Genomic DNA, 55,224 nt, shown 5'->3' on the forward strand with positions numbered 1-55,224 from the left:
GAACCCGCCATGGTCGGCGACCCGGCCTACGACCTCGTCGCCGTCGGCCTGTTCACCACCCGCGCCGACCGCCGTCTGCTCGGCCGCCTCCTCGCGGGGTACGGGCGCGGCTTCGAGCCGCGCCTGCTGATGGCGTACACGCTGCTCCACGTTTACAGCCATCTGCCGTGGTACCTGGAGGAGTTGAAGCCCTCCGCGCGGACGCTGGACGCCCTCGCGGAGGAGTGGTTCGGGGTCGCCTAGCTACGCCTCAGGAAGCGGTCCAGGGCCGGGGGTCGGTGCGCAGCAGGCTGTAGCGGACACCGTCGCGCCATTCGCCGTCCCGGAAGGTGGCACTGCGCCGCACGCCCTCGCGGACGAAGCCGCACTTCTCCAGCGCGCGCTGCTCGGCGTAGTTGGTCGTCTCCGTGTCGGCCTCCAGCCTCATCACCGGCGAGTGCGCGAACAGGTAGTCCGCCAGGAGGCGTTGGGCCTCGGTGCCGATGCCGCGGCCGCGCCACTCCGGGCGGAGCAGGATGCCGAGGTTCCAGTAGTGGCAGTCGCTCATGGATTCCACCCGCCGCCAGCCGACGAAGCCCGCGAAGTCGTCCCCGCAGCGGATGGCCAGCACCGACTGCTCGGGCGCCAGCAGGCCGTTCTCCGCCCATTGGCGCCGGTGCCGCCCGGGGTCGCGCCACCCGAACCACTGGAACGGGCCCACCGCCTCGGGGTCGAGGAGCAGCGCTTCGAAGTGGCCGAGGTCGGCTTCGCCGATCGGTCTGAGGGACACCGGTGCATCGTTCATGCAGGGCCCAACGGTCCGTGACCTGGCCAGGGTTCCCCGGGGGCGCGCCTTCAGCCGGTGATCGTCCGGGCGAGCCGGAAGCCGACGTCGTCGATCCGCAGGGTGGGGTGGCTGCGGCGGCGGACGGAGGCGCGGCAGCTCCAGTGCTCGTCGAACCAGCCGCCGCCGCGCAGCACGCGGTAGCCGCCGTACACCTCGGCGTCGTACACGTCCCAGCACCACTCCCACACGTTGCCGAGCAGGTCGTACAGGCCGAAGCCGTTGGGGCGCAGGCCGCCCACCGGGTGCGGGCGCTCGTCCGAGTTGCCGCGGTGCCACGCGATCTCGTCGAGCGGCCCGTAGCGGGGGCCGTCCGTCCCGGCGCGGCAGGCGTGCTCCCACTCGGCCTCGGTGGGCAGCCGGTAGCCGTCGGCGGCGCGGTCCCAGGTGGCGGACTCTCCGTCGAGCCGGTAGGCCAGCGCGAGTCCGTCCCGCCGGGACAGGTCGTTGCAGTAGCGGACGGCGTCGTACCAGGAGACGCTGTCGGCGGGGAGCCGGTCGCCGGCCCCGGCGCCGTACTGCTCGCGGGTGACCGGACAGGGCGCCAGCTCGTAGGGGGCGAGCTCGACGGTCCAGCTCCGCTGCGTACGGCGGTCCGACAGCGTGACGCGGCCGGGCGGGACGGCGATCAGGTCGGTTCGGGTGCTCGCATCCATGGGCCGCGATCCTAGCCCGTGGGATGATCAATGTCCTTTCCGTTCTTCACACCTGACGATCCGAAGCGGCACCGACACGGGATCCGTCCCGCCAGGTGCTCTGGCGTCCTCCGCGCGCCGGCCCGAGGATGGTGCCCGTCCGTACGAAGGTTGGCGAAAGGCGACGACGATGGCGGGTATCAAGGTCAGCACGGTCGTGGAGGCTCCGGCCGAGCGGGTGTGGGAGCTTCTGGGGGACTTCCACGACCTCGGCGGCTGGCACCCGGGGCTGCCGGCCAGCAGCCTCGGCAACGAGCTGACGGGCAACGCGATCGGGTCGGTCCGGGTGTTCGAGATCGACGGCGCGGCGCTGTACGAGACGCTGCTCGCCTACGACGAGGAGGCCCGCAGCTACACCTACAGCTTCCCCGAGGGGACGTTCGAGCTGTACGGCTACCGGGCGACGCTGCGGGTCACCCCGGTCACCGCGCTCGACGCCAGCTTCGTGGAGTGGAGCGCCACGTACGACGTAGAGTCCGAGCACCGCAAGGCCACCGCCGACCGCCTCCACGGGGTGTTCACGGCCGGCCTGGCGGCGCTTCGCGAGCGGTTCGCCGGCTGACGGCGGCGGGCCGTCCGGGAGTTCAGCGCCCCATCACCGCGGAGAGCGCGACCAGCGACCAGCGACCAGCGACCAGCCGAGCAGCGACAGCACCCCCACGGCCCACCCGAGGACGGCCGCCGTCTGGCCGTACTCGGGGCCGCGGGCGCGCTGGAACGCCGCCACCAGAGCGGGGATCGCGGCGACCGGCAGGAACAGGAAGGCCGCCAGCATGAGCCACGCGCCGAACCCGATCACGAACCAGATGCCCACGAACAGCAGCGGCACCGAGGCAACCGCCACCACCGCGCCCGCCGCCGCACAGGCGGTCCGGAACGGGTCGCGCTCCCGGTAGCACACCGGCACGACGGCGGCCACGGCGCTGACCAGCGCGATCACGTGCAGGAACGAGAACGAGCCGCCCAGGCCGAACGCCACCACCGCGAGCACCAGCGGGAGCAGACACACCGCGGCCGCCAGCCCCGCCAGCACCCTCGCACTCCTCGGCACCGCGGCCACGGCTCCCCCTTGCGGCCATCTATTTGAACACGTTCAAACTAGCACGCGCCATGCCGGGAGAAGCGGCAGGGCCGGCCCGTCGCGCGACGGCTCACCATTCGCCTCCGGGGGCGTCCAGCCGAGACGCAGGCGGTGGAGGAAATCGGGGAGAACGACAGGGAGGTCGAGCGGGCCCGCACTGGTGAGGTAGCCGGCGACGAAGCGGTCGACGGACGGGCCGGTGAGGTAGCGCTCGAACCAGAGCCACTGGGGACGGCTCACGGGCTGGAACTGGAGGGAACGCCAGAGGGCGTCGAGGGCCTTGGGGGGGAGGACGTAGATCGTCGGCGGCATCAGACCGCCGGCGATCTCGGCGGCGACCAGGCGGTCCTCGTTCACGCCACACGCTCCACGGGGGCGGAGGAGGCCGCAGCGGAACCGATCTCCGACCACACGATCTTGCCGATGGGCACGCGCGGGCAGCAACCCCAACGCTCGGACAGGAGCTTGACGAGGAGGAGGCCCCGCCCGGACTCGTCTTCGGCGGACGCAGGGCGAAGGAGCGGCGCGCGGTCACTGGCGCGCGTCGCGCAAAGCACGATGCACGCCACATAAGAAGCGCAAGGCAAGTCGAGCAAATATGAAAACTTTCACTTCGAGTGGCAAGGTGGCGCCCTTAGACTCCCCACGGATGGTGGCGAAGCATCACATACGCCATGCACACTGGCTCTTGGAAGCTTTGAAGGGGTCGCATAGATGGCGGTCGCAGTACCAGCCGTGCGATACCGGCGCATCGCAGCCGAGCTCAGGCGACTTCGCGAGCTCAAGAACCTGTCGGCCGAAGAGGTGGCGGCTCAGGTCGACGGCGTCAACCTGGTGAAGCTCAGCAGATACGAGAACGCCCGCGTCCAGCTCAAGCCGGACGTCGTCCGCGCGCTGCTCGACTTCTACGAGTGCGACGAGGAGCTCAAAGAGGTCCTCGTCGAGATCCTTCGAGACAAGCGGCGTCCCGGCTGGATCGCGGGCTACGAGCAGTTGAACCCGCTCTACACCGATCTGATCCGCCTCGAAGAGACTGCCGTGGGCAACAAGTCGTACGAGTCTGCCTACATCCCTGGCCTGCTCCAGACGCGTCAGTACGCTCACGCCATCATCTCCAGCGGCGTCATGGAGAAGCCCAGCGTCGAAGAGCGAGTCGAAGTCCGGATCAACAGGCAGTCCGTCCTGACTCGATCCGAGAACCCGCTGAAGCTATGGGCCGTGATCCACGAGTCGGCCCTGACCATGAGTGCCGCCCCAGGCGTGATGGCTGACCAACTGGACAAGCTGCTGCAGTTCAGCCGGCTCCCCAACATCAGGATTCAGGTCATGCCGGCCACGGCTCCGCCACATCCCGGCATGACCGGGCCGTTCGCACTCCTGGAGTTTCGGCAACGCGATCTCGACCTGGTTCTGCTCAGCGGAATGCTCAGCAGCGACTGGGTTGAGGACCCGGACCAAGTCGATGTCTATCGAGCGGCGTTCGACGAAATCATGGCAGCCGCCTTGTCTCTGGACCAATCGCTCAACCTCATCACACAGAAGAGAGACACGCTCAAGTGACCCACTTCCCTGTCGCCTCCGCACTCCCTGTGCAGTGGAAGAAGGCAAGCGCCAGCAACCCGAACGACAACTGCGTCGAAGTAGCAGCCAGCATCACCGGCATCGTCCCGGTCCGCGACAGCAAGGACCCGCACGGCCCGGCCCTCGGCTTCAGTCCCGAGGCCTGGCAGGCCTTCATCGCCGCCGTCCAAACCGACGACTTCCCCGACCGCTCCCTGAAACACCTACAGGCGGGCGGCCCCGCCGAGCCACGCGGGGCCGCCCGCATGGCCCGATGTGCGCCGCCTCCTGTGCGACCTCGCGCCCCTTGACGCACCTCTGTTCCGGCGCCACGGTGTGAACCGCAACTACCCACAGCGGGCTGGACGCAGGAGATGCACGATGGCGCTGGATTTCGCTGGGATCGACCCTGACACCAAGTCGGGGGGGCTCGCCGACCGTGTGGATCGAGGACGAGGCGCACGAGATCGTCATCCAGGGATGGAAGGCGAGCGCGGTGCTCGAAGCCCGGATCTGCGGGACCGAGTGGGTCCCCGGCCACGAGCGGGGCATCCCTGACCATGAAGCCGTCATCCGCATCCCCATGCGGATGATCCCCATCCTGCGAAAGGCATGCGATGACGCAGAACGTGCCGGACTTTTCCTCCCTCTTGAAGGGAGCGCAGCAGACGGCCGTCCATCTGGAGATGCGTGACGTCTACGGCGTCTCCGACGAGGCCGAGGAGTTCGCGGAGTTCAAGCGCTCCGGCGGCGCCGATCTGGATCCGGATTCCGAAGGCTGGGCCGGCTGGGTACCGCTCGTACGGGAGACCGTCGGCCGTGGCGTGGTGATGCGCCGGGCGAGGATCGTCTCCGAGCCGGTGACCGACTACATCCGGTGGGAGCACGCGCTGACCCCAGTGAACATCGCGGCCGGCGAGCAGGTGCGGTGGCTGCCCCGGCGACTCGCTTCCGACATCCCGCTGCCGGGAAACGACCTTTGGCTGATCGATGACCACCTGGTGCTGTTCCACTGGTTCACCGGTGACGGTGACTGGGCCGGCCACGAGTACACCGAGGACCCGGCCGTGGTGAAGTTGGTGTCCAACGCGTTCGAGGCGGTGTGGGAACGCGCCCTGCCCCACGACCAGTACACCGTCTGACCCCTCAGGATCATCCGGCAGGCAGCTCATGGCCACGTCGCCGCTCTCCGCCGCGCAAGCAGCCCGACAGGCGCTCGCTGATCGACTCCTGCACCTGCGCAAGGACGCGGGACTCACCGGGCGTGAGCTGTCTGCCCGGTGCGGCTGGCACCCGGCGAAGACCACCCGGATTCAGAAGGCCGAATCCACCCCGTCCGACAGCGACATCCTGGCCTGGTGCACCGCCTGTGGGTCGGAGAACCTGATTCCCGAATTGATCGCCGCCTCCCGGTCGGTCGCGTCGATGTACATGGAGTGGAAGCGTCTCCGGCATGCCGGGCTCCGGCAGCTCCAAGAGAGCTATACCCGGTCCTACTCGGAATCGCGTCTCCTGCGTTTCTACTCCTCCGATGTCGTCCCCGGCATGCTCCAGACCCCCGGCTACGCCGCCGTGATCCTCTCCCGCTTTGCGAGCGAGGCAAGTTCGCCGGACGACCTCGAACAGGCCGTCGCCCAGCGAATGCGGAGCACCCGGCCGATGTACGAAGGCAACCACCGCATCGTGTGCCTGGTCGAGGAATCCGTTCTGCGTTACCGCATCTCCGAACCGTCCGTGATGGCGAGCCAGCTCGCCCATCTGCTCTCGGTCATGTCGCTGCCACGCGTCAGTCTGGGCATCATCCCGTTCACCGCACAGCGCACCCTGTGGCCGGTGGAGACATTCCATGTCCTCGATGACGTCCAGGTCGAGGTCGAGCTGGTCAGCGCCCGCGTCCGGATCACCAGTCCTCCTGAAGTCCGCGAGTACGTCCGGACGTTCGCCGAGCTGCAAGGCTTCGCCGTCTACGGCCGAGAGGCGCGCGCCGCCATTGAGGCAACGATTGACGCCTTGGAGTGAATCTCCGCAATTTTCCGCAACTGCCTTTGGGCAAGCAGTTGTTGCTCCGTAGCGTCGTTGATGCCACCCGGCGCGGGCAGCGCCGTCGAAATCGAGCACGAGAGGAGAACACCGTGACCACCACCTCCGCGGAACGGCAGCCGTTCGCCATGCGCTACGCCGCGCGTCAGACCAGCGATCCGGCCGATGCCACCGGCGTCACGTACGACCAGGAGTTGCAGATCGCCGTCACCTCCGACGGCAACCCCTGGGCGCACACCGCCCGCGGCGAGACCAGCAGCAACACCAACTCCGACAGCAAGAACGACGAAGGCACCGACTTCTACTAGGAGAGCCAAGGTGACCGAACCCGACGGCGAGGCGGTGCTGGTTCTCACGAGCCGGCTCGACTCGACTGCGGATCTGGTGGTCGAGCACCTGAACGGCCGGGGCATCCCGGTGTTCCGATGCGACACCGCCGAGTTCCCCACCGAACTCACCCTGACCGCGACGCTGGAGGACAGGTGGGCCGGCGTGCTCGACAACGGGCACCGCACGCTCGACCTGTCCCGTGTCCGGTCGGTGTACTTCCGCAGACCCGAGGAGTTCCGACTGCCTGGCGGCATGTCCGAGGCTGGGCGGCGGTTTGCCGCCGCCCAGTCCCGGGCCGGCTTCGTCGGCGTCGCCGTTTCCCTTCCCTGCCTGTGGATCAACCACCCCGCGCGGGACTTGGACGCCAACCACAAGCCGTGGCAACTCGCCGTCGCCCGGCGCCTGGGACTGAAGCCCCCGCGCAGCATCATCACCAACGACCCCGAGGCCGGCCGGAAGTTCGCCGCCGGCCTCGGCACCCCGATCATCACCAAGAGCCTCGGTGCGCCCGTGGACACGGTCATCGTCGACCCCACGGATCTGGACGACTCGGTGCGCCTGTGCGCCCACCTCTTCCAGGAGTGGATCGACAAGGCCCACGAAGTCCGGCTGACCGTGGTCGGCAACCGCTTCTTTCCCGTGGAGATCCACGCCGGGTCGGAGGCCGCCCGGATCGACTGGCGCACCGACTACAAGAGCCTCACGTACAAGCCGACGACCATCCCCGCCCCGGTGCGCGAGCGCGTGTCCGCGTTCATGCGCGAATTCGGACTCGTCTTCGGGGCCTTCGACTTCATCGTGACGCCGGCCGGGGACTGGCGTTTCCTCGAAGTGAACCCCAACGGCCAGTGGTCGTGGATCGAGCACAGGACCGGCGTGCCCGTCTCGCGCGCCATCGCGGATCTTCTGGAGAAGGGCACCACAGGTGAGTGACACCCTGGACGGGGTCGAGGAAAGGGCACACGGGCTGTGTGTCGCCCTGGTGGAGGAACTGGAGCGCAACGGCTCACTGCGCACCCCGCAGTGGCGGGACGCGGTGTTGGCGGTGCCCCGCCACGTCTTCCTGCCGACGTTCTACACCACCATGGACGGCCCGGACGGCATCACGCGGTACACCGCCGTCGACCGGGACTCCGACACGCAGAAGTGGCTGCGGCTGGCCTACGAGAACACGACGTGGGTCACCCAGCTCGACCACGGCACCACCCGGCCGAACGGCGAACCCGTCGCCGGGACGCCCACCAGCTCCTCGACGCTGCCCGGCGTCGTGGTGCGGATGCTCGAAGACCTCGACGTCCCGGACGGCGTGAACGTGCTCGAAGTCGGAACCGGCACCGGGTACTCCACCGCGCTGCTGTGCGCCAGGCTCGGCGACCGGTACGTGACCAGCGTGGAGCACGACGCCAGGCTGTCCGCCGTCGACGGCGAACGGCTCGCCGCCATCGGCTACCACCCCCACCTGGTCGTCGGCGACGGCGCCAAGGGCAGCCCGGGCAGCGGACCGTACGAGCGGATCATCGCCACATACTCGCCCAACCGAGTCCCGTCCGAGTGGCTGGCCCAGGCGCTCCCCGACGCGGTCATCGTGGTGTCTCTGGTCGGCAGCCTCGACGCCTACGGCTACGTGAAGCTGCACGTCGGCGACGGTGCAGCAGAGGGCCGGTTCATCAACTCCGACGTCTCGTTCATGCTCTCTCGCGAGACCCGGCGGCCCGTGATCGGCCCCCTCATGCGCGCCGCCCTCCGATCCCGCGCCAACGCCGCCGGCCTCGACACGGCCATCCGCCCCGGCACCCTGGACGACCCGGCGTTCCTTTGGAGCGCCCAACTCGCCATGCCCGGCACGACCCGGCTGCGCCTGGCGGCCGACGGTGTCGCAGGCCGGTGGTTCCTCCACCCCGACGGTTCATGGGCGGTGCTGGAGAGTCGGAGCGACGGCACCGCGCTTGCTTTCCAGGGCGGGCCTCGGGCCCTCTGGTCCGAGGTCGAGGCCGCCGCCTCGACGTGGCTGTCCAACGGGCGCCCCGGGCTGGACCGTTACGGGCTCACGGTGACCCCGGAGACGAACACGGTGTGGCTGGACGGCCCCGGCAACACGGTCGGTGCTCTCGGGGAGTGATCACCGCAGCGCCCGTCAGACCCCTGTTCGTGGCCCCTGTCCGCCTCCCAGCCTTCTTCCAGCGACCTGCCGGCCTCTCATCGACTTCTCATCCGGCACCCCTAGCCTCCGCCAGATGAACGTCTCCCTGCTCGGCGGCTGGTTCCCCTGGGCCGTCCAGGCCGTGGCCCTCGCCCTGTTCCTGGCCGCCCTCGGCTGGCGGGACCGGGCCTGGCGGCTGAAGTGGGGCCCGATCGCCCTCGGGACGGCGCTGCTGCTCACCGCCCTCGCCGCCGTCGGGGTGCTCACCCTCGCCGGGATCACCGATCCGATCCCGTTCGGGGTGTGGCTGTGGGGCGGGGTCGCGGTCGCGGCGGTCAGCGCGCTCGGGTTCGGCTGGCGCGGCGCCCGCTGGTGGCGCCGGGCGCTCGCGCCGCCGGCCGCGCTGCTCGCCCTGTTCTGCGCCGCCAACAGCGTGAACATCGCCACCGGCTACTACCCGACCCTCGACGACGCGATCGGCGAACTGGGCGGGCAGCCGCTGCCGGAGCAGATCACGCTCGCCGAACTCGGCTCCCTGCACGGGAAGACGAAGACCGGCCGCATCGTCCAGGTGGACATCCCGAGCACGGCCAGCGGCTTCACCCACCGCCAGGAGCTCGTCTACCTGCCGCCCGCGTGGTTCCGCAGCCAGAACCGGCCGAAGCTGCCGGCGCTGGAGCTGATCGGCGGCGAGTTCGCCGCGCCCGACAACTGGATCCGCTCCGGCAACGCCGTGAAGACCGCGGACGACTTCGCCGCCAGGCACAACGGCTTCGCGCCGATCCTCGTCTTCGTCGACGCGACCGGCGGCTTCCGGATCGACACCGAGTGCGTCGACGGCCCGCACGGCAACTCGGAGAGCCATCTGCTCAAGGACGTCCCGCCGTTCGTCCAGAAGACCTTCAACGCCGCCACCGACCCGCACCGGTGGGGCGTGGCCGGCTGGTCCATGGGCGGCACCTGCGCCGTCGACCTCACCGTCGAACACCCCGAGGTCTTCACCCACTTCGGTGACTTCTCCGGCGACAAGGGCCCCTCCACCGGCGACAAGGACCACACCGTCCAGGAGCTGTACGGCGGCGACGCGGCCGCCTGGGCCGCCCACGACCCGCTGACCGTCCTCGCCCACCACCCCAAGTACCAGGGCGTCTCCGGCTACTTCGGGCAGGGCGACGAGGAGCACGGCCAGATCGAGTCTGCCAGGGCCCTCAACGACGCCGCCCGGAAGGACGGCATCCGCACCACCACCGCCGTCGGCTCCGGCAAGCACACCTGGCAGACCGGCGCCGCCAGCTTCGCCCAGGCCCTCCCCTGGCTCGCCCAGCAGCTCGGCGTCCCCGGCACCCACGCCTGATCCGCCACCGGGCCGGGGCCGGGAGCATGCCGGGCCGGGGCCGGACACCCGGGCGGAGGGCGGCGGATCCGGTCGGGGGAAATCCTTGGCATCAGCCGTCCGCCGCGGCCGGCCGCGGGCCCGCACGGGCGGGCGGGCCGGGGCTTCGGCCGACCGGCGGACCCCCGCCCGACAGGGGGAATCCGCGACCGCGCGCCGTCCCGCCGGCCGGTCGGCCGCCGAAGGCCCGCCATACCTTCCGACACGCCCGCACACACCTTCACCACCAACGCCCCCGCAGCGGCCGGGGAGAGCCGCCTACCCGCCGGTATCCCGCTTTGCTCCCGGCGGCCCGGTGGCATAAGTTTCGACCGCCGTCGACGCAGTCGACCCCGACCGCCCCTCGGATCAGAGGGGCGCAGCGGGCCGGCGGCCGGGCGGCAGGACGTACGGGGGAAGGGAACAGCCATGCCGAGTGCCCGCATCCGCGAGGCGACCGGGCAGCGGGAACGGGAACGGGAACGGGCGGACGGCTCCGCGCACACACGGCCCGAAACCACCGCGGGCCCGGCCTGCCCGGCCTACTAGGCCCACTCGGGCCGCTGACCGGGCGCCACGCCGCGACCATCCCCACAGAACCACCACAGACGGCCCCGCGCACCGCCGAAGCGGTGCCCGGGGCGGACGGCAGGTCGGCCCGTCCGGCACAGGGGACCGGACGGACCGACCGCCGCACCAGCACGGGAGCAGAGCGTCAGAGGCCGAGGCTGCTGAGCGCGGTGGTCCAGTCGGTCACGATGGCGCTGCGGGCGTCGTCGAGGCCGACCTTGCCCTTGCAGACCGCGTTCTTCAGCTTGGTCTCGACGCCGTCCTTGCCGGTCGCGGTCTGGCTGCCGTAGCGGGGCTCGGGCCAGAGGTTGCGCGGGTCGCGCGGGGCGCCGCCGAGCTCCAGCGGGACGAAGTGGTCCTCCTCGTAGTCGGACAGGTTGGTGTCCGCGTAGCCGTACTGCGCGATCTGCTGCGCCTTCAGCGCGTTGGTGTAGCTGGTCGGCGGGCGGACGGTGGCGGTCCAGCCGGAGACGCAGATGGTCTGGCCGATGGTGGCCTGGGTGACGTCCGGGTTGTAGGCGCCCGGCGTGCAGGACGGGTCGGGCAGCGGCAGGTAGGCCTGCGAACAACTCGCCGCGAGCGGGCGGATCTTGACGGGCGAGCCCTTGGCCGGGGCGGCCTGCGCGGTGCCGGCCGCGAGCCCGGCGGCGGCGAGGGCGGCCGCCGCGGCGACGACGGTGAGACGCTGACGGAGCATCATGTGGGGGATCTCCCGGGTCCTGCCCGGCCTCGCGCCGGGCGACTGTGCTCATGACAGCACCACCGGAGCGACCACCGTCAGCCCCAGGACGTGAACGCCTGGTGATCGCTCCTCCACAACACCGCGGCCGCCCGGCGCGGTCCGGGGAGCGGGCTCAGGGCGTGCCCGACAGCAGCCGCGCCAGCAGCGCGGCCGGCCCCTCCGGCAGGCTGCCGTGCACCAGTTCGGTGCGGTGCACCAGCCGCGGGGCGGCGATCGGCGCGGACGCGACGCCGGGCGCGTCGGCGAGGACGGACGCCGGGAGCAGGCTGAGCCCGTGCCCGGTGGCGACCAGGGCGAGCAGCCCGTGCACGTCGGTGCCCCGGTAGCGGGTGGCGGGGCGGAAGCCGTCGACGCCGGCGGCGGCGCGCAGCCGGGCGGCGGTCGGGGTGAGGTCGGGGGCGTCGAGCCAGCGGGCGGCGGAGAGGTCGGCGAGCGCGACGCCGGTGCGGCCCGCGAGGGGGTGGCCGACCGGGAGGGCGACGGCGACGGGCTGCTCGTCGACGGCGACGGTGCCGAGCGGGCCGACGTCGGGCAGCGGCAGCGGGTCGCTGGGGGCGGCGAGGCCGTCGATCAGGGCGAGGTCGACCTCACCGGTGGCGACCTGGGCGGGCAGCGCGTCCTGGGCGAGGACCCGGACGACGAGGTCGGCCGCCGGGTGGGCCCGGCGCACCTCGCCGAGTGCGCGCCCCAGGGCCACTCCGACCGCCAGCGGGGTGGCGCCGAGCACCAGCCGGGCACTCGGGGCACCGGCCAGGCGTGCGACGTCGGCGCGCGCCGCCTCCAGCCGGACCAGCAGGGGCGCCGCGTGCTCCAGCAGCCGCAGGCCGGCCTCGGTCGGGCCGACCGGGCGGCGGCTGAGCAGGCCGGTCCCGAGGTCGGCCTCCAGGGCGGCGATCTGCTGGGAGACCGCGGACTGGGTGTAGCCGAGTTCCCGCGCGGCCTCGGAGAAGGAGCCGAGGCGGGTGACGGTGACGAAGGTGCGCAGCTGCTGCGGATCCACGGCAGTCATCAACTCTTCTGATCGAGGGGTAAGAAATCATCGTTGGCGCTGATCTCGGGTGCGGGGTCAGGATAGTCCCATGACCTACCTCACCCCGCGGGTCGCCCTGGTCGGCGACCGCTCCCCCGCCGTCCGCTCGCACGCCCGCATCCCCGGGCTGCTCGACGTCCTCGCCGAGCGCGAGCAGCTCGTCCTGGACGCCTACTGGATCCCCACCGAGGACGCCGGGGCGCCCGGCGCCCTGGACGGCTTCGACGCGATCTGGCTGCTCCCCGGCAGCCCCTACCGCAGCGAGGCGGGCGCGCTGGCCGCCGTCCGGACGGCCCGCGAGCGCGGCATCCCCTTCCTCGGCACCTGCGCCGGGTTCCAGCACGCGGTGCTGGAGTACGCCCGCAACGTCTGCGGCCTCGGCGGGGCCGTCCACGGCGAGGAGCACCCGGAGCGGGACGAGCAGGTGATCGTGCCGCTGGCCTGTTCCCTGGTCGGCCACGAGGGGTCGGTCGCGATCACCCCCGGCACGCTCGCCGAGCGCGTCCTCGGCACCACCCGCACCCTGGAGCGCTACCACTGCGCGTACGGCCTCAACGCCGCCTACCTGGACCGACTGCGCGCGCACGGGCTGCGGTTCAGCGGCGCGGACGGCGCGGGCGAGGTGCGCGTCCTGGAACTGCCGGACCACCCGTTCTTCCTCGCCTCGCTGTTCCAGCCGGAGCTGTCCGGCGACGGCACCCGGGCGCACGCCATGATCCGCGCGCTGGCCGGCGCCGCCGTCGCCCACGCGGCGGGCTCGCCGACCCCTGCCGGCCGAACCGCCGCCGTACCGCCCGCCACCGCACCGGGCACTGACCCGGGCACCGACCCGAGCACCACCACCCTGGAGGCCACCGCATGAACGCCACCGAGATCGCCGGAGTCCGGATCCCCGACAGCCGGCTCGCCACCGAGGCCACCGAGCTGGTCCGGGACGCCACCACCGAGCTGCTGTACCACCACTCCCGCCGGGTCTACCTGTTCGGCGCCCTCCAGGGCCGCCGCCGGGGGCTCGACTTCGATCCCGAACTCCTCTACCTGGCCGCGATGTTCCACGATCTCGGCCTGGGCCCCGAGCACCACGCCTCCGGTCGGCGCTTCGAGGTGGACGGCGCCGAGGCCGCCGCCGCGTTCCTGCGCGGGCACGGGGTGGACGAGCGGCGGGTGCGCCTGGTGTGGGAGGCGATCGCCCTGCACACCACGCCCGGCATCCCGGAGTTCCTGGAGCCGGAGATCGCGCTGACCACCGCCGGGGTGGAGCTGGACGTGCTCGGCATCGGGTACGCGGACCTCGCCGCCGCCGACCGGGACGCGGTGGTCGCGGCCCATCCGCGCCCGGACTTCAAGCGCGGCATCCTGCGCGCCTTCCACGACGGCGTCGCGCCCAAGCCGGAGACCGCCTTCGGCAACGTCAAGGCGGACGTCCTCGCCCACTTCGACCCGGACTTCGAGCGGACCGACTTCGTCGCCGTGATCGAGAACTCCGCCTGGCCGGAGTGACCCCGCCCGGCCCCCCTCCCCCCTCCCCGTCCCCACAGGGCACGTCACATCGGCAGCGAGCGCAACCGCACCGGCCCCTCCGGCCACCCGGCGCCCTCCGCCAGCGACGCCCACATGGTGCGCAGCGGCATCACCGCGAGCCGCCCCTCGGGCTGCTCCACCGTCACCTCCTCCGCGACCTCGCGGAATCCGAGCCGCCGGTAGAGCACGGCCAGCGGCGGGTGGCAGAACAGCAGCGCGCGGCGGTGGCCGAGGGTGCGGGCGTGGCCGAGAGCGGCCCGGACCACGGCCTGCGCGAGGCCGGCGCCGCGCCGGTCGGGGGCGACGGCGACGCCGCCGACGCCGATCGCCTCCAGGTCGGTGCCGCCGACGGTGAGCGGGATCGGCACCAGGCCGGCGTGCGCGACGAGCCGGCCGTCGGCGGCCCGGATGCCGAAGTGGATGTCCTTGGTCAGCCAGCTCAGTTCGATGTGGGCGACGCCGTACGGGTCGTCGGCGGGGCCGAGGATCTCCTCGTGGTCGGCGCGGGTGTACTGGGGCAGCCGGACGACGGCCGGCGGCTCGGGAGAGAAACGATCATCCATCCGACCATGATCCCTTCCCGGGAAGGCGAATTCCAGGCTGTTCCCGGCCACTGCGGCCCGCTCGCCACCCCGGGCCGGACGGGGTGTGCGAGCATGCCCCCATGCGCCAGCCCACCCAGCAGCGGCCCCGACTCCGGCGCCCCACCGGCCGGTTGGACCCCACCCGTCACCAGCACCACCCGTCCACCGACCAACCCGACGCCGACCACCGAGCCGACGCCGACCACCACCCCCACGCCGCCCACCAGACCCACCCAGCCGACCAGTTGGACTCCGCCCTCGCCGCGGTACCGCTGCCGGGCCCGCCGCTGCGCCTGCCCGGCCCGGTCGTCGCGCTCGGGCCGACCGTCCTGGTGCTGCTGGTGCTCGTCCCGCTCGCCGCGGGCGACCCCGACATCGGGCCGACCACCTCGGCCCCGGTCAACGCGGGCCTGGTGGCGGCCGGCGCGCTCGCCCTCGCCGTCCGCCTGCGCTACCCGGCGGCCGTCGCCGCCGTCACCCTGCTGGGCGGCCAACTCCCGGTCGCCGTCGCCCTCTACGGGCTGGCCACCCGGCGCGGCGCCACCCGGGTGCTGGCCGTCCTGGCCGCACTGGCCGGGGTGCGGCTGCTCGTCCCCATGGACCTGGGGGACGTCAGCAGCCTCTCCGCCCTCGCCAATCTGGCCGAGGACCCACTGGTCTTCTGCGTCGTCCCGCTCGCACTCGGCCTCACCGCCCACCAGCGCGCCCGCGCCGTCGCCGCGCTCGCCGAACGCAACCGGCTGCTGGAGGCGGCCCGCCGGTACGCCGAGGAGCGCGCCGCCGCCGCCGAACGCGCCCGGCTCGCCCGGGAGATGCACGACGTGGTCTCCAACCGCGTCTCCCTCATCACGCTGCACGCCGGCGCCTGCCAGGTCGCGGCCGCCGGCGACCCGGCCGCCGTCCGGGAGACCCTCGGCCTGATCCGCGCCCTCGGCCTCCAGGCCCTCACCGAGCTGCGCGGCCTGCTCGGCGTCCTCACCCCGGCCTCCGACCAGGGCCCCTCACTGCACGGACTGCCCGCCCTGGTCGAGGAGTCCCGCCAGGCCGGACTCGCCGTCGACCTCACCCTCACGGGCCCCGCCGAAGGGCTGCCCGCCCCCGGACCGGCCGTGCAGTACGCCACCTACCGGATCGTCCAGGAGGCCCTGACCAACGCCCACAAGCACGCCCCGGCCGCCGAGGTCGCCGTCACCGTCGAGGTCCACCCGGACGGGCTGCGCCTGGACATCGTCAACTCCCCCGCCGCGGCGGGAGATCCGGACGGGCCCCGGCTGCCCTCCGGCGGCCACGGCCTGGACGGCATGCGCACCCGCGCCGACGACCTCGGCGGCACCCTGCACGCCGGCCCCACCACCGAGGGCGGCTTCGCCGTCCGGGCCCGTCTGCCGCTGACCGCCGCCTGAGCCTCAGGCAGCGGCGGCGCGCTTCACCAGCTCCGCCCACACCTCGTCGACCCGCGCCGCGAGCGCCTCCAGCGGCCCGCCGTTGTCGATCACCACGTCGGCGATCGCCAGCCGGTCCGCCCGCGAGGCCTGCGCGGCCATCCGGGCCCGGGCCTCGTCCTCGGCCATCCCGCGCAGCCGCACCAGCCGCTCGACCCGCACGTCGTCGGCCGCGTCGACCACCACGACCTGGTCGTACAGGGGGGCGAGGCCGTTCTCCGCGAGCAGCGGCACGTCGTGCACCACCACCGCGTCCGGCGCGGCCGCGGCCTCCAGTTCGGCGGACCGGGCGCGCACCAGCGGGTGGACGATCGCGTTCAGCGCCCGGAGCCGCGCCGGGTCGGCGAACACGATCGCGCCGAGGGCCGGGCGGTCGAGCGCGCCGTCCGCGCGCAGCACCTGCGGCCCGAACTCGGCGGCCACGGCCGCCAGACCGTCCGTCCCGGGCGCGACCACCTCGCGGGCGATCACGTCGGAGTCCACGATCACCGCGCCGTGGGCGGCGAAGAGCCGGGACACCTCGCTCTTGCCGGCGCCGATGCCACCCGTCAGTCCGATCTTCAGCATGGCGTCAGGCTACCGGCGCCCGGACCGCCGGGACCAGCGGCCGACCATCGCGCGACCGACCCCGGCCCCGGCCCCTGTACCGTCAGCCCAGCTCCAGGCTCTCGCCCTCCCCGAGCACGGTCAGCTCCGCGCCGGTGCCCGGCCCGTCCGGCCCGAGCAGCCGGGTGGCGATCATCTGCCCGATCGGGCTGAGCGTCGCCTCGTGCACCGGCACCGCCACCCGCGGGGCCGCCTCCCGGACGTAGTCGACGACCTCGCCGGCCTTGCTCCACGGCGCCGCGAGCGGCAGCAGCAGGGTGTCCACCGGGTGCGGCGGCACGGTGAACGCGTCGCCGGGGTGGAACAGCCGGCCGTCGAAGAGGAAGCCGATGTTCTTCACCTGCGGGATGTCCCGGTGGATGACCGCGTGCCACTCGCCGTGCACGCTCACCCCGACCCCGCCGACCTCGAAGGCGTCGCCCTCGCCGACCACGGCGACGCGCTGCGCCACGCCGTCCAGTTGGGCGGCCACCTCGCTGTTGGTCCACACCCGAAGGGCCGGGTCGGCCTCCAGGGCGGCGCGCAGCCGGGCCTCCTCGAAGTGGTCCATGTGCTCGTGGGTGATCAGGACGGCGTCGGCCCCGGTCAGCGCGGCGGGGTCGGTGAACGCCCCGGGGTCGACGACGACGGTCGTCCCGTCGTGCTCCAGGCGTACGCAGGCGTGTCCGAACTTGGTGATCCTCATGCGACCGACCATACAGCAGGACTGTACAGTTTTGCTGTGGAGGTTCCCGGTACTCTTCTCCCATGAACAGTCCGGCTCCCGAAACCCTCGAACTCGCCGCCGAGCTGCGCGCCGCCATCGGCGACCTGGTCCGCGCCCTGCGCCCGGACGACGAGCTGCCGCAGAACCAGGCCGGCGTCCTCGGCCTCCTCGTCCGCGACGAACGCGCCTGCACCGTCGCCGAACTCGCCGAGCACCAGCGCGTGCGCCACCAGTCGATGGCCCGCACCGTCGCCCTGCTGACCGAGGCCGGGCTCGTCACCCAGCAGCCCCACCCGACCGACGGCCGGAAACTGCTCGTCACCGCGACCGGAGCGGGCCGCGCCGCCCTGCTGGAGCAGCGCGCCCGCCGGGAGCAGCGGATCGCCACCGCCATCGAGGCCCGCCTCACCCCCGAGGAGCGGCTGACCCTGAGGGCGGGCGTCGACCTACTGCGGCGACTGCGCTGACCCCACCAGGTCCCGGGCCTCCGGCCGCGGGGCCGGAACGGCCGCCTCGCCGACGGCGGCCGTCGCGCCGACGGTCGCCTCGCCGACGGTCGGCAGTTCGACGTGCTCGCTCAGCCCGAAACGCCGGTGCAGGCGCCGCAGCGGGGCGGGCGCCCACCAGTTGAACTCGCCGAACAGGCTCATCGCGGCGGGCACCAGCAGGCAGCGCACCAGGGTGGCGTCCACCGCGACGGCGACGGCCAGCGCGATGCCCATCTGCTTGACCATGAGCATGTCCCCGAGGGCGAACCCGGCGAACACGATCACCATCAGCAGCGCCGCCGAGGTGATGATCCGGCCGCTGCGCTGGACCCCGAGCTCCACCGCCCGGGTGCAGCTGTGCCCCTTGTCCCGCAGTTCCTTGATCCGGGCGAGCAGGAACACCTCGTAGTCCATGGACAGCCCGAAGGCGAAGGCGAAGACCAGCACCGGGATGAAGGTCTCCAGCCCGCCGGTGGGGCTGAAGCCGAGCAGCCCGCTGAAGTAGCCGTCCTGGAACACCAGGGTGAGCGCGCCGAGCGAGGCGCCCAGCGACAGCAGGTTCATCAGCAGCGCCTTGACCGGCATCACCACCGAGCCGGTCATCAGGAAGAGCAGCACCAGCGTGCCGACCGCGACCAGCCCGAGCGCCCAGGGGCCCCGCGACATCAGCTCGTCCTTGAAGTCGACGACCGAGGCCGCGCCGCCGGTGACGTAGGTCTTCAGCCCGCCGCGGTCGTCCCGCAGTTCCTGGACGACCTGCTTGGCCTGGTGGCCCTGCGGGTCGCCGTGGACGAGCACGTCGACGGTGGACACCGAGTCGCTCACCGGGCTCACCGCCCGCACCCCGGCGACCCCGGGCAGCTTGGCGACGACGTCGTCCGCGTACGCCTGGGCGACGGGCGCGCCGCCCTCGACGACGACGGTGATCGGCGCGGCCGCGGCCTGCGGGAAGCGCTGGTCGACGGCGTCGGCGACCTGCCGCCCGGCCGAGGAGGCGGGCAGCACGGCGGCGCCGGAGTTGCGCATGTCGGCGTGCAGGAAGGGCGCGCCGGCGGCCATCAGCAGGGCGACGCAGGCGAGCGCGACCGGCACCGCCCGCTTGCCGACCCGGCGGACGGTCCGGCTGAAGAAGCCCTCGTCGGGGACGGGCGCGGCGGGCGCCTTGATCCGGGAGCCGGCGAAGCCGAGCAGCGCGGGGATCAGGGTCAGCGCGGCGGCGACCGCGATCACCACCACGCTCACCCCGGCGGCGGCGACCGCGCCGAGCACCGGGCTGGTGAAGACGAACAGGCCGGAGAGCGCGACGGCGACGGTGAGGCCGGAGAAGGCGACGGTGCGCCCGGCGGTCGCGGCGGTGCGTTCGACGGCGGCGGCGATGCCCGCGCCGTGCCCGCGTTCCTCCCGGAAGCGGTTCACCATGAGCAGCGCGTAGTCGATCGAGAGTCCGAGCCCGAGCACGGTGGCGATCGGCAGCACGCTGGTGTCGATGTCCATGATCCGGCTGAAACCGAACATGGCCAGCAGTGCGCCGCCCACCGAGGCGACCGCGCCGATCACCGGCAGGCTGGCCGCGGCGAGGCCGCCGAAGACCAGCACCATGACGACCAGGGTGAGCGGCAGGGTCACCATCTCGCCGAAGCGGGTGTCCTGCTCGGTCTGCTTCTTGACCTCGTCCTGGAGCACCAGGTCCCCGCCGACGGTGACGTGGGTGCCGGCCTCGCCGTTCAGGGCGGCGAGGCGATGGGTGACGGCGTCGGCCTGGGCGGAGGTGCTGGTGTCGGCCATCCGTACGGTGACCAGGCTCGCGGTGCCGTCGGCGGAGCGCAGTGCGGCGGGCGCCGGGCCGGTGCCGTAGGCGTCGAGCGCGGAGGAGACGCCGGGGAGGGCGGCGAGGTCGGCGGTGGCCTTGGTGACGGCGGCCCGTACGGCCGGGTCGTCGACCGGCTTCCCGTCCACGACGGCGGTGACGGTGCCGCGGGCCGGGTCGGTCGCGGCGACCACCGCGTTGCCCCGGTCGGCTTCGGCGGTGGCGGAGGAGGCGCCGGCCACCGTTCCTTCGAAGACCCGGCCGCCGATCAGCACGCCCACGACCAGGACGACGGCCCAGAGGCCGAGCACCCAGCGGCGGTGGCGGAAGCAGAACCGGCCGAGGGCGGCGAGCCGCCCGGGGACCGCGAGGTCGCCGGCAGCGGTGGGAGCGTTGCGCATGAAGGAGGCCTTTCGGGCAGCTCCCCTCAATGTAGGTGCAACCCGGTGTTCGACCTATAGACGGACAATGAGCCACATCTCACAAAATTCCTTCACATAAACCACAAATAAGTGAAGGCGAAATACGAAAGAACGTGAAGTAAAAAAACCCCGGCCAAAGGCGGAAAACGAAATGGGCCCCACCCGGATTTCTCCGGGTGGGGCCCACCGTTCAGCTATGCGCCAGGTACTGGCAGCGGGTCAGAGCTTCAGCTCTGGCCGCCCGCCAGCTTCTCGCGCAGGGCCGCCAGGGCCTCGTCCGAGGCGAGAGCGCCGGAGCCCTCGTCGCTGCTGGACGAGTAGGAGCCACCGGCAGCGGCGGCGACGGCGTCGCCACCCTCGGCAGCGGCCTCGGCGTCGGCCTCACGGCTCTTGATGACCTGGGCCTGGTGCTGCTCGAAGCGGGACTGCGCCTCGGCGTACTGGCGCTCCCACTCCTCACGCTGCTTCTCGAAGCCGGCCAGCCAGTCGTTCGCCTCGGGGTCGAAGCCCTCCGGGTAGATGTAGTTGCCCTGGTCGTCGTACGAGGCAGCCATGCCGTACAGGGTCGGGTCGAACTCGACCTCGGCCGGGTTGGCACCCAGCGCCTCGTTGGCCTGCTTGAGCGACAGGCTGATGCGACGACGCTCGAGGTCGATGTCGATGACCTTGACGAAGATCTCGTCGCCGACCTGGACGACCTGCTCCGGGATCTCCACGTGGCGCTCGGCCAGCTCGGAGATGTGGACCAGACCCTCGATGCCCTCGTCCACGCGGACGAACGCACCGAACGGAACCAGCTTGGTGACCTTACCCGGAACGACCTGGCCGATCTGGTGGGTACGGGCGAACTGCTGCCACGGGTCCTCCTGGGTCGCCTTCAGCGACAGGGAGACGCGCTCGCGGTCCATGTCAACGTCGAGAACCTCGACGGTGACCTCCTGGCCGACCTCGACAACCTCGGACGGGTGGTCGATGTGCTTCCAGGACAGCTCGGAGACGTGCACCAGGCCGTCGACGCCACCCAGGTCCACGAAGGCACCGAAGTTGACGATCGAGGAGACGACGCCGGAGCGCACCTGGCCCTTCTGCAGGGTGGTGAGGAAGGTCTGGCGGACCTCGCTCTGGGTCTGCTCCAGCCAGGCACGGCGGGACAGGACCACGTTGTTGCGGTTCTTGTCCAGCTCGATGATCTTGGCCTCGAGCTCCTTGCCCACGTAGGGCTGGAGGTCGCGGACGCGGCGCATCTCGACGAGCGAGGCCGGCAGGAAGCCACGGAGGCCGATGTCGAGGATGAGACCACCCTTGACGACCTCGATGACGGTACCGGTGACGATGCCGTCCTCTTCCTTGATCTTCTCGATCGTGCCCCAGGCACGCTCGTACTGAGCGCGCTTCTTGGACAGGATGAGACGACCCTCCTTGTCCTCCTTCTGGAGAACCAGGGCCTCGATGTTGTCACCGACGGCGACGACCTCGTGCGGGTCGACGTCGTGCTTGATCGAGAGCTCGCGGGACGGGATGACGCCCTCGGTCTTGTAACCGATGTCGAGGAGGACCTCGTCACGGTCGACCTTCACGATGACGCCCTCGACGATGTCGCCATCGTTGAAGTACTTGATGGTCTCGTCGATGGCGGCGAGGAACGCCTCGGCGTCGCCGATGTCGTTGACCGCGACCTGCGGGGTGGTGCTGAGGGAGGAGTCGGTGGGGCTCGTCATTAGGAAAAGGGCTCCGGTACGGACATGAAAGTCGTAGGTAATGCCACGCGGGGGGCCCGTATCGCTCCCACCGAAAGCCGGACAGCCAAGAACACGGCGCACCGGCATTCCCGCACAAACGGGAAATCCGGCGTCCGTCTTGCGACCGTGGGGTCTTCGACAGATGCGAGCGCGACCTGCTCCGTCTGAGGCGCGCAGGCCCGCAGCGCAACTTGTAGCATACGGGGACGGCCAGGCACGGTCAACGCCAAGAGCGGCAAGACGGTGGAGCCCGGTATGGATCAGGCCATATCCTCCGATTGCGCACCTTGCGGTGGCGCCCGAAGGGGCCCTTCCCCGGATGCCACCGCCAGGATCGGGTCCTTGACGGGCCCGGTCTCGGCAGCGGCGCTTCCGCACTCCACACCCTACGCGATGGGCATTATCACCGTGGCCACCACCCCCCAGTCCGACCTGCATGATCTTGACGGCGACGGCGACGACGCGGTACGGCGCGCGGCCGGCACCGGGGAGAGCAGCCGGGCCAGCCGGCACTGGTGGGACCGCAACGCCGACGAGTACCAGGACGAGCACGGGGAGTTCCTCGGCGACGACCGCTTCACCTGGTGCCCCGAAGGCCTCGACGAGGCCGACGCCCGCCTCCTCGGCGAGGTCGCGGACAAGGACGTGCTGGAGATCGGCGCCGGCGCCGCCCAGTGCTCGCGCTGGCTGGCCGGCCGCGGCGCCCGCCCCGTCGCCCTGGACATCTCCCACCGCCAACTCCAGCACTCCCGCCGGATCGACCTCGGCCGCGGTGCCACCCCCGTCGCCGTCGTCCAGGCCGACGCCGCCGTCCTGCCCTTCGCCGACGCCTCCTTCGACCTCGCCTGCTCCGCCTACGGCGCCGTCCCGTTCAGCGCCGACACCGCCGCCCTGATGCGCGAGGTGCACCGGGTGCTGCGCCCCGGCGGCCGCTGGGTGTTCTCCGTCACCCACCCGATCCGCTGGGCCTTCCCCGACGAGCCCGGCGTCGAGGGCCTCACCGCCGCCTCCTCCTACTTCGACCGCACCCCCTACGTCGAGGAGGACGAGCACGGCCGCGCCAGCTACGTCGAGCACCACCGCACCATCGGCGACCGGGTCCGCGAACTCGTCGGCGCCGGCTTCCGGTTGACCGACCTGGTCGAGCCCGAGTGGCCGGCCGGGCTGGAGCAGGAGTGGGGCGGCTGGTCCCCGCTGCGCGGGCGGCTGATCCCCGGCACCGCGATCTTCGTCGCCGAGCGGGGCTGACGCCTTGCCGAACCCCGCCTCGCCGAACCCCGCCCCGCTCAACCCCGCCTCGCCGAACCCCGCCTGGCGCGAACTGCCCGTCCGCAGCGCCCTGCCCGCACTGCACGACGCGCTGGACGGGCCCGGCACCGCCGTCCTCGCCGCCCCGCCCGGCACCGGCAAGACGACCCTGGTGCCGCTCGCGCTCGCCGGACTGCTCGATCCCGGGCGTCCGACGCTCCGCGTGCTGGTCGCCGAACCGCGCCGACTCGCCGTCCGGGCCGCCGCCCGGCGGATGGCCTGGCTGCTGGGCGAGGCGGTCGGCGGGCGGGTCGGCTACACCGTGCGCGGGGACCGTCGCGTCGGCCCGGAGACGGTGGTCGAGGTGGTCACCACCGGGGTGCTGCTGCAACGGCTCCAGCGCGACCAGGAGTTGCCCGGCGTCGACGTGGTCGTCCTCGACGAGTGCCACGAACGGCACCTGGACGCCGACACCGCGCTCGCCTTCCTCCTCGACGTCCGGGCGGCACTGCGGCCCGAACTGCGGCTGGTCTGCGCCTCGGCCACCTCCGACACCGCGGCCTGGGCCGAACTCCTCGGCGGCGCGCCGGTGGTGGAGGCGCACGGGGTCTCCCACCCGGTCGAGACGGTGTGGGCGCCGCCGCCGCGCGCCGTCCGGCCCGCCCACGGCACCCGGGTCGACCCGGCGCTGCTCGACCACGTCGCCGCCACCGTCCGGCGGGCGCTCGCCGAGCAGGCGGGCGACGTGCTCTGCTTCCTGCCCGGCGTCGGCGAGATCAGCCGTGTCGCCGGGCAGCTGTCCACCGTGGCGGCGGACGTCCTGCAACTCCACGGCCGCGCATCGCAGGCCGTCCAGGACGCCGCCCTCACCCCCTCGGACGGCCGCCGCGTCGTACTCGCCACCGCCGTCGCCGAGTCCTCGCTCACCGTGCCCGGCGTCCGCGTCGTCGTCGACGCCGGGCTCGCCCGCGAACCGCGCACCGACCACGCCCGGGGCCTGGCCGGCCTGGTCACCGTCCGCGCCTCGCTCGCCGCCGCCCGCCAGCGCGCCGGCCGTGCGGGCCGCGAGGCCCCCGGCACCGTGTACCGCTGCTGGAACGAGGCCGAGGACGCCCTCGCCGCCCGCTTCCCCACCCCCGAGATCGCCCTCGCCGACCTCACCACGTTCGCTCTCCAGGCCGCCTGCTGGGGCGACCCGGACGCCACCGGCCTCGCCCTGCCCGACGCCCCGCCCGCCGGGGCGATGGCCGCCGCCCGGCAGACCCTCCAGGCCCTCGGCGCCGTCGACACCGACGGCCGGGCCACCCCGCGCGGCGTCCGCCTCGCCCGCACCGGGCTGCACCCCCGGCTGGGCCGCGCACTCGTGGACGGCGCCCCTGCCGTCGGCGCCCGTCGAGCGGCCGAGGTGGTCGCCCTGCTCTCCGAGGAACCGCCGCGCGCCCTCGGCGACGACCTCGGCGCGGTCTGGCGGACGGTCCGCTCCTCCAGCGACCCCTACGCCGGCCGCTGGCGCGAGGAAGTCCGCCGCCTCCTGCGCACCGCCGGCTCCGAAGCCGCCACCCACCTGCCCGACACGACCGCCGCCGGCCTCGTCGTCGCCCTCGCCTTCCCCGAACGCATCGCCCGCGCCCGGGTCGACAAGCCCGCCCCGGGCGAGCGCAGCCCGTACCTGATGGCCTCCGGGACGGCGGCCGAACTCGCGCCCGGCACCGCCCTCGGCGCACTGCCGTGGCTCGCCATCGCAGCCGCCGACCGCCCGGCCGGCTCCCCTTCCGCCCGCATCCTGCACGCGGCGGCACTGGACGAGGACACCGCCCGGCTCGCCGGCGCCTCGCTGCTCGAATCCCGCGAGGAAGTCCACTGGGACACCCGCCGCGACGAGGTCGTCTCCCGCCGGGTCGAGTCGCTGGGCGCGATCGAACTCGCCGAGAAGCCGCTCAGCCGCCCCGACCGGGCCCTGGTCCGCACCGCCATCCTCGAAGGCCTGGCCCGCGAGGGCGTTTCCGCCCTCCTCACCTGGCCCTCCCCCGGCCTGCGCGAACGCCTCGCCTTCCTGCACGCGGCCATCGGCGCCCCCTGGCCGGACGTCTCCGACGAGGCACTGTTGGAACGCGCCGACGAATGGCTGGAGCCCGAACTCTCCCGCGCCCGCCGCCGCGCCGACCTCGCCCGCATCAACACCACGGCGGCGTTGCAGCGTCTGCTCCCCTGGGCCACCGGCGAGGCGGGCCGCCTGGACGAGCTGGCCCCCGAGCGCATCACCGTGCCGTCCGGCTCGAAGATACGGGTCGACTACAGCACCGAACGCCCATTCCTGGCAGTCAAGTTGCAAGAACTCTTCGGTTGGACGACGGCCCCCGCCCTGGCCGCCGGCCGCGTCCCCCTCACCATCCACCTGCTGTCGCCCGCAGGCCGCCCCGCCGCCGTCACCGGAGACCTCGCATCCTTCTGGCACAACGGCTACCGCGCCGTCCGCGCAGAGCTGAGAGGCCGCTACCCCCGCCACCCCTGGCCCGAGGACCCGTCGACGGCGGAACCCACCCGCCGCCTCAACCCGCGGAACTGACACTCCTCCTCGGCGCCGCCGCTGTCACCCTTCGCGCCGATCGCCCGTCGGTCACCACGCTTCGACTCCACCCTTCCAGTAGAGGTCGGCGTGCCGATTCGACGTGCTGATCACGGTCCGGCGTAGCCGTCCGCCGCCCGGTCGCCGGACTCCACCCAGTCCTGCACCGGGTCCGTCATGCGGTCGAACTTCTGCTGGGCCTGCGGGTCGCGGAGCACCGGCAGGCTGACCGACGGGATCGACCCGTCCTGCCCGTCCGGCGCGGCGTCGGCGGCGACGAGGGCGGAGGCGGTCACGGCGGACAGGGCCAGGGACAGCAGGAGACGGGAGCGGCGCATACGCGGTCCTTCGACGAGGCTGGCGGGCCGACACCCAGCGTAGGGGCCGATCCACGTTTCGCCTGATCAGAAGGCGCGTTCCGGGCTTCGGTGGGCGCACGCCGAAGGCGATGCGCCCCCGTCAGTGGATCACCGCTCCGGGAAGTCACCGGCCTGGACGGAGGAGAGGAAGGACGTCCAGGCCGAGGCCGGGAAGACGAGCACCGGCCCGTGCGGGTCCTTGGAGTCACGCACCGGGACCGCGCCGGGAAGGAATCCGAGGGCCACCTCGATGCACTCGCCCCCATCGTCCCCGCTGTAGCTGCTCTTGCGCCACGCGAGAGCCACCTCGATGCACTCGCCCGCGTCGCCCGCGCTGTAGCTGCTCTTCCGCCAGGTCACCATCGCCAGCTCCTTGGAGGCTTACGTCGGGAAGTCGCCCTCACGGACGGCCATCACGAAGGCTTCCCAGGCCGCCGCCGGAAAAACGAGGGCCGGGCCCTGCGGGTCCTTGGAGTCACGCACCGGGACGGCTCCGGGAAGGAATCCGAGGGCCACCTCGATGCACTCGCCCCCGTGATCCGCGCTGTAGCTGCTCTTGCGCCACCCGGTCACGCTGGGCTCGCTGCTCGTCATATCGGTACCTCTCCATCGCGTCGGCGATCCGTGCACGAGAGTCGCCCACCGAGAGTACATCGCCACGCAGAAAGTCAAGATCGCCACGATGCTCAACGACGATTGACGGTGCATCAGTGAAGTGTCCTCGATACAGACTCTCCGAGTAGACCCACTCCTTCCCATCCGGCATCTGCAGTAGGAACACAGACGTAGCAGGAAGCCGCGTGTTCGGGAGATCGAACGGCGCCACCTGAATGCTGATGTTCGGCCGCTCACCCAGAGCGAGAAGATGCTCCATCTGCTTCCGCATCACACCGGGGCCGCCATAGACACTGCGGATGGCGCTCTCGTGGAGAACCACGAGCAACATCGGCCCATCAGAGGCCAGGAATCGGTCCTGCCTACTCAGCCGAGCCGCGACTCGCTCAGCCACCAGCTCGGGATTGTCTCGGGCACCTCCGTTCGAGAAGACCGCATACGCGTACTCCTCGCACTGCAACAGGCCGTTGATTCGGTAGTACTGAAACACACGAATCGCCACAGCCTCCTCTTCCAGCTCCACATACTTCTGGAACCAGTCCGGGTGCTCGATGTCCGCGTGCCAGTCCACCCGCTCCCACAGTCGAACCAGCAGACCCCCCATGGCAAGTGCGGCGTCAGCTCTCTGCACGGTATCCCGGTCCATCGGCCTCTTGCCGCCCTCCCACCGAGTGATCACCGTTCGGTGGCAGTGCAAGAGCCTGCCCAAGTCTTCCTGCGTGTAGCCGGCCTGCTCCCGTGCGAAACGGAGCGCTTCGCCGAACATCACCGCCGGGCTCGACGTGAGCCCGCTCTCCAGTCGCCGATGTGCCATCGCAATCCCCCTCAGGTGCCGCAGTTCCCCACACGCCGATTTGGTCGCCACCGTAACTCCGACACCCCGATGATTGACACCTGAGAGCGATCTTTCGCGTGCACAGCGTTACATCGCGCTCCCTTCGCACGCCCCCCATCCGCCCCCCGAGGTGCCCCGCCATGCTCAAAATCCGTACCGCCCACCGCCCCCGCACGTTCGCGGCCCGCCTGGACTCCCGCACCGAATCCACCCCCATCGCACGGCAGTTGCTCCGCGCCTACCTCGCCGCCCTCCCCACCGGCGACCGCTACCGCGACACCGCCGAACTCCTCCTCGGCGAACTCTTCGCCAACGCCGTCCAACACACCCCCGACGCCCCCACCGACCGCCTCATCGAAGTCCGCTTCGCCCTCACCCCCGACCACCGCCTACGCCTCGAAGTCCACGACGCCGGCACCGGCCGCCCCTCCCTCCACACCCCCACACCCGACGACGAACACGGACGCGGTGTGCTCCTCGTCAACGAACTCGCCGAGAAGTGGGGCTGCTGCCCCCGCGCCGGCGGCGTCGGCAAATTCGTCTGGGCCCTCATCGCCCCCGCACCCGCACCCGCCACCCTCCTCACCGTCTGAACAGGCACCCACCATGCGACTCCCCCTCACCGCCCGCCACCTGTTCGACACCGGCTCCACCCCCGCCGACACCTACGCCACCCTCGCCCGCCGCACCCGCCACCCCCTCCGCTCAGCCCGCGCCGTCTGCACCGCCCTCGGCATCCCCGCCGCCGAAACCCAACGCCGCCTCGACGACTGCTACGACGCCCTCCTCGCCAACCCCCGCCCCGGCACCGAGAACGACACCGGCGAACTCCTCGAAGCCCTCGGCGTCTTCGACATCCCCAAAACCCCCGACGACCGCGACCTCGCCATCATCGAACTGCTCCTCACCGCCATCGACGCCCACGGCAGCATCCGCGCCGGCCACCAACACGGCCTCACCCGCTGGTTCACCACCGGCAACCTCACCACCGCCTACCTCTCCCTCGCAGCCACCCAACCCCACCCCACCACCGGCAACCCCACCCACTACTGGACCACCCTCACCACCGCCGGCGAACTCCTCACCACCACCACCCCCGACCCCCGCCTCAAACCCGCCCTCACCCACTGCCGAAACCAAGCCCAAGCCCAAGCCCGAGCCGCCCACACAACCCACCCATGAACACAGAAAGTCGACCCACCCGACTTCCTGCGCGTCCCGCAGAACCCATCAGCCCCACACCGCCCTGGCTTCGTTCACTTCCAGCAGTAGCGTTTGTCGGCCGGTTTGATCAGCAGTTGACGATCTTGAGGACCGTGGATGTTCATGAGAGACCGGTTCTGGCTCAGTTTCCGGTGGAGGGCTGACTGACCGTAGCGTCGACCCCCTATGACCAGCAGTGAGAGGCTGACGTGAGCCAGTACTACCAGTTGAGTGACCAAACCCTGTGGAACCCGTCCAATGGGGCGTCCCGGTTGTTCATGAGCCAGGTCGCCCTCTATCAAGCCGAAGTGGGCCTGCCATCCGGTATCGGCCCCATGGAAGCTGACGAGTGTCAGATCGACCCCATCGCATTCGCAGCATTCGTCGACGCCCTGCTCGCCTGGCATAGCCAAACCAGGCACGCCATCATGGCCGCCCTCTCCGAAGGGTTCGTTGCCGCGGTGCTGGCCTTGGCTGAGAAAGCGAACATCGAGGTGAACTGGCAGGCGGCCGAGCGCGCCGAGAGCCGGTATCTCAAGACCGCTTCGGATCCCCATGCAAAGGAGTGGACAGCCGCACTGCAGCAGAAGTCGACGGAGCTCATCCGACACATAGCGCCCTGAGGCTCGTCTGCCAGCACTTGCGGCAGGCTCGCAAGCGTTGCCCTGCACGTACAGCAGGACACGCTTGCGGAGAAGATCGAAGCCGGATCGGCTGAACATCTGGCGTTCGAGCATCTTGATCCGGTTGACGTGTCCTTCAACCACGCCGGAGCTCCAGGGCAGAGTGAGGCCAGCGATGACGGCGTCCCGGTCACGGTCGATGCCTGCGGGGAGTGTGTGGAGGCCGGGGAGGTTGTCGCGCCGGACGGCGTCGAGCCACTGCGGCAGCCGTCCGTCCCGGCGCTCGGTGAGTATTTGGCCGAAGGAGCGGACGTGGCCTGTGAGGGCGTCCAGTTCAGGGCAGTGGACCAGAACGGCCTTGAGTCGAAGGTGCTCCGTCTCGGTGAGGGTTTCGGGCCGACGAAGGATCCATCCGGCAACGACCCGGGGTGACGGTGGCCGAGCCGTGACGGATCCCGGCGAGAGCCGCTTCTCCCGGAAATAGGCGCGAACCCGCTGGTAGCTGCCCCGATAGCCAAGCGGCCAGGCTGGACGCCTCCCGGTCGGGCAGCAGGTCCACTGGACGCCGACTCTCGACGTCGACCAGGACAGTCATCCCTGCGACGGAGGCGGAGCGCTCAGAGCCGGAGCGCTCAGAGTCGCATGAGCCCGGCGGCGGTCGGCCGGAATCCGCACTGGCCGTAGAAGGCCTCCAGGTGCGGTTCGTAGTCGACGTGCAGCCACTCGGCGCCGCGTGCCCTCGCCTCGTCGGCGGCCGCCCTCACCAGCCGGGTTCCGAGCCCCTGCCCGCGCTCGTCCGGGTGGACGGTGGTGTCCAGGACGAAGGCGTGCACACCGCCGTCGCCGACGACGTTGACGAATCCGACCAACCGGGTCCCGCGGCGCGCCGCGATCCAAGCCAGGCTGCGGGCCAGCATCGGCGCGAAGGAGGTCGGCTTGTGATCCGGCCACGACGCGCCGAACAGTTCGTCGAGTTCGGCGTCCGTCAGCTCAGGACACACCGTCAACATCCCGTCATCGGCCCACGACGCATCACTGGTCACCATGCAGGGCAGCCTGCCATGCATCCACGTGTGATCGCCGCTCCACTCCTCGCCCGAGACCTCGAAGGCGGTGACCCCGCGCGCGCGGTCGTCGACCGCGACGGGCCGGGCCGGACGCAGGAAGTCGGCCCCGCCGACTTCCTGCGCCTGGGCCCTCGCGCCAAGGCCAAGCACCCGCGTCGGCCACCGCACCGCCCGCCGGTTCGGCCCGCCCAACCCTGTGATGTGATCGTCCTGTTGACGTGCTACCAACAGGAGCTGACCATGTCCTCACCCCTGCCCACCCCCGTCCGTCTGGCCGTCGGCCGGCACACCTTCGACGGGCTCGCCGCCGGGCCCGCCGACGGGGAGCTCGTCCTGCTGCTGCACGGGTTCCCCGAGTTCGCCGACTGCTGGAGCGCCGAGCTGACCGCGCTGGCCGCGGCCGGCTACCACGCCGTGGCGGTGGACCAGCGCGGCTACTCCCCCGACGCCCGCCCCGCGGACATCGCGGACTACTCCGTCGAGCTGCTGGTCGCGGACGCGCTGGGCTTCGCCGACGCCCTGGACGCGCCGCGCTTCCACCTGGTCGCCCACGACTGGGGCGGCCTCGTCGCCTGGGCGTTGGCCTCCACCCACCCGGAGCGGCTGCACAGCCTGACCGTGCTCTCCACCCCGCACCCCGAAGCGCTCTACGAGGCCCTGAACAACGACAGCGACCAGCGCGAACGCTCCCAGTACATCAGGGAGTTCCGCCTGCCGGAGCACGTGGCCGAGCGGGCCATACTGGCCGACGACGCGGCCAGGCTGCGCGCGATCTACCGGGGCGCGCTGCCGACGGAGCAGGCCGAGTCCAACGTCCGACGCCTGACCGAGCCGGGCGTGCTGACGGCCGGGCTCAACTGGTACCGGGCGATCAACGAGGAACTCCGGGTGCCGGCCGGCGAGATCACCGTCCGCACGCTCTTCGTCTGGGGCACCGAGGACCGCGCCCTGGGCCGCGACGCCGCCGACCTGACGGCCAAGCACGTCAGCGCCCCGTACCGGTTCGTCGCACTGGAGGGCGCCACCCACTGGCTGCCGGAGGCCGACGCCGAGCGGATCGTGCCGCTGCTCCTGGAACACCTCGCGGGCTGACCCGGAGGTGTTCCCGGCGCGCCGCCCCACCGGCGCGCCGGCTTCGCCGAGCTCAGGCCGGTCTCAGCCCGCCCTCGACGCGTTCCGGGATCGCGCCCAGCTCTCCGCCTGCTCCGGGTCCCACAGGAAGCGGGCGCCGAACTCCTTCTCCTCGCCCGGTCCCGCCTCCGTCAACGCGCGCACCAGCGCCGGGCTGTAGACGGCATGGACCCGGAAGTTCACCAGGAACCGACTCTTGATCACGATCCGCACGTAGCGACGGCTGTTGCCCCGATGACGTCCGGCCACGATGACGCAGTCACCGCCGTCGCCCCAGGCCGGCGGCGCGATCCACACCTTCGCCCCCGGCGCGAAGTGCCGCAGCCCCTTGCGGATCTCCGCCCCGCCTTCGCCGTGAGCGGTCTCCTGGGCGACATTGGCCACGAGGCACACGCCCAGCGGCTCCGGTCCGGTTGCATCCGTCATGGCAGCCATGATCGCCTGGCGGGGCGCAGTGGCGCGCGTCCTTTTCCCGGGGCCGGCCCTGCGGGCCGCCGGCCGACGGCGACCGGCTCCGCCCACGCGATCGCACCGGGCCGAAATCACGATGACTTCCGGCACCGCGCCGTCTATCGTCCGGCGGATGAACGACCAGGACACCGACCCCGCCGACCCCACCGATCCCACCGACCCCACCGACTCGCCGGCCGTCGACGTCCGCTGCCGGAACGACCCGGCCACCCGGGTCAGGCTCACCGACCGCCACTTCCCGGACGAGCACGGCACCGGCTTCGCCGTGGAACTGCACGCCGAAGGCCTCCGGGCCCGGCTCGACTCGGTCACCGCCTGGGCCTGGGGCCCGGACCATCCGGCCGACTTCCTCGACGAGTTGGCCGCCGACTACCGGGGCTGGGAGGCGGAGCGCACCTGGCGCACCCACCGCCTCGCCCTGCGGGCCGTCTTCCGCCCGGGGGGCCATGTCGGCCTCACCTGGACCGTCCGGCCCCGGATCGGTCGGGACTCCCCCTGGGAGGCCTCGGTCACCACGTGGCTGGAGGCCGGGGAACAGCTGGCCGGTCTCGCCTCGGACGTCCGCCGGTTCCTCGACCCCGGCGACCCGACGGAGTCCCGTCCGTCCGGAGGTACCGCGTGACCGGTGTCCCACTGCCGGGTCCCGCCCCCACGAAGAAGGCGGTGCCCACACCTGATCACGACGTCACACGGGTCTAGCGGGCCTAGCGGGTCTAGAGGCGGCAGCTGATCTCCATTCCGTCCTCCACGGGGAACGTGACGCTCTGGTAGCCGTTGCGGGGGTCGCGGACGTAGTCGAGGTAGGGGGCGAGGGCCTCCAGGTCGACGTCGTCGGCGACGACGAGGGTGCCGGGCGCGAGGCGGGGTTCGAGGAGTCGCAGGACGGGCAGGCACAGGTCCTTCCAGCCGTCGAGGAGGACGAAGTCCGCGGAGCCGTCGATTGCGGCGAGGGTGTCGCGGGCGTCTCCTTCGAGGACGGTGATCAGGTCGTCCAGCCCCGTCTCGGCGAACGTCCGGCGGGCGGCCGCGGCCTTGACGGCGCTCAGTTCCGTACTGATGACCCGCCCCGTCCCGTTGTCGCGCACCGCGGCGGCGAGGTGGAGCGTGGAGATGCCGAAGGACGTGCCGAACTCGACGACGGTGGCGGGGCGGACGGCCCGGATCAGGTTGTAGAGGAGGCGGCCGCCCTGGGCGGAGATCGGCATGTAGACCTCGGCGTTGGCGTCGGCCCGCTCCTGCGGGCCGAGGGGCGCGGAGCCCTGGGGCCATGCCGCCCGGATCCGCCTGCTGGTCTCCTCGTCCTGCTCGGCATGCCGGAACATCCGGTCGAGGGCGGTGGCGACGCGGGGGTCTTCGAGGGTGTTGGTGGGTGTCATGGACCTAGACTAGACGCACCGTTGCGTTGCGTCTAGCGGTTCTGGCCTACCCTGGCCCCAGGAGGCAGACATGGAACGAGGAAGTACGGCCGCCGCGGCGGCCGGGTCGCAACCGGCGGCGCGCCACCACGGCAACCGGCACGGCCGCAGCGAACAGGCCCGGCAGGCGGTGCTGGAGGCGGCCGACGACCTCTTGGTCGAGAAGGGCTTCACCGGCGTCACCATCGAGGGCATCGCCGCCCGGGCGGGCGTCGCCAAGCAGACCGTCTACCGCTGGTGGAAGACCAAGACCGACATCCTCCTGGACGCCTTCCTCCAGGACGCGGCCGAAGCCCTGACCCCGCCGGACCACGGCAGCCTGGCCCCGGACCTGCGCGCCCACCTGCGCCAACTGGCCCTGTTCCTCACCCGGTCCGACGCGGGCGCCGTCTTCAAGGCCCTCATCGGGCACGCCCAGCACGATCCCGCGTTCGCCGCCGCCCTGCGGTCCGGGTACCTCGACGAACAGCGCCGACGCGACCGGCTCCCGCTGGAACGCGCGGTGGAACGCGGCCAGCTCGCCGCCGGACTCGACATGGCGGCGGAGATCGACCAACTCGTGGGGCCGCTCTACCACCGCGTCCTGGTGACGGCGGAACCCGTGGACCAGGCTTTCACCGACCGCCTCGTCGAGGCGTTCCTGCACCGCGCGAACGTAGCCGACGTGGCGGGCGTAGAGGACGTAGCCGACGTAGCGGACGCAGCGAAGTAGCCGACGCAGCCGAGACGGTGAGCAGCTGACTCCCGGGCCTCGGCGGGACCGCCGAGCAGGTGGCCGAGCTCAGTGCCGAGTGGTTGTTGCGGCGTACTGGTCCGACGACAACGCGAACACCCGCACTCGCCGGCCGCCGGCGGGACTGACGGTCTCACGGTCCAGCCGCATCCCCAGTTTGGTCATGATCCGTTCGGAGGCGTCGTTGCCCACCTGAGTGATGCTGACGGTCCGCTCCAGCCCTCGCTCCTCGAACGCGAACCGCACAGCGGCCGCAGCGGCCTCGGTGGCCAAGCCCTGCCCCCAGTGGGAGCGCCCCAGCCGCCAGCCGACCTCGACCGCCGGGAGTACCTCCGGCAGGAAGCCGGGGACGGAGAGGCCGGTGAACCCGGCCAGCTCACCGGTGGACCGGATCTCCACGGCGAACAGGCCGAAGCCCTGCGCCTCCCACTCGCTCTCCCAGGCCTGGATCCCGCTGCGGGTCTGATCCTCGTCACGGACGCTGCCGTCACGGATCCACCGCATGACCTCGGGGTCGGCATTGACGGCAGCCATGGGCGCGACGTCCTCCTCGCGCCAGCGACGCAGGATCAGACGCGGAGTCTCAAGCGTGACCATCAGATCATTCTGGACCGCCAAGCGGCTCCCCGCCATCCCCCGCTGCCCACCGCTGCCCACCGCTGCCCACCGCCGATCGTCGCGCCCGCCGCGCGACGGCCCGCGGAAACGTAGCGGCGGGCCCGGACACCAGCCGTGTCCGAGCCCGCCGAGAATCGCAACGCCGAACCGCAGCGCCGAGAACCGCGCCGCCGGATCAGTGCGCGGCGGCCTCCCAGTTGGCGCCGACGCCCACCGAGACGTCCAGCGGGGCGCGCAGCGGGTAGGCGCCGGCCATCTGCTCGCGGACGATCGCCTCGACCTGCTCGCGCTCGCCCGGCGTCAGCTCCAGCACGATTTCGTCGTGCACCTGGAGCAGCATCCGGGAGGTGAGGCCGGCGGCGCGCAGCGCCTCGTCCACCCGCAGCATGGCGATCTTGACGATGTCGGCGGCCGAGCCCTGGATCGGGGCGTTGAGGGCCATCCGCTCCGCCATCTCGCGGCGCTGGCGGTTGTCGCTGTTGAGGTCCGGCAGGTAGCGGCGGCGGCCGAGCAGCGTCTCGGTGTAGCCGGTGGCGCGGGCCTCGTCGACGACCCGGTGCAGGTAGTCGCGGACGCCGCCGAAGCGCTCGAAGTAGGTGTCCATCAGGCCCTGGGCCTCGCCGGGCTTGATGCCGAGCTGCTGCGAGAGCCCGTACGCGGACAGCCCGTAGGCGAGGCCGTAGGACATCGCCTTGATCTTGCGGCGCATCTCGGCGTCCACCGCGGTGCCCGGGACCTCGAAGACCTGGGAGGCGACGGTGGTGTGCAGGTCCTCGCCGGTGGCGAAGGCCTCCAACAGGGCCTCGTCCTCGGAGAGGTGGGCCATGATGCGCAGTTCGATCTGCGAGTAGTCGGCGGTGAGCAGCGACTCGTAGTCCTCGCCGACGACGAAGGCGCGGCGGATGGCGCGGCCCTCCTCGGTGCGGACGGGGATGTTCTGCAGGTTCGGGTCCTGCGAGGAGAGCCGGCCGGTGGCGGCGACCATCTGGTTGAAGGTGGTGTGGATGCGGCCCTTGGGCGAGACCGTCTTGAGCAGGCCCTCGACGGTGGTGCGCAGCTTGGCCTGGTCGCGGTGGCGCAGCAGGATGACGGGCAGTTCGTTGTCGGTCTGGGTGGCGAGCCAGGTGAGCGCGTCGGCGTCGGTGGTGTAGCCGGTCTTGATCTTCTTGGTCTTGGGGAGGGCGAGCTCGCCGAAGAGGATCTCCTGGAGCTGCTTGGGCGAGCCGAGGTTGAACTCGCGCCCGGCGGCGGCGTGCGCCTCCTCGACCACGCGCTGGATCTCGGTGGCGAACTGCGCCTCCAGGCTGGTGAGCCAGGGGCGGTCGGCGGCGATGCCGGTGCGCTCCATCCGGGCCAGCAGGGCGGCGATCGGCAGCTCCATGTCGCGCAGCAGCCCGGTGGCGCCGACCTCGGCGAGGCGGGTGTCGAAGAGCGCGGCGAGGTCGAGGACGGCGCGGGCCTGGAGCATGAGCGCCTGGGCGCCGGCCGCCGGGTCCTCCTCCGGGGCGTCGAAGGCGAGTTGGCCGTCCTCGGTGGCGGGGGCGGGGGTGAGCGAGCGGGCCAGGTACTCCTCGGCGAGCACCTCCAGGGTGAAGGTGCGGCGGCCGGGCTTCTCCAGGTAGGCGGCGAGGGCGGTGTCGGCGACGACGCCCTCGATGGCCCAGCCGCGCTCGGCGAAGGCCCGCATGACCTGCTTGGCGATGTGCAGGGCCTTGGGGGCGGCCGGGTCGGCGAGCCAGGCGGCGAAGGCCCGCTCGTCCTCCTCGGCGAGCTGCGCCGGGTCGAACCAGGCGGCGGACTCCCCTGCGGCCAGGGCGACTTCGGTGACCTCGCCGGTGCCGAGCGCCCACTGGTAGACGGCGGCGAGGGCGACCGGGGCCTTGGTGTCGGCGGCGTGCTCGCGCAGCCAGCCGGCCAGCGTGCCCGGGTCGGTGAGGAGTTCGCCGTCGACCTCGACGCCGGGGGCGAGTTCGGCCGCGGCCTCCTCCTCGCCGGCGGCCGGGTCGATGCCGTGGACACGGTCGCGGAAGTTGGCGTTGCGGAACTCCAGCGACTCCATCAGCGTGCCGACGGCGGCCTTGTCGAACGGGGCGCGAGCCAGGTCGCCGACGCCGAGCGGGAGTTCGACGTCGCGGACGAGCTCGGTGAGGACGCGGTTGCGCTTGACCGAGTCGAGGTGTTCGCGCAGCTTCTCGCCGATCTTGCCCTTCACCTCGTCGGCGCGGGAGACGAGTTCGTCGAAGGAGCCGAACTGGTTGACCCACTTGGCGGCGGTCTTCTCGCCGACGCCGGGGATGCCGGGCAGGTTGTCGGACGGGTCGCCGCGCAGGGCGGCGAGGTCCGGGTACTGGCGCGGGGTGACGCCGTACTTCTCGGCGACCTTCTCCGGGGTGTAGCGGGTGAGCTCGGAGACGCCCTTGGTCGGGTAGAGGACGGTGATGTGGTCGGTGACCAGCTGGAGGGAGTCGCGGTCGCCGGTGACGATGTCGACGTCGTAGCCGGCCGCCTCGGCGGCGGTGGCCAGGGTGGCGATGATGTCGTCGGCCTCGAAGCCCTCGGCCGTCAGCCGGGGGACGTTCATCGCGTCGAGCAGTTCGCCGATCAGGGGGACCTGGCTGCGGAACTCGTCCGGCGTCTTGGCGCGGTTGGCCTTGTAGTCGGGGAACTCGACGGAGCGGAAGGTCTGCCGGGAGAGGTCGAAGGCGACGGCGAGGTGGGTGGGCTGCTCGTCCCGGACGGTGTTGGCGAGCATCGAGGCGAAGCCGTAGACCGCGTTGGTGGGCTGGCCGGTGGAGGTGTTGAAGTTCTCCACGGGCAGGGCGTAGAAGGCCCGGTAGGCCATCGAGTGCCCGTCGAGCAGCATCAGCCGGGGCCGCGGGCCGGCCCCGCCGCCACCCGTCGCGCCCTTGTCCGTACTCTGCGTAGCCACGTCAACGTCCCGTTCCTGCCGATTCCACTACCGGCCACCGATCCTATGGCCCGGCACCGACAAAAGGGGCGCCGTGCCGGTCGGGCGCGGGGCGCGGGCGCCCGTCGACACGGCCCGACCCCGGACACGGCCCCGAACACGCCCCGACCCCGAACACGCCCCGACCCCGGACACGGCCGCTACCGCCGAGTAGGACGGTCGTACGATCACAGGCAGCACGATGACGATCCCCGAGCGGCAGGAGTTCCCCATGACCGACGCGGCCCCCGACGCGGCCCCCGTCCTGAAGGTCCCGCAGGACGTGCTGGACCACTTCGCCAAGCTCGGCGTCGACCCGCAGACCTTCTCCGGCGGCGCCCTCGGCGAGAAGCTCGGCATCCGGATCGTCGAGGCCTCCGGCGACCGGGTGGTCGGCACCATGCCGGTGGAGGGCAACCAGCAGCCGTACGGGCTGCTGCACGGCGGCGCGTCGGCGGCGCTGGCCGAGACGCTGGGCTCGATCGGCGCGATGCTGCACGCGGGCCCCGGCCGGTACGCGGTCGGGGTGGACCTCAACGCCACCCACCACCGCTCGGCCACCTCCGGGCTGGTCACCGGGGTGGCGACGGCGGTGTTCAAGGGCCGCACCGCCGCCACGTACGAGATCGCGATCACCGACGACACCGGCAAGCGGGTCACCAGCTGCCGGCTGACCTGCATGCTGCGCGACCTCTGACCCCGCGCCGGGGTCCTTCCCGGTGCCGACGGTTCATCAAATCCCTTGGCCGCCCCCTTGTTTGACCTTCCGCCCCCCTGGGCAGGCGTTGGTCTGGACAAGGGGGCGGCGGCATGTCCGGGCGCGGCCGACGCGGCAGCATGCCCGGAAACCGCGCAGGTAACGCTGTGTAACAAGTAGGAAATCCGAGCAATGGCCCGCTCCGAGGCCCGCAGGCGGCCCGGAGTTCCCTCGCCATGCCCTCGTTGTCCGAAATTCGGACGGGCATGACCGGAACAAGTGAATCGGACATGCGCGTCCGAATATCGACCAGGCCAGCTGCAACCCCCATTTCTGGCCCTTACATCGCCCCAACAGCCCCTAAACGCCCTACATCGGCGGATCGGTCGCGCCAAAACGACCACATGCTGAGACAAGTGCTCTGTGTGCTCATAACAAGAGAATCACAGCCTCGCCACACCACTGCCCGAGTCGCCCAGAGGCATCTAGAGTCACGGCCAGTCACCGCGCCAACGGATTGGGCCCGGCCCTCCGCGCATCCCGGCTCCCGCCAACTCAGGCGCGGCGCCTCCCGAACCGAAGGGGACCCTCGTGCGTCACCGTTCCGCAATTGTCGTGAGCATTGCCGTGATCGGCGCCCTGAGCCTCAGCGCGTGCGGCTCCCGCGACGACAAGAAGTCCGCCGACGGAGGCAGCGGCAACAGCGGCTCCGCCACCACCGTCACCATCGGCATCGACGCCCCGCTCACCGGCGACCTCTCCGCCATCGGCATCGGCATCCGCAACTCCGTCGACCTCGCGGTCAAGAAGGCCAACGAGCAGAACGAGGTCCCCGGCGTCAAGTTCCAGGTCAAGGCCCTGGACGACACCGCCAAGCCCGGCCCCGGCCAGCAGAACGCCACCCAGCTCGTCGCCGACAACAGCGTCCTCGGCGTCGTCGGCCCGCTCAACTCCAGCGTCGCCCAGTCGATGCAGCAGATCTTCAACGACGCCAACCTCGTCGAGATCTCCCCCGCCAACACCGGCGTCGCCCTCAGCCAGGGCGAGAAGTGGGTCACCGGCGAGAAGAAGCGCCCCTTCAAGACCTACTTCCGCACCGCCACCACCGACGCCGTCCAGGGCCCCTTCGCCGCCCAGTACCTCGCCAAGGACGCCAAGAAGTCCAAGGTCTTCCTCATCGACGACCAGAAGACCTACGGCGCCGGCCTCGCCGCCACCTTCAAGGCCGAATTCACCAAGCAGGGCGGCAGCATCGTCGGCGAGGAGCACGTCAACCCCGACGACCGCGACTTCTCCGCCATCGTCACCAAGGTCAAGACCTCCGGCGCCGAAGCCGTCTACTACGGCGGCGAGTACCCCGCCGCCGGCCCGCTCTCCCTCCAGCTCAAGGACGCCGGCGTCAACATCCCGCTGATGGGCGGCGACGGCATGCAGAGCGCCGACTTCATCAAGCTCAACCCCAAGAGCGCCGGCGACTTCGCCACCGCCGTCGGCGGCGCCGTCGAACAACTCCCCACCGCCGCCAAGTTCATCGCCGACTACAAGGCCGCCGGCTACAAGGACCCCTACGAGACCTACGGCGGCTACTCCTACGACAGCGGCTGGGCCATCATCCAGGCCGTCAAGGCCGTCGCCGCCGCCAACAACGGCAAGCTGCCCGCCAACCCGCGCGCCGCCGTCGTCGACGCCGTCCAGAAGGTCTCCTTCGACGGCGTCACCGGCAAGGTCTCCTTCGACGAGTTCGGCGACACCACCAACAAGCAACTCACCGTCTACACCGTCAAGGACGGCAAGTGGACCGTGGAGAAGACCGGCACCTTCAGCGGCTGAACCTCCAGCGGCCCGACCTCCAGCGGCTCAGCCCTCAGCGGCTGAACCCTCAGTGGCGGAACCTCAACCGCTGAACCGGCCGCACCACCTTCCAGCAGCACAGCGCGCGGGGGCGCCACGAGTGCCCCCGCGCGCCCCCACATCCACCACACCCACGCGGACACCCCCGAACGCACTACGGAGGCCCAGCGGTGCACGACCTACCGCAGCAGCTGGCCAACGGCCTGATCCTCGGCGCCCTCTACGGACTCGTCGCGATCGGCTACACGATGGTCTACGGCATCGTCCAGCTCATCAACTTCGCCCACGGCGAGATCGTCATGGTCGGCGGCTTCGGCGCCCTGACCGCCTACCTCGCCCTCCCCGGCGGCACCACCCTGTGGCTGGCCCTGCCGCTCATGCTGATCGCCGGCATCCTGGTCTCCACCCTCACCGCCGTCGCCGCCGAGCGCTTCGCCTACCGGCCCCTGCGCAACGCCCCCCGACTCGCACCCCTCATCACCGCGATCGGGCTGTCCATCTTCCTCCAGCAACTCGTCTTCTCCTTCTACCCCGACGCCAAGAAGGCCCGGGTCTTCCCCAAGATCCCCGGCGACCCCTTCAGCCTCGGCTCCGTCACCATCCAGCGCAGCGACCTCTTCCTGCTCGTCGCCGCCCCGCTGTGCATGCTCGCCCTCGGCTGGTTCGTCACCCGCACCCGCTCCGGCCGCGCCATGCAGGCCACCAGCCAGGACCCCGACACCGCCAAGCTCATGGGCATCGACACCGACCGCATCATCGTCATGGCCTTCGCCATCGGCGCCGCGTTCGCCGCCGTCGCCGCCGTCGCCTACGGACTGCGCAGCGGCCAGGTCGACTTCCGCATGGGCTTCATCCTCGGCCTCAAGGCCTTCACCGCCGCCGTCCTCGGCGGCATCGGCAACATCTACGGAGCCATGCTCGGCGGCATCGCCCTCGGCCTCGCCGAAAGCCTCGCCACCGGCTACATCCAGCACCTCCCCGGCATGCACCTCTTCGGAGGCGGCGCCTGGAAGGACGTCTGGGCCTTCGTACTCCTCATCCTCGTGCTCCTCGTCCGGCCCCAGGGCCTGCTCGGCGAGCGCGTCGCGGACAGGGCGTGACCACCATGACCACCACCACCGAAACCACCCCGGTCATCCCCCTGCCGGCCCGCGCCGCCACCGCCCTCACCGGCCTCGGCGCCCTCACCACCGCCGCCTCCGCCGCCCTCCCCTGGACCTGGACCTCCGACTTCCCCGGCGACCTCACCTACACCGGCTCCCCCGCCGGCCTCCAATGGCTCGCCCTCGCCGCCGGACTCCTCGTCCTCCTCCTGCTCCTCGCCACCCACGGCACCCCCGGCCTGCGCTGGGCCGCCCCCACCCGCAGCCACAACGCCGTCCTCTACGCCGCCACCGGCGCCCTCGCCGTCAGCGTCTTCTCCGTCGCCGCCATCGCCACCGAACTCGGCGGCCTCGCCAACCTCGAAGCCGGCGGCTGGATCCTCGCCGCCGGCGGCCTCCTCACCGTCCTCGGCGCCCTCGGCCTCCCCCTGGACCGCCGCACCCGCGTCCCGCTGCGCATCCTCGACAGGCGACTCTTCCTGCTCGTCCCCGTCGCCCCCGCCGGCTGGTTCGCCGCCCACGCCATCCCCGGCGACCAGGCCGTCGCCCCCGTGATGACCGCCCTCGCGGGCGCCCTCGCCATCGCCGCCGGCGTCGTCCTGCTCCTCCAGCTCGGCCACCTCGCGAACGCCTGGCTGCGCCTGGGCACCGTCGACCGGCCCCTGCCCGCGCCGCGCCAACTCCCCTCCTGGGCCGAAGTCCTGATCATCGTCCTGGCCTTCGGCCTCGGACTGTTCGCGATCACCTTCGGCATCGACACCGAGTACGGCGAACTCTTCATCGGCTACCTGCTGCTCGCCGCCCTCGTCGTCCCCGCCCTCACCCGGTCCGGCCTGCTCGCCCGGCTGCGCGCCCTGACCGTCAAGCACCGCCCCGTCACCACCGGCGCCGCCTTCGCCGCCGCCGCCAGCTTCCCCTTCACCCAGACGAGCGACCAGTACACCTCCGTCGCCACCAACATCCTGATCTTCGCCACCGTCGCCCTCGGCCTCAACATCGTCGTCGGCCTCGCCGGCCTGCTCGACCTCGGCTACGTCGCCTTCCTCGGCGTCGGCGCCTACGCCGCCGCCCTGGTCTCCGGCTCCCCCGCCTCCCCCATCCACGTCCAGTTCCCGTTCTGGGCCGCGATGCTCACCGGCGCCGCCGTCTCCATGGTCTTCGGCGTCCTCATCGGCGCCCCCACGCTGCGCCTGCGCGGCGACTACCTCGCCATCGTCACCCTCGGCTTCGGCGAGATCTTCCGCATCACCATGCTCAACCTCAACGGCACCACCGGCCCCAAGGTCACCAACGGCTCCAACGGCATCCCCCGGATCCCCGACCTGGAGATCCTCGGCTTCGACCTCGGCAAACCGCACACCGTCGCCGGCATCGAACTCGGCCGCTTCTCCAACTACTACCTGCTGATGCTCCTCGTCACCGCCCTGGTCGTGCTCGTCTTCGCCCGGGTCGGCAACTCCCGCATCGGCCGCGCCTGGGTCGCCATCCGCGAGGACGAGACCGCCGCCGAAGCCATGGGCATCAACGGCTTCCGCCTCAAGCTCCTCGCCTTCGCCCTCGGCGCCTGCCTCGCCGGCCTCGCCGGCACCGTCCAGGCCCACGTCAGCTACACCGTCACCCCCGACCAGTACACCTTCGCCGAGGCCCTCCCGCCCAACTCCGCGTTCCTGCTCGCCGCCGTCATCCTCGGCGGCATGGGCACCATCAGCGGGCCCCTCGCCGGCGCCACCCTCCTCTTCCTCATCCCCAAGAAGCTCGAATTCCTCTCCGACTACCAGCTGCTCGCCTTCGGCGCCGCCCTCATCATCCTGATGCGCGTCCGCCCCGAGGGCCTCATCCCCAACCGGCGCCGCCAACTGGAGTTCCACGAGGCCGCCATCCTGGCCCAGCCCGCCGGCGACGGCGCCGCACTCACCAAGGCAGGGGCGTGACCACCCAGATGACCACCACCGCCACACCCCTGCTCGAAGTCACCGGCGTCACCATGCGCTTCGGCGGCCTCACCGCCGTCAACGACGTCAGCCTCACCGTCGGCGAAGGCGAGATCATCGGCCTCATCGGCCCCAACGGCGCCGGCAAGACCACCTTCTTCAACTGCCTCACCGGCCTCTACGTCCCCACCGAGGGCGCCGTCCGCTACCGCGGCACCCTCCTGCCGCCCAAGCCCCACCTCGTCACCCAGGCCGGCATCGCCCGCACCTTCCAGAACATCCGGCTCTTCGCCAACATGACCGTCCTGGAGAACGTCCTCGTCGGCCGCCACACCCGCACCAAGGAAGGCATCTTCTCCGCCATCCTCCGCGGCCCCGGCTACCACCGCGCCGAGAACGAGAGCCGCGAGAAGGCCATGGAACTCCTCGCCTTCACCGGCCTCGCCGACAAGGCCGACCACCTCGCCCGCAACCTCCCCTACGGCGAACAGCGCAAGCTGGAGATCGCCCGCGCCCTCGCCTCCGACCCCGGCCTCCTGCTGCTCGACGAACCCACCGCCGGCATGAACCCCCAGGAGACCCGCGCCGCCGAGGAACTCGTCTTCGCCATCCGCGACCAGGGCGTCTCGATCCTCGTCATCGAGCACGACATGCGCTTCATCTTCAACCTCTGCGACCGCACCGCCGTCCTCGTCCAGGGCCAGAAGATCGTCGAAGGCGACCGCGAAACCGTCCAGAACGACGAACGCGTCATCACCGCCTACCTCGGCGCCCCGCTCGAAGGCACCACCCCCGCAGTCGCGGAGACCGTTACGGAGACCGACCAGTGACCGCACTCCTCGAGGTCGAGGACCTCCGCGTCGCCTACGGCAAGATCGAAGCCGTCAAGGGCATCAGCTTCACCGTCAACCAGGGCGAGGTCACCACCCTCATCGGCACCAACGGCGCCGGCAAGACCACCACCCTGCGCACCCTCTCCGGACTCCTCAAACCCACCGCCGGACGCATCTCCTTCGACGGCCAGGACCTCACCACCGTCCCCGCGCACAAGATCGTCGCCCTCGGCCTCGCCCACTCCCCCGAAGGCCGGCACATCTTCCCGCGCATGACCATCGAGGAGAACCTCCTCCTCGGCGCCTTCCTGCGCACCGACACCGCCGGCATCACCGCCGACGTCGACCGCGCCTACGACCTCTTCCCCATCCTCGGAGAACGCCGCCGCCAGGCCGCCGGCACCCTCTCCGGCGGCGAACAGCAGATGCTCGCCATGGGGCGGGCCCTGATGTCCCAGCCCAAACTGCTCATGCTCGACGAGCCGTCCATGGGCCTGTCGCCGCTGATGATGCAGAAGATCATGGCGACCATCATCGAGCTCAAGGCCGCCGGCACGACCATCCTGCTCGTCGAACAGAACGCCCAGGCCGCCCTCTCCCTCTCCGACCGCGGCTACGTCATGGAGACCGGCCGCATCGTCCTCTCCGGGACGGGCGCCGACCTCCTGCACGACGAGTCCGTCCGCAAGGCCTACCTCGGCGAGGACTGACACCTCCGCGCATCCACACGCGAAGGGCCCGGCGGACGAGATCCGCCGGGCCCTCCTCGCATCCGTCTACTCGGACGCGTCCTCGTCCGCCTTCTTGCGGTCCTGGGCCGCGCCCTCCTCGATGACCGCCTCGGCCACCGCGGCCATCGTCATCCGACGGTCCATCGACGTCTTCTGGATCCACCGGAACGCCGCCGGCTCGTTCAGCCCGAACTTCGTCTGCAGCACGCCCTTCGCCCGGTCCACCAGCTTCCGGGTCTCCAGCCGCTGGGTGAGATCCGCGATCTCCTCCTCCAGCGTCCGCATCTCGGTGTACCGCGACACCGCCATCTCGATCGCCGGCACCAGGTCCGCCTTGCTGAACGGCTTCACGATGTACGCCATCGCCCCGGCGTCCCGCGCCCGGTCCACCAGCTCCCGCTGCGAGAACGCCGTCAGCATCAGAACCGGCGCCAGGTGCTTCTCGTGGATCTGCTCGGCGGCGGAGAGCCCGTCCAGCACCGGCATCTTCACGTCGAAGATCGCGAGGTCCGGCCGAAGCTCCTCCACCAGCTTCACCGCCGTGGCCCCGTCCCCGGCCTCACCGACGACGGTGTACCCCTCCTCTTCGAGCATCTCCTTGAGGTCGAGGCGGATCAGCGCCTCGTCCTCGGCGATCACAATCCGGGTGATCTGGGGCGAATCGGTCTCAAGCGGCTGTGCCTGCTCGTCGGCGGTGCTCACGGGGCTCCTAGTTCCGGCGGGGTACTGCATGCACGAGGGTACCTAGCTGCGCCCGCCCGCACACAGCCGGTATGCTCTGTCGGGACTGGCCCCGCCGGGTTGGTGGAACGGCATACACGGATGTCTCAAACACATCTGCCCGAAAGGGCTTGCGGGTTCGAATCCCGCACCCGGCACCCTACGCAACGCCCTCATTCGTCGGGCTTCCACCACGGCGGACACTCTCGGAATCACCCGCATTCCGCCCTCGCGACCGGCTCAGCTCGCCCTCTCCAGCGGCTCCAACTCGACGGTGAGCCGCATGCCCAGCGCCGCCGCGAACCGTTCCAGCACCACGATGGTCGGCATCGTTCCGCCCGCCTCGAAGCGGGCCACGGCCGGCTGCTGCATACCGGTCGCCGCAGCCAGCTGGGCCTGGGTCATGCCGAGCACCTCGCGGCGCAGGCGGACGGTCTCCCCGAGTTCGAATCGGATCCGGGCCGCCTCGTAGGCAGCGCCGGCCCCCGGACGGTTCAGGATCTCCTCGCGCAGAGCACGCCAGGACGTGCGTTCGCTCATCTCACCCACTCCTCGTCCTCGTCAACGGTGTGCTGCTCGGCCACGCAGCGGCGCAGCGCCCGCCTTGCCCTGTCGACCTCGCCCGTCTCCCTCATCCGCGTCTTACGGAACACGGTCAGCAGGATGATTCTTCTACCGGATGCGATCCAGTAAGTGATGCGCATGTCCAGGTCGCCCAGGTGGAAACGCAGTTCCCGAAGCTTGCCGTCCAGCTGCCTGGTGTGCGGCTCCCCGAGCAGCGGGCCGCGGGTGGCGAGCAGATCGACGTAGAACGTCACCGTTTCCTGACCGTCCTGGCCCAGCCCGAGAATCCAGTCCCGGACCTCCGGCTCGAGTTCCACCTCTCCCCAAGTCATAACACAGATGTTATGGAGGTGCCAGGGACGCCTCGCTCGGATCCGAGGGCCGATGGGCGGCATCCCTCCATATGAGGGATGCCGCCATCGAAGAACCGTTCTGGCTCCGGTCAGTTGTCCAGGGTCCCCACGTGGTGGACGCGGACGAGGTTGGTGGAGCCGGCGAGGCCGGGCGGGGAGCCGGCGGTGATGACGACGATGTCGCCCTTCTGGCAGCGGCCGAGTGACAGGAGGGCCGCGTCGACCTGTTCGACCATCTGGTCGGTGGTGGGGGCGAAGGGGCCGAGGAAGGTCTCGACGCCCCAGGTGAGGGCGAGTTGGCTGCGGACGGCGGGTTCGTAGGTGAAGGCGAGGACGGGGATGGGCGAGCGGTAGCGGGTCAGCCGGCGGGCGGTGTCGCCGGACTGGGTGAAGGCGATGAGGTACTTGGCGTGCAGGAAGTCGCCGATCTCGGCGGCCGCGCGGGCGACGGCGCCGCCCTGGGTGCGCGGCTTGTTGCCGGTGGTCAGGGGCGGCAGTCCGGCGGCGAGGATGTCGGTTTCGGCGGCCTCGATGATGCGGCTCATGGTCTTGACGGTCTCGACGGGGTACTTGCCGACGGAGGTCTCGCCGGAGAGCATCACCGCGTCGGTCCCGTCGAGGACGGCGTTGGCGACGTCGGAGGCCTCGGCCCGGGTGGGCCGGGAGGCGTTGATCATCGAGTCGAGCATCTGGGTGGCGACGATGACCGGCTTGGCGTTGCGCTTGGCGAGCTTGACGGCGCGCTTCTGGACGAGCGGGACCTGTTCGAGGGGCATCTCCACGCCCAGGTCGCCGCGGGCCACCATGATGCCGTCGAAGGCGTCGACGATGGATTCCAGGTTGTCGACCGCCTGCGGCTTCTCGATCTTGGCGATGACGGGGACGAGGCGCCCCTCCTCGGCCATGATCCGGTGGACGTCCTCGATGTCGCGGCCGCTGCGGACGAAGGAGAGCGCGACCAGGTCGGCGCCGGTGCGCAGGCCCCACCGCAGGTCGGCGACGTCCTTGTCGCTGAGTGCGGGGACGGAGACGGCGACGCCGGGGAGGTTGAGGCCCTTGTGGTCGGAGACGAGGCCGCCTTCGATGACGAGGCAGCGCACGCGCGGCCCGTCGACCTCGACGACCTCCAGGGTGACCCGGCCGTCGTCGACGAGGATGCGTTCGCCGCGGGTGACGTCAGCGGCGAGGCCGGGGTAGGTGGTGCCGCAGATGTCCTTGTCTCCGACGACGCCGTTGTCGGTGGAGATGGTGAACTCGTCGCCGCGTTCGAGAAGTACGGGGCCGTGGGCGAAGGTGTCGAGCCGGATCTTCGGGCCTTGAAGGTCGACGAGGATGCCGACGCTGCGGCCGCTCTCGTCGGCGGCCTTGCGGACGCGGCGGTAGCGTTCCTCGTGCTCGTCGTGGGTTCCGTGGCTGAGGTTGAAGCGGGCGATGTCCATTCCGGCGTCGACCAGGGATTTGATCTGGTCGTACGAGTCGGTGGCCGGCCCGAGGGTGCAGACGATTTTTGCTCGGCGCATACTGCTGAGGGTAGGCATTACCGGCGCGTAACCACGACGCGGGTCCGGACGGCGGGATGACCTTTGCCGTAAGGCGAGTTGAACAATCTGACACATCCTCGGACCGGTGTGCGAGCACCTGCCCGGGTGCCGTCGCCGTCCGGCCTTCCGATGCGAACCCGTGAAGGGGTGTTCACCCTTGGTTCACTGTCGGTTCGGCCGCCGCTCCTCGCCCGGCGGGACGCTCGTCACCTCCGGGTGACCACCCGGACGACGTAGCGGACGAGGGGGAGGCGTTCGGCATGAGACGCACTCTGGGGGTGTTGGCGGCGTTGGCCCTGCTGGGCGGGGTGACGTACGCACTGATCCCGCAGGACGGCCCGGGCGGCGACATCGTCACCGTCTCCGGCCTGATCGGTTCGGAGAAGCGCGACTTCTTCCAGGATCCGCAGGTCGTCGCCGAGTTGGCCAAGCAGGGCATGAAGGTGAACGCGGAGAGCATCGGCTCCTGGCTGATGGACGGCGACGCGAAGGACTTCGCGTTCCCGGCCAGTCAGCCGCCGGCCGACAAGCTGCGCGCGGACTGGAACATCAAGGAGGTCCCGGTCCAGCCGTTCTACTCGCCGCTGGTGATCCTCGCGCACCGCCCGGTGGCGGACGTCCTGATGGCCAACGGCCTGGCCAGCCTGGACCGTTCCACCGAGCTGTGGACGTTCCGGATGGACGCCTACCTGGCCGCGCTGAAGGCCGGCCGCACCTGGCCGGACCTCGCGGGCGCGGCCGAGCACGCGGAGTTGAAGGGCCCGGTGTTCCTCACCACCACCGACCCGGAGACGTCCTCCTCGGGGGCGCTGCACATCGCCCTGCTGTCGTACCTGTTGAACAACCGCCAGGTGGTCTACGACCAGGCCGGGATCGACGCCACCAAGGACGTGCTGCGCACGGCGACGGCGATCCAGGGCGGCCAGAAGAGCAGCAGCGACGAGCCGTTCAAGGCCTTCCTGGCCGGGGTCGGCAATCCGCTGGTGCTCGCGTACGAGTCGCAGGCCGCCGCGATGGTGCTGAAGGGCGAGTCGACCGGCGACATGGTGGTGCTGTATCCGGACACCACCATCTACACCGACCACACCATCGTCGGCCGCACGCCGAACGGCCGGCGGCTGGCCGCCCTGCTGCACGACAACGCCGAACTGCGGCGGCTGGAGGCGAAGTTCGGCTTCCGCCCGCAGGACGACCCGGACGCCTTCGCCGCGCTGGTGAAGGGCAGGACCCCGGTCCTGGCGCCCAATCTCGCGGCGGCGAAGGTCAACCAGCCGCAGATTCCCGTGCCCGACGTCCTGACCAGGCTGATCAAGGCCGCCAAGGGGAAGGCTCAGTGAACTCCCGGATGAAGAAGCACAGTTGGCCGGTCGCCGCGCTGGCGACCCTGCTGGCGGCCACCGCCTGCACCTCCACCCCGCCGGGCCCGAAGCCGTCCGACCCGCCGGCCACGACGGCGCAGGCGGGGGTGCTGCGGGTGCTGGCCGGCAGCGAGCTGCAGGACCTGGCGCCGATCCTGGAGGACGCCCGGAAGGCGACCGGGGTGACGGTGCAGTTCTCCTGGACGGGCTCGCTGGACGGCGCGGACGCGGTGTCCTCGGGCCGGGCGGACGGCAAGTACGACGCGGTGTGGTTCCCGTCCAACCAGTACCTGCGGCTGGACGACGCGGGGAAGTCGAAGGTGCTGTCGGAGACTCCGGTGATGGTGTCGCCGGTGGCGGTGGGGGTGCGCTCCTCGGTCCTCAACGAGCTCGGCTGGGGGGACGGTTCGAAGGTCTCCTGGGCGCAGATCGGGGATGCGGCGTCGGCCGGGAAGCTGGCGTACGGGATGGCGGACCCGTCCCGGTCGAACTCGGGCTTCTCGACGCTGGTGGCGGTGGCGTCGGCGTTCTCGGGTGCGGGGGCGGCGCTGACCGAGGGGGACGTGCAGAAGGCGGCGCCGCAGTTGAAGCAGTTCTTCACCGGCCAGAAGCTGACGTCGGGCTCCTCGGGCTGGCTGGCGCAGGCGTACACCCGGGCGGAGCCGGGCAAGGTCGGGGCGCTGGTGAACTACGAGTCGGTGCTGCTGTCGATGAACAAGTCGCTGGCGGCGGACCAGCAGTTGGCGGTGATCCGCCCGGTGGACGGGGTGGTGTCGGCGGACTATCCGCTGTCGCTGCTGTCCTCGTCCGCGCAGCGGGAGCGGGACTCCTTCCAGCGGTTGACGGCGTACCTGTTGAAGGAGGACGTGCAGAAACGGATCTCCGAGGTGACGCTGCGCCGCCCGGTGGCGCCGGGGGTGTCGCCGGCGGCCGGGCTGCCGGCGGACCGGCGGCGGGAGCTGCCGTTCCCGGGGAGCCGGGCGGTGGCGGACGGGCTGCTGGCCTCGTACCAGAACGAGCTGCGGCGGCCGTCGCGGACGGTGTACGTGCTGGACACCTCGGGGTCGATGGAGGGTTCGCGGATCTCGGCGCTGAAGTCGGCGCTGGGCCGGTTGACGGGGGCGGACGACACCCGGGCGGTGCGCCGCTTCCGGGACCGCGAGGAGGTGACGCTGATCTCCTTCGCGTCGAAGGTGAAGTGGGCGAGGACGCACGCGGTGCCGGCCTCGGGGAGCAAGCCGGGCCCGGAGGCGGAGCTGGCGGCGATCGACGCGGACGTGCAGTCACTGGCGGCGTCGGGGGGTACGGCGCTGTACGACTCGCTGGAGGAGGCGTACCGGGTGATCGACCGGCAGCAGTCGGCGGCGGGGGACGACCGGTTCACGTCGATCGTGCTGATGACCGACGGGGAGAGCAACGAGGGGGCTTCGGACGGCGACTTCAAGCGGTTCCACGACGGGCTGCCGGCCGGGCAGAAGTCGATCCCGGTGTTCCCGATCAAGTTCGGGGAGGCGGCGGTGAGCCAGTTGCAGGGGATCGCGGACGTGAGCGGCGGCAAGCTGTTCGACGGGTCGGGTTCGCTGGACGGGGTGTTCGAGGAGATCCGTGGCTACCAGTGACGGGTTCGGCCGGCGGGTGCTGCGGTACCTGGAGTCGGCCCGGAACCTGGTCGGCTGCGGGGGCGGCGCGGTGGGGCTGGGGCTGCACTTCGCCGGGCTGGGCGGGGCGTGGTGGCCGGCGGTGGTGGCGGGGCTGTACGGGGCGGGCGCGCTGCTGACGCCGGGCCCGCGGACGGCGCCGCCCGTCGTCCTGCCCGTCGTCCTGCCTGTCGATCCGCTGCTACTGCCACCGACGCCCGGGCCGCGACCGGAGCCCGAGCCGGAGCCCGCACCGCGGCCCGATCCCGAACTCGCGGCACTGGCCGACTACCTGGCCACGGTGCCGCTGCCGGATTCGGCGGGGGTGGCGGGCCTGCTGGTGGCGCTGCGTTCGGCGGAGCCGGGGCCGGTGCCCGAGGAGATCGTGCGGCACCGGCTGCCGGTGGCGGTGGCCGGCTACCTGCGGGCGCTGACCTGGCGGCCGTGGGCGGGGCCGGACGCGCCGGACCCGGAGGCGGAGCTCGGCCACGAGGTGCGCCGACTGGTCGCGGACCTGGCCTGAGGGCCCTGACCTGAGGGCCCTGCCCGAGGAGACCCGGGCGGGGCCCCTTACCACCCCGCCCTCCGCGCACCCCCGTCACGAACGAGTCGCCAAGATCTCACCTGCTGGAAACGTCGGAGGACTATCCACCGGCCGGGCCCGCACGGCACACTTCTACGCGCGTCCTTCTACGCGCGTCGATGCGCGTCGGCACGCCACCCGAACACCAGTTGACGGACCATCGGGCCGTCAGTCCCCACCCGGGAGAGTCGTCCATGCCCCTGAACCGCCGTGACTTCGTCACCCGGTCCGCCGCCACCGCCGCCGGCGCCGCCCTGACCGGCGGAGCAGTCGTCGCCGCCGCCCCCGCCGCCGTGGCCGCCGAGCCGGTTCCGGCGGCCGCCAAGGGCAAGCGCAAGGGCCGCAAGCAGGCCTTCACCGTCATGGGCACCACCGACCTGCACGGCCGGGTGCTCAACTGGGACTACTTCACCGACGCCGTGTACGCCGACAAGGCGCACAACGACGTCGGCCTCGCCAAGATCTCCACCCTGGCCAACCAGGTCCGCGAGGAGAAGGGCTGGGACCGCTGCCTGCTGATCGACTCCGGCGACATCATCCAGGGCACCCAGCTGACCTACTACTACGCCCGGATCGAGCCGATCGCCACCGACGGCGACAACGTGCCCGACCACCCGATGGCCGTCGCCATGAACCTCATGGGCTACGACGCCGCCGCGCTCGGCAACCACGAGTTCAACTACGGCATCCCCACCCTGAAGGCCTTCGAGGACCAGCTGGAGTTCCCGCTGCTGGGCGCCAACGCGCTGCACGCGAAGAACGAGAAGCCGGCCTTCAAGCCGTACGTGATCAAGGAGGTGTGGCTGGACGAGGACACCCCGCTGAAGGTCGGCATCCTCGGCCTCACCAACCCGGGCATCGCGATCTGGGACAAGGCCAACGTCACCGGCAAGATGGTCTTCCCGGGCATCGTCGAGACGGCCGCCAAGTACGTGCCCCGGATGAAGGCCGCGGGCGCGGACGTCATCGTCGTCTCCGCCCACTCCGGCATCGACGAGCCGACCACCTACGGCGACCAGCTGCCCTGGCCCGAGGACGCCTCCGGCGAGATGGCCGAGACCGTTCCGGGCATCGACGCGGTGCTGGTGGGCCACACCCACAAGGAGGTGGCGCAGCGGCTGATCGTCAACAAGAAGACCGGCAGGACCGTGGTGCTCTCCGAGCCGCTGTGCTGGGGCCAGCGCCTGAGCTGCTTCGACTTCGACGTCGAGTTCGCCGACGGCGCGTGGAAGGTCCTCTCGGTGTCCTCGCGGGTGCTGAACTCCAACACCGTGCCGGAGAACCCGGAGATCGTGGACGCGCTGACCGAGCAGCACAAGAAGGTCGTGGCGTACGTCAACCAGCAGATCGGCACCTGCAAGACGGACCTGTCGATCGCCGAGGCGCGGTTCCGGGCGACCCCGATCATCGACCTGATCGGCCGGGTGCAGGCGGACGCGGTGAAGGCGGCGCTGGCGGGCGGGCAGTACGCCAACCTGCCGGTGCTGGCGCAGGCGGCGCCGTTCAACCGGACGGCGCTGATCCCGGCGGGCCAGGTGAAGCTGCGCGACGCGGCGGGTCTGTACATCTACGAGAACACCCTGGAGGCGCGCGTCCTGACGGGTGCGCAGCTGAAGGACTACCTGGAGTTCTCGGCCAAGTACTACAACCAGCTGGCCCCGGGCGCGCCGGTCGACAAGGACGCGCTGACCGGTGCGGAGACCACGCCGGACTACAACTACGACTCGGTGTACGGGCTGAGCTACGACATCGACATCGCGCAGCCGAAGGGCAAGCGGATCGTCAACCTGTCGTTCCAGGGCAAGCCGATCGACCCGGCCGCGCAGTTCGTCCTGGCGGTCAACAACTACCGTGCCAACGGCGGCGGCAACTTCCCGCACGTGGCGCAGGCCAAGCTGGTCTGGTCGAACTCGGACGAGATCCGCAACACGATGATCGCCTGGGTGAAGGCCAAGGGCGTCATCGACCCGGCCGACTTCTTCACCGACTCCTGGCGCCTGGTGCGCGCCGGCCAGCCGGTGTTCTAGCCCGCCCGGCCCCTTTCCGCTGAACCGAGGAGCCCCGTGCCGCCACCGCGGCCGGGGCTCCTCGTCATGTCCGGGCCCGTCACGTCGCGTCCGGGCCCGTCACGTCATGTCCGGGTCCAGGTCCGTCACGTCGTGGCCACATCGGGTCTACTCAGTCGCTCCGTGACCTGACTATCCTTCAACGAAGTTTCACGATATGTCGATTGCATAACATCTGGAAAGGGACATGGTGGGCAAAAAAACTGCGAGGGTCCTCATACCCTCCCTGCTCGGCGCCCTGTTGGCTCCCCTGTCACCAGGGTCGGCATCCGCGGCCACGGCACCGTCCGTGTGGGTGGAGAGCGGCTACGACCACGTCTTCTCGTCCTCGGCCGTCCCCGGCCGCGCCACCCAGCGGGTCGACCTGTTCGCCGCCCGCAACGAGACCCAGGCCGCCCAGATCGCGGTGCGCTCCGGCGCCCAACTGACCGGCCTCCAGCTGGTCCCCGGCGACCTGGCCGGTCCGGGCGGGGCCACCATCCCGGCCTCGCGGATCACCGTGAACCGGGAGTACAACCACCCGAACGTCGACAAGAAGACCGACTGGACGGGCAACGACCACCAGGAGCCGCCGGACGGCGGGTCGAGCTACTACGACGCGCTGGTCGAGAACACCCCGTACAGCCTCGCCGCCAACACCACCCAGCCGTACTACTACAGCGTCGCGGTGCCGACCGGGCAGGCCCCCGGGGTCTACACCGGGCGGGCCACCGTGCAGAGTTCGGGCGGCGCGGTGGACGTCCCGGTCTCGGTGACGGTGTACGACGCGGCGGTGCCGCCGGCCAACCGGTCGACGTTCCGGATGAACAACTGGTTCACCTCGGTCGGCTGGGACTACAACTGGACCGAGGCCTCGATCCCCGCGCAGTACACCAAGAGCGACGGCTCGGGCGCGCCGGTCAAGGCCTTCGACGAGGACTGGTGGAAGGTCATCACCAACTTCGCCGCCGACCACGCCAAGCACCGCAACAACGTGGTCTACGCCGACTTCCAGGCCCTGTCCATCCCGGACACCACCTCGGACGCCAACGGCAAGCTGACCTTCAGCTGGAAGAACTTCGACCGCTTCCTGCAGACCTTCCAGGACGCCGGCGCCCTGCAGTACATCTACACCCCCACCCTGCTGGAGGGCAGCAGCGACCTGGAGACCCTCGTCCCGAACGGCCGGGGCGGTGTCCAGAAGGTGTTCCAGCAGGCCGGTTCGGACGCGGCCGGCACGTACCTGGACACGGTGTTCAAGGCGCTCAAGGACCACCTCGACACCAAGTGCCTGGACTCCGGTCCGACCTGCGCCCCGGGGCGGCGCTGGAGCGACGTCTTCTACATGAGCGCCGTCGACGAGCCCAACCCCGCCGACACCGCCCAGACCCGGAACGCGGTGTGGCTCTACGACCACTACAAGCGCGCGTTCCCGGCCGGCCTGAGCAACGAGTCCCGTCAGAGCCCGGTCCCCGGCATCGACGGCTCGCTCAGCACGGTGACCTCCATCGGCGGGCCGCAGTACGACGAGAACACGGCGTACTACCAGAACCTCCGCCTCTCCGGGAAGGACTTCTGGCTCTACTACTGCAACAACCCCACCGACAAGCACCTCAACCGCTACATCAGCTACCCGCTGTCCGACTCCCGGCTGACGCCGTGGATGGTGGCGTCCGCCGGCGGCAACGGCTTCCTGCACTGGGGCTGGAACATCTGGACCGACCCCAACAACAACTACGCCCCCCTCG

At 71.3% G+C, this 55,224-nt stretch carries 59 protein-coding genes and 1 tRNA gene (2 of these 60 cut by a window edge); 36 read left to right on the forward strand and 24 right to left on the reverse strand.

Annotated features, from left to right (window positions below):
• Positions 1-243: the end of a phosphotransferase family protein gene (locus ACFVTF_RS09280; protein WP_387811233.1), read on the forward strand. The gene continues 681 nt to the left of window position 1, outside the view; 243 of the gene's 924 nt are visible here — the last part of the coding sequence; the start codon falls outside the window, past its left edge; its stop codon occupies positions 241-243.
• A gap of 7 nt (positions 244-250) precedes the next feature.
• On the opposite strand, the gene ACFVTF_RS09285 is transcribed toward ACFVTF_RS09280, so the two are convergent.
• Both ACFVTF_RS09285 and ACFVTF_RS09290 read right to left on the reverse strand, forming a co-directional pair.
• Positions 251-769 carry a GNAT family N-acetyltransferase gene (locus ACFVTF_RS09285; protein ID WP_387811236.1) on the reverse strand — a complete coding sequence of 173 codons (519 nt, stop codon included), beginning with the start codon at positions 767-769 and terminating at the stop codon, positions 251-253.
• Positions 770-834: 65 nt separating this feature from the next.
• Positions 835-1,479, reverse strand: coding sequence for a formylglycine-generating enzyme family protein (locus ACFVTF_RS09290; RefSeq protein ID WP_387811239.1), 645 nt, complete (start codon positions 1,477-1,479; stop codon positions 835-837).
• A gap of 169 nt (positions 1,480-1,648) precedes the next feature.
• On the opposite strand from ACFVTF_RS09290, the gene ACFVTF_RS09295 reads away from it, so the two are divergent.
• Positions 1,649-2,080, forward strand: coding sequence for an SRPBCC family protein (locus ACFVTF_RS09295; RefSeq protein ID WP_387811242.1), 432 nt, complete (start codon positions 1,649-1,651; stop codon positions 2,078-2,080).
• Between the two features lie 33 nt (positions 2,081-2,113).
• Here the strand turns inward: ACFVTF_RS09295 and ACFVTF_RS09300 are convergent, their stop codons facing one another.
• Together ACFVTF_RS09300 and ACFVTF_RS09305 are read right to left on the reverse strand one after the other, a co-directional pair.
• A complete protein-coding gene (locus ACFVTF_RS09300) occupies positions 2,114-2,551 on the reverse strand; it encodes a hypothetical protein (RefSeq protein WP_387811245.1) in 438 nt (145 codons plus the stop codon).
• A 60-nt stretch (positions 2,552-2,611) separates the two neighbouring features.
• Complete coding sequence (locus ACFVTF_RS09305) at positions 2,612-2,956, reverse strand: hypothetical protein (RefSeq protein WP_387811248.1); 345 nt, start codon at positions 2,954-2,956, stop codon at positions 2,612-2,614.
• A gap of 357 nt (positions 2,957-3,313) precedes the next feature.
• On the opposite strand from ACFVTF_RS09305, the gene ACFVTF_RS09310 reads away from it, so the two are divergent.
• The 9 genes from ACFVTF_RS09310 to ACFVTF_RS09350 all read left to right on the forward strand — a co-directional run bounded on the left by ACFVTF_RS09310 (position 3,314) and on the right by ACFVTF_RS09350 (position 10,023).
• The gene (locus tag ACFVTF_RS09310; protein WP_387811251.1) at positions 3,314-4,159 is read left to right on the forward strand and encodes a helix-turn-helix domain-containing protein; all 846 of its coding nucleotides are present in this window, start codon (positions 3,314-3,316) and stop codon (positions 4,157-4,159) included.
• A 29-nt stretch (positions 4,160-4,188) separates the two neighbouring features.
• Positions 4,189-4,470: a DUF397 domain-containing protein gene (locus ACFVTF_RS09315; RefSeq protein ID WP_387811254.1), complete on the forward strand. Its 282-nt coding sequence runs from the start codon at positions 4,189-4,191 to the stop codon at positions 4,468-4,470.
• A gap of 128 nt (positions 4,471-4,598) precedes the next feature.
• The gene (locus tag ACFVTF_RS09320) at positions 4,599-4,853 is read left to right on the forward strand and encodes a hypothetical protein (protein ID WP_387811712.1); all 255 of its coding nucleotides are present in this window, start codon (positions 4,599-4,601) and stop codon (positions 4,851-4,853) included.
• Positions 4,777-5,301 (forward strand): DUF6879 family protein, encoded by a 525-nt coding sequence (locus tag ACFVTF_RS09325; RefSeq protein WP_387811257.1) that lies wholly within the window; start codon positions 4,777-4,779, stop codon positions 5,299-5,301. Before ACFVTF_RS09320 ends, ACFVTF_RS09325 begins: the two co-directional genes overlap by 77 nt.
• 28 nt (positions 5,302-5,329) lie before the next feature.
• On the forward strand, positions 5,330-6,178 hold the full coding sequence (locus tag ACFVTF_RS09330) for a helix-turn-helix domain-containing protein (protein ID WP_371516536.1): 849 nt from the start codon (positions 5,330-5,332) through the stop codon (positions 6,176-6,178).
• A 113-nt stretch (positions 6,179-6,291) separates the two neighbouring features.
• Entirely contained in the window at positions 6,292-6,507 is a 216-nt protein-coding gene (gene tgmA / locus ACFVTF_RS09335) for a putative ATP-grasp-modified RiPP (protein ID WP_387811261.1), read from the forward strand.
• 10 nt (positions 6,508-6,517) lie between these two features.
• Entirely contained in the window at positions 6,518-7,462 is a 945-nt protein-coding gene (gene tgmB / locus ACFVTF_RS09340; protein ID WP_387811264.1) for an ATP-grasp ribosomal peptide maturase, read from the forward strand.
• Complete coding sequence (locus ACFVTF_RS09345) at positions 7,455-8,648, forward strand: methyltransferase (RefSeq protein WP_387811267.1); 1,194 nt, start codon at positions 7,455-7,457, stop codon at positions 8,646-8,648. Before tgmB ends, ACFVTF_RS09345 begins: the two co-directional genes overlap by 8 nt.
• A gap of 115 nt (positions 8,649-8,763) precedes the next feature.
• The gene (locus tag ACFVTF_RS09350; RefSeq protein WP_371516540.1) at positions 8,764-10,023 is read left to right on the forward strand and encodes an alpha/beta hydrolase; all 1,260 of its coding nucleotides are present in this window, start codon (positions 8,764-8,766) and stop codon (positions 10,021-10,023) included.
• Between the two features lie 733 nt (positions 10,024-10,756).
• On the opposite strand, the gene ACFVTF_RS09355 is transcribed toward ACFVTF_RS09350, so the two are convergent.
• Positions 10,757-11,311: a hypothetical protein gene (locus tag ACFVTF_RS09355; protein ID WP_387811271.1), complete on the reverse strand. Its 555-nt coding sequence runs from the start codon at positions 11,309-11,311 to the stop codon at positions 10,757-10,759.
• A 154-nt stretch (positions 11,312-11,465) separates the two neighbouring features.
• On the reverse strand, positions 11,466-12,353 hold the full coding sequence (locus tag ACFVTF_RS09360) for a LysR family transcriptional regulator (RefSeq protein WP_387811674.1): 888 nt from the start codon (positions 12,351-12,353) through the stop codon (positions 11,466-11,468).
• 79 nt (positions 12,354-12,432) lie between these two features.
• Between ACFVTF_RS09360 and ACFVTF_RS09365 the strand changes: the two genes are divergently transcribed.
• The gene (locus ACFVTF_RS09365; protein ID WP_387811273.1) at positions 12,433-13,245 is read left to right on the forward strand and encodes a hypothetical protein; all 813 of its coding nucleotides are present in this window, start codon (positions 12,433-12,435) and stop codon (positions 13,243-13,245) included.
• Entirely contained in the window at positions 13,242-13,883 is a 642-nt protein-coding gene (locus ACFVTF_RS09370) for an HD domain-containing protein (RefSeq protein ID WP_387811276.1), read from the forward strand. The genes ACFVTF_RS09365 and ACFVTF_RS09370 overlap by 4 nt, the downstream gene beginning before the upstream one ends.
• Positions 13,884-13,927: 44 nt before the next feature.
• Here the strand turns inward: ACFVTF_RS09370 and ACFVTF_RS09375 are convergent, their stop codons facing one another.
• Entirely contained in the window at positions 13,928-14,467 is a 540-nt protein-coding gene (locus tag ACFVTF_RS09375) for a GNAT family N-acetyltransferase (protein WP_387811279.1), read from the reverse strand.
• 101 nt (positions 14,468-14,568) lie between these two features.
• On the opposite strand from ACFVTF_RS09375, the gene ACFVTF_RS09380 reads away from it, so the two are divergent.
• Entirely contained in the window at positions 14,569-15,891 is a 1,323-nt protein-coding gene (locus tag ACFVTF_RS09380; protein WP_387811281.1) for a sensor histidine kinase, read from the forward strand.
• A gap of 3 nt (positions 15,892-15,894) precedes the next feature.
• On the opposite strand, the gene coaE is transcribed toward ACFVTF_RS09380, so the two are convergent.
• Entirely contained in the window at positions 15,895-16,497 is a 603-nt protein-coding gene (gene coaE, locus ACFVTF_RS09385) for a dephospho-CoA kinase (protein WP_387811284.1), read from the reverse strand.
• 82 nt (positions 16,498-16,579) lie between these two features.
• Positions 16,580-17,221, reverse strand: coding sequence for an MBL fold metallo-hydrolase (locus ACFVTF_RS09390; RefSeq protein WP_387811287.1), 642 nt, complete (start codon positions 17,219-17,221; stop codon positions 16,580-16,582).
• A 62-nt stretch (positions 17,222-17,283) separates the two neighbouring features.
• Here ACFVTF_RS09390 and ACFVTF_RS09395 point away from each other — a divergent pair, with 62 nt between their 5' ends.
• On the forward strand, positions 17,284-17,709 hold the full coding sequence (locus ACFVTF_RS09395; protein WP_371516549.1) for a MarR family winged helix-turn-helix transcriptional regulator: 426 nt from the start codon (positions 17,284-17,286) through the stop codon (positions 17,707-17,709).
• On the opposite strand, the gene ACFVTF_RS09400 is transcribed toward ACFVTF_RS09395, so the two are convergent.
• Positions 17,689-19,938 carry an MMPL family transporter gene (locus ACFVTF_RS09400; RefSeq protein WP_387811290.1) on the reverse strand — a complete coding sequence of 750 codons (2,250 nt, stop codon included), beginning with the start codon at positions 19,936-19,938 and terminating at the stop codon, positions 17,689-17,691. The genes ACFVTF_RS09395 and ACFVTF_RS09400 overlap by 21 nt on opposite strands.
• 248 nt (positions 19,939-20,186) lie before the next feature.
• Positions 20,187-21,677, reverse strand: coding sequence for a 30S ribosomal protein S1 (gene rpsA / locus ACFVTF_RS09405; protein ID WP_063347134.1), 1,491 nt, complete (start codon positions 21,675-21,677; stop codon positions 20,187-20,189).
• 414 nt (positions 21,678-22,091) lie between these two features.
• Between rpsA and ACFVTF_RS09410 the strand changes: the two genes are divergently transcribed.
• Positions 22,092-22,946: a class I SAM-dependent methyltransferase gene (locus ACFVTF_RS09410; protein WP_387811294.1), complete on the forward strand. Its 855-nt coding sequence runs from the start codon at positions 22,092-22,094 to the stop codon at positions 22,944-22,946.
• Positions 22,947-23,019: 73 nt separating this feature from the next.
• A complete protein-coding gene (gene hrpB / locus ACFVTF_RS09415; RefSeq protein ID WP_387811677.1) occupies positions 23,020-25,512 on the forward strand; it encodes an ATP-dependent helicase HrpB in 2,493 nt (830 codons plus the stop codon).
• A 110-nt stretch (positions 25,513-25,622) separates the two neighbouring features.
• Here hrpB and ACFVTF_RS09420 read toward each other — a convergent pair whose 3' ends face one another.
• The 4 genes from ACFVTF_RS09420 to ACFVTF_RS09435 form a co-directional block, all read right to left on the reverse strand.
• A complete protein-coding gene (locus ACFVTF_RS09420; RefSeq protein WP_387811297.1) occupies positions 25,623-25,850 on the reverse strand; it encodes a hypothetical protein in 228 nt (75 codons plus the stop codon).
• A 129-nt stretch (positions 25,851-25,979) separates the two neighbouring features.
• Complete coding sequence (locus ACFVTF_RS09425) at positions 25,980-26,234, reverse strand: DUF397 domain-containing protein (RefSeq protein ID WP_387811300.1); 255 nt, start codon at positions 26,232-26,234, stop codon at positions 25,980-25,982.
• 18 nt (positions 26,235-26,252) lie between these two features.
• On the reverse strand, positions 26,253-26,387 hold the full coding sequence (locus ACFVTF_RS09430; protein WP_387811303.1) for a DUF397 domain-containing protein: 135 nt from the start codon (positions 26,385-26,387) through the stop codon (positions 26,253-26,255).
• Positions 26,347-27,351 carry a Scr1 family TA system antitoxin-like transcriptional regulator gene (locus tag ACFVTF_RS09435; RefSeq protein ID WP_371516555.1) on the reverse strand — a complete coding sequence of 335 codons (1,005 nt, stop codon included), beginning with the start codon at positions 27,349-27,351 and terminating at the stop codon, positions 26,347-26,349. Before ACFVTF_RS09435 ends, ACFVTF_RS09430 begins: the two co-directional genes overlap by 41 nt.
• A 110-nt stretch (positions 27,352-27,461) precedes the next feature.
• Between ACFVTF_RS09435 and ACFVTF_RS09440 the strand changes: the two genes are divergently transcribed.
• From ACFVTF_RS09440 to ACFVTF_RS09455, 4 genes are all read left to right on the forward strand, one after another.
• Complete coding sequence (locus ACFVTF_RS09440) at positions 27,462-27,914, forward strand: ATP-binding protein (protein ID WP_387811306.1); 453 nt, start codon at positions 27,462-27,464, stop codon at positions 27,912-27,914.
• A gap of 13 nt (positions 27,915-27,927) precedes the next feature.
• A complete protein-coding gene (locus ACFVTF_RS09445) occupies positions 27,928-28,503 on the forward strand; it encodes a hypothetical protein (protein ID WP_387811307.1) in 576 nt (191 codons plus the stop codon).
• A 230-nt stretch (positions 28,504-28,733) separates the two neighbouring features.
• Positions 28,734-29,147 (forward strand): DUF6086 family protein, encoded by a 414-nt coding sequence (locus ACFVTF_RS09450; RefSeq protein ID WP_387811310.1) that lies wholly within the window; start codon positions 28,734-28,736, stop codon positions 29,145-29,147.
• Between the two features lie 129 nt (positions 29,148-29,276).
• The gene (locus tag ACFVTF_RS09455; RefSeq protein ID WP_387811313.1) at positions 29,277-29,579 is read left to right on the forward strand and encodes a hypothetical protein; all 303 of its coding nucleotides are present in this window, start codon (positions 29,277-29,279) and stop codon (positions 29,577-29,579) included.
• Positions 29,580-29,779: 200 nt separating this feature from the next.
• Here ACFVTF_RS09455 and ACFVTF_RS09460 read toward each other — a convergent pair whose 3' ends face one another.
• The gene (locus ACFVTF_RS09460; RefSeq protein WP_387811680.1) at positions 29,780-30,157 is read right to left on the reverse strand and encodes a GNAT family N-acetyltransferase; all 378 of its coding nucleotides are present in this window, start codon (positions 30,155-30,157) and stop codon (positions 29,780-29,782) included.
• Between the two features lie 297 nt (positions 30,158-30,454).
• Here ACFVTF_RS09460 and ACFVTF_RS09465 point away from each other — a divergent pair, with 297 nt between their 5' ends.
• Entirely contained in the window at positions 30,455-31,306 is an 852-nt protein-coding gene (locus ACFVTF_RS09465; RefSeq protein WP_387811316.1) for an alpha/beta fold hydrolase, read from the forward strand.
• Positions 31,307-31,369: 63 nt separating this feature from the next.
• On the opposite strand, the gene ACFVTF_RS09470 is transcribed toward ACFVTF_RS09465, so the two are convergent.
• The gene (locus tag ACFVTF_RS09470; RefSeq protein WP_387811319.1) at positions 31,370-31,771 is read right to left on the reverse strand and encodes a hypothetical protein; all 402 of its coding nucleotides are present in this window, start codon (positions 31,769-31,771) and stop codon (positions 31,370-31,372) included.
• 157 nt (positions 31,772-31,928) lie between these two features.
• On the opposite strand from ACFVTF_RS09470, the gene ACFVTF_RS09475 reads away from it, so the two are divergent.
• Positions 31,929-32,438, forward strand: coding sequence for a DUF6228 family protein (locus ACFVTF_RS09475; RefSeq protein WP_387811322.1), 510 nt, complete (start codon positions 31,929-31,931; stop codon positions 32,436-32,438).
• Between the two features lie 91 nt (positions 32,439-32,529).
• Here the strand turns inward: ACFVTF_RS09475 and ACFVTF_RS09480 are convergent, their stop codons facing one another.
• Positions 32,530-33,192: an O-methyltransferase gene (locus ACFVTF_RS09480; protein ID WP_387811324.1), complete on the reverse strand. Its 663-nt coding sequence runs from the start codon at positions 33,190-33,192 to the stop codon at positions 32,530-32,532.
• Positions 33,193-33,262: 70 nt separating this feature from the next.
• Between ACFVTF_RS09480 and ACFVTF_RS09485 the strand changes: the two genes are divergently transcribed.
• The gene (locus tag ACFVTF_RS09485) at positions 33,263-33,943 is read left to right on the forward strand and encodes a TetR/AcrR family transcriptional regulator (protein ID WP_387811327.1); all 681 of its coding nucleotides are present in this window, start codon (positions 33,263-33,265) and stop codon (positions 33,941-33,943) included.
• Between the two features lie 69 nt (positions 33,944-34,012).
• Here the strand turns inward: ACFVTF_RS09485 and ACFVTF_RS09490 are convergent, their stop codons facing one another.
• A complete protein-coding gene (locus ACFVTF_RS09490; RefSeq protein ID WP_387811683.1) occupies positions 34,013-34,561 on the reverse strand; it encodes a GNAT family N-acetyltransferase in 549 nt (182 codons plus the stop codon).
• Positions 34,562-34,757: 196 nt separating this feature from the next.
• Complete coding sequence (gene polA / locus ACFVTF_RS09495) at positions 34,758-37,445, reverse strand: DNA polymerase I (protein ID WP_387811686.1); 2,688 nt, start codon at positions 37,443-37,445, stop codon at positions 34,758-34,760.
• Positions 37,446-37,761: 316 nt separating this feature from the next.
• Between polA and ACFVTF_RS09500 the strand changes: the two genes are divergently transcribed.
• The 6 genes from ACFVTF_RS09500 (at position 37,762) to ACFVTF_RS09525 (ending at position 44,654) form a co-directional block, all read left to right on the forward strand.
• A complete protein-coding gene (locus ACFVTF_RS09500) occupies positions 37,762-38,226 on the forward strand; it encodes a hotdog fold thioesterase (RefSeq protein WP_363368771.1) in 465 nt (154 codons plus the stop codon).
• A gap of 591 nt (positions 38,227-38,817) precedes the next feature.
• A complete protein-coding gene (locus ACFVTF_RS09505) occupies positions 38,818-40,056 on the forward strand; it encodes a branched-chain amino acid ABC transporter substrate-binding protein (RefSeq protein ID WP_371516572.1) in 1,239 nt (412 codons plus the stop codon).
• 191 nt (positions 40,057-40,247) lie between these two features.
• Positions 40,248-41,177: a branched-chain amino acid ABC transporter permease gene (locus ACFVTF_RS09510; RefSeq protein ID WP_371516573.1), complete on the forward strand. Its 930-nt coding sequence runs from the start codon at positions 40,248-40,250 to the stop codon at positions 41,175-41,177.
• A gap of 5 nt (positions 41,178-41,182) precedes the next feature.
• Positions 41,183-43,111 (forward strand): branched-chain amino acid ABC transporter permease, encoded by a 1,929-nt coding sequence (locus ACFVTF_RS09515; RefSeq protein ID WP_387811689.1) that lies wholly within the window; start codon positions 41,183-41,185, stop codon positions 43,109-43,111.
• Between the two features lie 8 nt (positions 43,112-43,119).
• Positions 43,120-43,941: an ABC transporter ATP-binding protein gene (locus ACFVTF_RS09520; RefSeq protein ID WP_363588927.1), complete on the forward strand. Its 822-nt coding sequence runs from the start codon at positions 43,120-43,122 to the stop codon at positions 43,939-43,941.
• Positions 43,938-44,654, forward strand: a complete 717-nt coding sequence (locus ACFVTF_RS09525; RefSeq protein ID WP_387811331.1) for an ABC transporter ATP-binding protein — start codon at positions 43,938-43,940, stop codon at positions 44,652-44,654. Before ACFVTF_RS09520 ends, ACFVTF_RS09525 begins: the two co-directional genes overlap by 4 nt.
• A gap of 66 nt (positions 44,655-44,720) precedes the next feature.
• Here ACFVTF_RS09525 and ACFVTF_RS09530 read toward each other — a convergent pair whose 3' ends face one another.
• A complete protein-coding gene (locus ACFVTF_RS09530; protein ID WP_063347151.1) occupies positions 44,721-45,377 on the reverse strand; it encodes an ANTAR domain-containing response regulator in 657 nt (218 codons plus the stop codon).
• Between the two features lie 93 nt (positions 45,378-45,470).
• Here ACFVTF_RS09530 and ACFVTF_RS09535 point away from each other — a divergent pair.
• Positions 45,471-45,553: transfer RNA gene (locus ACFVTF_RS09535), tRNA-Leu, on the forward strand.
• Positions 45,554-45,635: 82 nt separating this feature from the next.
• Here the strand turns inward: ACFVTF_RS09535 and ACFVTF_RS09540 are convergent.
• The 3 genes from ACFVTF_RS09540 to pyk all read right to left on the reverse strand — a co-directional run bounded on the left by ACFVTF_RS09540 (position 45,636) and on the right by pyk (position 47,832).
• Positions 45,636-45,935, reverse strand: coding sequence for a helix-turn-helix domain-containing protein (locus ACFVTF_RS09540; RefSeq protein WP_387811335.1), 300 nt, complete (start codon positions 45,933-45,935; stop codon positions 45,636-45,638).
• Positions 45,932-46,291 (reverse strand): type II toxin-antitoxin system RelE/ParE family toxin, encoded by a 360-nt coding sequence (locus ACFVTF_RS09545; RefSeq protein WP_387811338.1) that lies wholly within the window; start codon positions 46,289-46,291, stop codon positions 45,932-45,934. The genes ACFVTF_RS09540 and ACFVTF_RS09545 overlap by 4 nt, the downstream gene beginning before the upstream one ends.
• Before the next feature lie 110 nt (positions 46,292-46,401).
• Positions 46,402-47,832, reverse strand: a complete 1,431-nt coding sequence (pyk, locus tag ACFVTF_RS09550; RefSeq protein WP_387811341.1) for a pyruvate kinase — start codon at positions 47,830-47,832, stop codon at positions 46,402-46,404.
• A 281-nt stretch (positions 47,833-48,113) separates the two neighbouring features.
• On the opposite strand from pyk, the gene ACFVTF_RS09555 reads away from it, so the two are divergent.
• The 5 genes from ACFVTF_RS09555 to ACFVTF_RS09575 form a co-directional block, all read left to right on the forward strand.
• Positions 48,114-49,190 (forward strand): hypothetical protein, encoded by a 1,077-nt coding sequence (locus tag ACFVTF_RS09555; protein WP_387811343.1) that lies wholly within the window; start codon positions 48,114-48,116, stop codon positions 49,188-49,190.
• Positions 49,191-49,198: 8 nt separating this feature from the next.
• Positions 49,199-50,830 (forward strand): VWA domain-containing protein, encoded by a 1,632-nt coding sequence (locus tag ACFVTF_RS09560; RefSeq protein ID WP_387811346.1) that lies wholly within the window; start codon positions 49,199-49,201, stop codon positions 50,828-50,830.
• Entirely contained in the window at positions 50,817-51,371 is a 555-nt protein-coding gene (locus tag ACFVTF_RS09565) for a hypothetical protein (protein WP_387811349.1), read from the forward strand. The genes ACFVTF_RS09560 and ACFVTF_RS09565 overlap by 14 nt, the downstream gene beginning before the upstream one ends.
• Positions 51,372-51,625: 254 nt before the next feature.
• Positions 51,626-53,458, forward strand: coding sequence for a bifunctional metallophosphatase/5'-nucleotidase (locus tag ACFVTF_RS09570; protein WP_387811352.1), 1,833 nt, complete (start codon positions 51,626-51,628; stop codon positions 53,456-53,458).
• 334 nt (positions 53,459-53,792) lie between these two features.
• Positions 53,793-55,224 carry the beginning of a discoidin domain-containing protein gene (locus ACFVTF_RS09575; protein WP_387811355.1) on the forward strand. It continues 1,715 nt past the right edge of the window, so the window shows 1,432 of its 3,147 coding nt (coding positions 1-1,432); its start codon is at positions 53,793-53,795; its stop codon lies beyond the right edge, outside the window.

This window comes from Kitasatospora sp. NPDC057940 (genome assembly GCF_042887425.1).
GTDB lineage: Bacteria > Actinomycetota > Actinomycetes > Streptomycetales > Streptomycetaceae > Kitasatospora.

Bases quoted from the DNA above. Each gene is read 5' to 3' on its own strand.
- coaE (WP_387811284.1), bottom strand. From the start codon at position 16,497: ATGCTGAAGATCGGACTGACGGGTGGCATCGGCGCCGGCAAGAGCGAG.
- ACFVTF_RS09500 (WP_363368771.1), top strand. From the start codon at position 37,762: ATGACCGACGCGGCCCCCGACGCGGCCCCCGTCCTGAAGGTCCCGCAG.
- ACFVTF_RS09560 (WP_387811346.1), top strand. From the start codon at position 49,199: ATGAAGAAGCACAGTTGGCCGGTCGCCGCGCTGGCGACCCTGCTGGCG.
- polA (WP_387811686.1), bottom strand. From the start codon at position 37,445: ATGCTGCTCGACGGGCACTCGATGGCCTACCGGGCCTTCTACGCCCTG.
- rpsA (WP_063347134.1), bottom strand. From the start codon at position 21,677: ATGACGAGCCCCACCGACTCCTCCCTCAGCACCACCCCGCAGGTCGCG.
- ACFVTF_RS09310 (WP_387811251.1), top strand. From the start codon at position 3,314: ATGGCGGTCGCAGTACCAGCCGTGCGATACCGGCGCATCGCAGCCGAG.
- ACFVTF_RS09325 (WP_387811257.1), top strand. From the start codon at position 4,777: ATGACGCAGAACGTGCCGGACTTTTCCTCCCTCTTGAAGGGAGCGCAG.
- ACFVTF_RS09365 (WP_387811273.1), top strand. From the start codon at position 12,433: ATGACCTACCTCACCCCGCGGGTCGCCCTGGTCGGCGACCGCTCCCCC.
- ACFVTF_RS09370 (WP_387811276.1), top strand. From the start codon at position 13,242: ATGAACGCCACCGAGATCGCCGGAGTCCGGATCCCCGACAGCCGGCTC.
- ACFVTF_RS09440 (WP_387811306.1), top strand. From the start codon at position 27,462: ATGCTCAAAATCCGTACCGCCCACCGCCCCCGCACGTTCGCGGCCCGC.
- ACFVTF_RS09330 (WP_371516536.1), top strand. From the start codon at position 5,330: ATGGCCACGTCGCCGCTCTCCGCCGCGCAAGCAGCCCGACAGGCGCTC.
- ACFVTF_RS09420 (WP_387811297.1), bottom strand. From the start codon at position 25,850: ATGCGCCGCTCCCGTCTCCTGCTGTCCCTGGCCCTGTCCGCCGTGACC.
- ACFVTF_RS09545 (WP_387811338.1), bottom strand. From the start codon at position 46,291: ATGACTTGGGGAGAGGTGGAACTCGAGCCGGAGGTCCGGGACTGGATT.
- ACFVTF_RS09490 (WP_387811683.1), bottom strand. From the start codon at position 34,561: ATGGTCACGCTTGAGACTCCGCGTCTGATCCTGCGTCGCTGGCGCGAG.
- ACFVTF_RS09380 (WP_387811281.1), top strand. From the start codon at position 14,569: ATGCGCCAGCCCACCCAGCAGCGGCCCCGACTCCGGCGCCCCACCGGC.
- ACFVTF_RS09515 (WP_387811689.1), top strand. From the start codon at position 41,183: ATGACCACCACCACCGAAACCACCCCGGTCATCCCCCTGCCGGCCCGC.
- ACFVTF_RS09445 (WP_387811307.1), top strand. From the start codon at position 27,928: ATGCGACTCCCCCTCACCGCCCGCCACCTGTTCGACACCGGCTCCACC.
- ACFVTF_RS09425 (WP_387811300.1), bottom strand. From the start codon at position 26,234: ATGGTGACCTGGCGGAAGAGCAGCTACAGCGCGGGCGACGCGGGCGAG.
- ACFVTF_RS09475 (WP_387811322.1), top strand. From the start codon at position 31,929: ATGAACGACCAGGACACCGACCCCGCCGACCCCACCGATCCCACCGAC.
- ACFVTF_RS09555 (WP_387811343.1), top strand. From the start codon at position 48,114: ATGAGACGCACTCTGGGGGTGTTGGCGGCGTTGGCCCTGCTGGGCGGG.
- ACFVTF_RS09395 (WP_371516549.1), top strand. From the start codon at position 17,284: ATGAACAGTCCGGCTCCCGAAACCCTCGAACTCGCCGCCGAGCTGCGC.
- ACFVTF_RS09355 (WP_387811271.1), bottom strand. From the start codon at position 11,311: ATGATGCTCCGTCAGCGTCTCACCGTCGTCGCCGCGGCGGCCGCCCTC.
- ACFVTF_RS09480 (WP_387811324.1), bottom strand. From the start codon at position 33,192: ATGACACCCACCAACACCCTCGAAGACCCCCGCGTCGCCACCGCCCTC.
- ACFVTF_RS09290 (WP_387811239.1), bottom strand. From the start codon at position 1,479: ATGGATGCGAGCACCCGAACCGACCTGATCGCCGTCCCGCCCGGCCGC.
- ACFVTF_RS09465 (WP_387811316.1), top strand. From the start codon at position 30,455: ATGTCCTCACCCCTGCCCACCCCCGTCCGTCTGGCCGTCGGCCGGCAC.
- ACFVTF_RS09460 (WP_387811680.1), bottom strand. From the start codon at position 30,157: ATGTTGACGGTGTGTCCTGAGCTGACGGACGCCGAACTCGACGAACTG.
- ACFVTF_RS09470 (WP_387811319.1), bottom strand. From the start codon at position 31,771: ATGACGGATGCAACCGGACCGGAGCCGCTGGGCGTGTGCCTCGTGGCC.
- ACFVTF_RS09485 (WP_387811327.1), top strand. From the start codon at position 33,263: ATGGAACGAGGAAGTACGGCCGCCGCGGCGGCCGGGTCGCAACCGGCG.
- ACFVTF_RS09520 (WP_363588927.1), top strand. From the start codon at position 43,120: ATGACCACCACCGCCACACCCCTGCTCGAAGTCACCGGCGTCACCATG.
- ACFVTF_RS09390 (WP_387811287.1), bottom strand. From the start codon at position 17,221: ATGAGGATCACCAAGTTCGGACACGCCTGCGTACGCCTGGAGCACGAC.
- ACFVTF_RS09400 (WP_387811290.1), bottom strand. From the start codon at position 19,938: ATGCGCAACGCTCCCACCGCTGCCGGCGACCTCGCGGTCCCCGGGCGG.
- ACFVTF_RS09350 (WP_371516540.1), top strand. From the start codon at position 8,764: ATGAACGTCTCCCTGCTCGGCGGCTGGTTCCCCTGGGCCGTCCAGGCC.
- ACFVTF_RS09570 (WP_387811352.1), top strand. From the start codon at position 51,626: ATGCCCCTGAACCGCCGTGACTTCGTCACCCGGTCCGCCGCCACCGCC.
- ACFVTF_RS09375 (WP_387811279.1), bottom strand. From the start codon at position 14,467: ATGGATGATCGTTTCTCTCCCGAGCCGCCGGCCGTCGTCCGGCTGCCC.
- ACFVTF_RS09410 (WP_387811294.1), top strand. From the start codon at position 22,092: ATGGGCATTATCACCGTGGCCACCACCCCCCAGTCCGACCTGCATGAT.
- pyk (WP_387811341.1), bottom strand. From the start codon at position 47,832: ATGCGCCGAGCAAAAATCGTCTGCACCCTCGGGCCGGCCACCGACTCG.
- ACFVTF_RS09295 (WP_387811242.1), top strand. From the start codon at position 1,649: ATGGCGGGTATCAAGGTCAGCACGGTCGTGGAGGCTCCGGCCGAGCGG.
- ACFVTF_RS09540 (WP_387811335.1), bottom strand. From the start codon at position 45,935: ATGAGCGAACGCACGTCCTGGCGTGCTCTGCGCGAGGAGATCCTGAAC.